This window comes from Paenibacillus sp. P13VS (assembly GCF_015143645.1).
In the GTDB taxonomy this organism is placed as follows: Bacteria; Bacillota; Bacilli; order Paenibacillales; family Paenibacillaceae; genus Paenibacillus; species Paenibacillus xylanilyticus_A.
Window position 1 is genome coordinate 115,344 of record NZ_WYEV01000008.1, and the last position, 57,671, is coordinate 173,014.

Annotated in this window: 47 protein-coding genes (2 of these 47 cut by a window edge); 38 read left to right on the forward strand and 9 right to left on the reverse strand. The window is 50.7% G+C overall.

Going from position 1 to position 57,671, the window contains the following annotated elements; genetic code table 11:
- Positions 1 to 1,871: the 3' portion of an excinuclease ABC subunit UvrC gene (gene uvrC / locus GUA98_RS20560; RefSeq protein WP_193724239.1), read on the forward strand. 217 nt of this gene lie to the left of the window's left edge; 1,871 of the gene's 2,088 nt are visible here — the last part of the coding sequence; its start codon lies off the left edge, out of view; its stop codon occupies positions 1,869 to 1,871.
- On the opposite strand, the gene GUA98_RS20565 is transcribed toward uvrC, so the two are convergent.
- Positions 1,840 to 3,537, reverse strand: coding sequence for a CPBP family intramembrane glutamic endopeptidase (locus tag GUA98_RS20565; protein ID WP_153979871.1), 1,698 nt, complete (start codon positions 3,535 to 3,537; stop codon positions 1,840 to 1,842). The two genes, uvrC and GUA98_RS20565, sit on opposite strands and share 32 nt — an antisense overlap.
- 438 nt (positions 3,538 to 3,975) lie before the next feature.
- Between GUA98_RS20565 and GUA98_RS20570 the strand changes: the two genes are divergently transcribed.
- Positions 3,976 to 5,340 carry a TrkH family potassium uptake protein gene (locus GUA98_RS20570; protein ID WP_227779887.1) on the forward strand — a complete coding sequence of 455 codons (1,365 nt, stop codon included), beginning with the start codon at positions 3,976 to 3,978 and terminating at the stop codon, positions 5,338 to 5,340.
- A 16-nt stretch (positions 5,341 to 5,356) separates the two neighbouring features.
- Positions 5,357 to 6,028 carry a potassium channel family protein gene (locus GUA98_RS20575; RefSeq protein WP_193724241.1) on the forward strand — a complete coding sequence of 224 codons (672 nt, stop codon included), beginning with the start codon at positions 5,357 to 5,359 and terminating at the stop codon, positions 6,026 to 6,028.
- Positions 6,029 to 6,101: 73 nt separating this feature from the next.
- Here GUA98_RS20575 and GUA98_RS20580 read toward each other — a convergent pair whose 3' ends face one another.
- A complete protein-coding gene (locus GUA98_RS20580) occupies positions 6,102 to 7,025 on the reverse strand; it encodes a LysR family transcriptional regulator (protein ID WP_153979869.1) in 924 nt (307 codons plus the stop codon).
- Positions 7,026 to 7,319: 294 nt separating this feature from the next.
- On the opposite strand from GUA98_RS20580, the gene GUA98_RS20585 reads away from it, so the two are divergent.
- The 6 genes from GUA98_RS20585 to GUA98_RS20610 all read left to right on the forward strand — a co-directional run bounded on the left by GUA98_RS20585 (position 7,320) and on the right by GUA98_RS20610 (position 13,460).
- The gene (locus tag GUA98_RS20585; protein WP_095292052.1) at positions 7,320 to 7,988 is read left to right on the forward strand and encodes a succinate dehydrogenase cytochrome b558 subunit; all 669 of its coding nucleotides are present in this window, start codon (positions 7,320 to 7,322) and stop codon (positions 7,986 to 7,988) included.
- Positions 7,989 to 8,029: 41 nt separating this feature from the next.
- Complete coding sequence (gene sdhA, locus GUA98_RS20590; protein WP_095292050.1) at positions 8,030 to 9,772, forward strand: succinate dehydrogenase flavoprotein subunit; 1,743 nt, start codon at positions 8,030 to 8,032, stop codon at positions 9,770 to 9,772.
- Between the two features lie 228 nt (positions 9,773 to 10,000).
- Positions 10,001 to 10,765 (forward strand): succinate dehydrogenase iron-sulfur subunit, encoded by a 765-nt coding sequence (gene sdhB, locus GUA98_RS20595; RefSeq protein WP_095292048.1) that lies wholly within the window; start codon positions 10,001 to 10,003, stop codon positions 10,763 to 10,765.
- Between the two features lie 177 nt (positions 10,766 to 10,942).
- Complete coding sequence (locus tag GUA98_RS20600; RefSeq protein WP_193724242.1) at positions 10,943 to 11,890, forward strand: metallophosphoesterase; 948 nt, start codon at positions 10,943 to 10,945, stop codon at positions 11,888 to 11,890.
- Between the two features lie 71 nt (positions 11,891 to 11,961).
- Positions 11,962 to 12,711: a metallophosphoesterase family protein gene (locus GUA98_RS20605; RefSeq protein ID WP_193724243.1), complete on the forward strand. Its 750-nt coding sequence runs from the start codon at positions 11,962 to 11,964 to the stop codon at positions 12,709 to 12,711.
- Positions 12,712 to 12,848: 137 nt separating this feature from the next.
- Positions 12,849 to 13,460: a GNAT family N-acetyltransferase gene (locus GUA98_RS20610; protein ID WP_153979866.1), complete on the forward strand. Its 612-nt coding sequence runs from the start codon at positions 12,849 to 12,851 to the stop codon at positions 13,458 to 13,460.
- A gap of 264 nt (positions 13,461 to 13,724) precedes the next feature.
- On the opposite strand, the gene GUA98_RS20615 is transcribed toward GUA98_RS20610, so the two are convergent.
- A complete protein-coding gene (locus tag GUA98_RS20615; protein WP_153979865.1) occupies positions 13,725 to 14,534 on the reverse strand; it encodes a histidinol-phosphatase in 810 nt (269 codons plus the stop codon).
- Positions 14,535 to 14,565: 31 nt separating this feature from the next.
- Positions 14,566 to 15,468 carry a LysR family transcriptional regulator gene (locus GUA98_RS20620; protein WP_127538953.1) on the reverse strand — a complete coding sequence of 301 codons (903 nt, stop codon included), beginning with the start codon at positions 15,466 to 15,468 and terminating at the stop codon, positions 14,566 to 14,568.
- Positions 15,469 to 15,927: 459 nt separating this feature from the next.
- Between GUA98_RS20620 and GUA98_RS20625 the strand changes: the two genes are divergently transcribed.
- The 5 genes from GUA98_RS20625 to GUA98_RS20645 all read left to right on the forward strand — a co-directional run bounded on the left by GUA98_RS20625 (position 15,928) and on the right by GUA98_RS20645 (position 20,800).
- Complete coding sequence (locus GUA98_RS20625; RefSeq protein WP_095292039.1) at positions 15,928 to 16,386, forward strand: chemotaxis protein CheX; 459 nt, start codon at positions 15,928 to 15,930, stop codon at positions 16,384 to 16,386.
- A 54-nt stretch (positions 16,387 to 16,440) separates the two neighbouring features.
- Entirely contained in the window at positions 16,441 to 17,214 is a 774-nt protein-coding gene (locus GUA98_RS20630) for an SDR family NAD(P)-dependent oxidoreductase (protein WP_193724244.1), read from the forward strand.
- A gap of 212 nt (positions 17,215 to 17,426) precedes the next feature.
- Entirely contained in the window at positions 17,427 to 18,800 is a 1,374-nt protein-coding gene (locus tag GUA98_RS20635; protein WP_193724245.1) for a DEAD/DEAH box helicase, read from the forward strand.
- A gap of 27 nt (positions 18,801 to 18,827) precedes the next feature.
- Entirely contained in the window at positions 18,828 to 19,580 is a 753-nt protein-coding gene (locus GUA98_RS20640; protein ID WP_095292035.1) for an ABC transporter ATP-binding protein, read from the forward strand.
- A gap of 2 nt (positions 19,581 to 19,582) precedes the next feature.
- A complete protein-coding gene (locus GUA98_RS20645) occupies positions 19,583 to 20,800 on the forward strand; it encodes an ABC transporter permease (protein WP_193724246.1) in 1,218 nt (405 codons plus the stop codon).
- A 170-nt stretch (positions 20,801 to 20,970) separates the two neighbouring features.
- Here GUA98_RS20645 and GUA98_RS29740 read toward each other — a convergent pair whose 3' ends face one another.
- The 3 genes from GUA98_RS29740 to GUA98_RS20655 form a co-directional block, all read right to left on the reverse strand.
- Positions 20,971 to 21,096 (reverse strand): YjcZ family sporulation protein, encoded by a 126-nt coding sequence (locus GUA98_RS29740; protein WP_227779889.1) that lies wholly within the window; start codon positions 21,094 to 21,096, stop codon positions 20,971 to 20,973.
- Positions 21,097 to 21,384: 288 nt separating this feature from the next.
- Entirely contained in the window at positions 21,385 to 22,683 is a 1,299-nt protein-coding gene (locus GUA98_RS20650; RefSeq protein ID WP_153979861.1) for an aminotransferase class I/II-fold pyridoxal phosphate-dependent enzyme, read from the reverse strand.
- A gap of 178 nt (positions 22,684 to 22,861) precedes the next feature.
- Entirely contained in the window at positions 22,862 to 23,479 is a 618-nt protein-coding gene (locus tag GUA98_RS20655) for a pyridoxamine 5'-phosphate oxidase family protein (protein ID WP_193724247.1), read from the reverse strand.
- A gap of 213 nt (positions 23,480 to 23,692) precedes the next feature.
- On the opposite strand from GUA98_RS20655, the gene GUA98_RS20660 reads away from it, so the two are divergent.
- Together GUA98_RS20660 and GUA98_RS20665 are read left to right on the forward strand one after the other, a co-directional pair.
- The gene (locus GUA98_RS20660; protein ID WP_193724248.1) at positions 23,693 to 25,144 is read left to right on the forward strand and encodes a PLP-dependent aminotransferase family protein; all 1,452 of its coding nucleotides are present in this window, start codon (positions 23,693 to 23,695) and stop codon (positions 25,142 to 25,144) included.
- A gap of 214 nt (positions 25,145 to 25,358) precedes the next feature.
- Complete coding sequence (locus tag GUA98_RS20665) at positions 25,359 to 26,144, forward strand: helix-turn-helix domain-containing protein (protein ID WP_095292024.1); 786 nt, start codon at positions 25,359 to 25,361, stop codon at positions 26,142 to 26,144.
- 372 nt (positions 26,145 to 26,516) lie between these two features.
- Here the strand turns inward: GUA98_RS20665 and asd are convergent, their stop codons facing one another.
- Both asd and GUA98_RS20675 read right to left on the reverse strand, forming a co-directional pair.
- Positions 26,517 to 27,308, reverse strand: a complete 792-nt coding sequence (asd, locus tag GUA98_RS20670; RefSeq protein ID WP_153979858.1) for an archaetidylserine decarboxylase — start codon at positions 27,306 to 27,308, stop codon at positions 26,517 to 26,519.
- Positions 27,309 to 27,393: 85 nt separating this feature from the next.
- Positions 27,394 to 28,524, reverse strand: coding sequence for a YheC/YheD family protein (locus tag GUA98_RS20675; protein WP_193724249.1), 1,131 nt, complete (start codon positions 28,522 to 28,524; stop codon positions 27,394 to 27,396).
- 443 nt (positions 28,525 to 28,967) lie between these two features.
- Here GUA98_RS20675 and GUA98_RS20680 point away from each other — a divergent pair, with 443 nt between their 5' ends.
- From GUA98_RS20680 to opp1B, 22 genes are all read left to right on the forward strand, one after another.
- Entirely contained in the window at positions 28,968 to 34,271 is a 5,304-nt protein-coding gene (locus GUA98_RS20680; protein WP_193724250.1) for a WIAG-tail domain, read from the forward strand.
- A gap of 286 nt (positions 34,272 to 34,557) precedes the next feature.
- On the forward strand, positions 34,558 to 35,445 hold the full coding sequence (locus tag GUA98_RS20685) for a glycosyltransferase family 2 protein (RefSeq protein ID WP_193724251.1): 888 nt from the start codon (positions 34,558 to 34,560) through the stop codon (positions 35,443 to 35,445).
- 4 nt (positions 35,446 to 35,449) lie between these two features.
- The gene (locus GUA98_RS20690) at positions 35,450 to 36,538 is read left to right on the forward strand and encodes a glycosyltransferase family A protein (protein ID WP_227779891.1); all 1,089 of its coding nucleotides are present in this window, start codon (positions 35,450 to 35,452) and stop codon (positions 36,536 to 36,538) included.
- A complete protein-coding gene (locus GUA98_RS20695; RefSeq protein ID WP_193724252.1) occupies positions 36,535 to 37,308 on the forward strand; it encodes a glycosyltransferase family 2 protein in 774 nt (257 codons plus the stop codon). Before GUA98_RS20690 ends, GUA98_RS20695 begins: the two co-directional genes overlap by 4 nt.
- Entirely contained in the window at positions 37,305 to 38,036 is a 732-nt protein-coding gene (locus tag GUA98_RS20700; protein WP_095292014.1) for a sugar phosphate nucleotidyltransferase, read from the forward strand. Before GUA98_RS20695 ends, GUA98_RS20700 begins: the two co-directional genes overlap by 4 nt.
- A 783-nt stretch (positions 38,037 to 38,819) precedes the next feature.
- A complete protein-coding gene (locus GUA98_RS20705; RefSeq protein ID WP_227779893.1) occupies positions 38,820 to 39,485 on the forward strand; it encodes a GT-D fold domain-containing glycosyltransferase in 666 nt (221 codons plus the stop codon).
- 64 nt (positions 39,486 to 39,549) lie between these two features.
- On the forward strand, positions 39,550 to 41,100 hold the full coding sequence (locus GUA98_RS20710; protein WP_193724253.1) for a glycosyltransferase family 2 protein: 1,551 nt from the start codon (positions 39,550 to 39,552) through the stop codon (positions 41,098 to 41,100).
- A 214-nt stretch (positions 41,101 to 41,314) separates the two neighbouring features.
- Entirely contained in the window at positions 41,315 to 42,268 is a 954-nt protein-coding gene (locus GUA98_RS20715; protein ID WP_193724331.1) for an aminoglycoside phosphotransferase family protein, read from the forward strand.
- 186 nt (positions 42,269 to 42,454) lie between these two features.
- Positions 42,455 to 42,733 carry a glutaredoxin family protein gene (locus tag GUA98_RS20720; protein WP_153979853.1) on the forward strand — a complete coding sequence of 93 codons (279 nt, stop codon included), beginning with the start codon at positions 42,455 to 42,457 and terminating at the stop codon, positions 42,731 to 42,733.
- Positions 42,734 to 43,033: 300 nt separating this feature from the next.
- Entirely contained in the window at positions 43,034 to 44,371 is a 1,338-nt protein-coding gene (locus GUA98_RS20725; protein WP_153979852.1) for an LLM class flavin-dependent oxidoreductase, read from the forward strand.
- A 137-nt stretch (positions 44,372 to 44,508) separates the two neighbouring features.
- Positions 44,509 to 46,149, forward strand: a complete 1,641-nt coding sequence (locus tag GUA98_RS20730) for an ABC transporter substrate-binding protein (protein WP_193724254.1) — start codon at positions 44,509 to 44,511, stop codon at positions 46,147 to 46,149.
- 41 nt (positions 46,150 to 46,190) lie between these two features.
- Positions 46,191 to 47,123 carry an ABC transporter permease gene (locus GUA98_RS20735; RefSeq protein ID WP_193724255.1) on the forward strand — a complete coding sequence of 311 codons (933 nt, stop codon included), beginning with the start codon at positions 46,191 to 46,193 and terminating at the stop codon, positions 47,121 to 47,123.
- Positions 47,124 to 47,169: 46 nt separating this feature from the next.
- Complete coding sequence (locus tag GUA98_RS20740; RefSeq protein WP_193724256.1) at positions 47,170 to 48,087, forward strand: ABC transporter permease; 918 nt, start codon at positions 47,170 to 47,172, stop codon at positions 48,085 to 48,087.
- A 26-nt stretch (positions 48,088 to 48,113) separates the two neighbouring features.
- The gene (gene ssuE, locus GUA98_RS20745; RefSeq protein ID WP_193724257.1) at positions 48,114 to 48,662 is read left to right on the forward strand and encodes an NADPH-dependent FMN reductase; all 549 of its coding nucleotides are present in this window, start codon (positions 48,114 to 48,116) and stop codon (positions 48,660 to 48,662) included.
- 69 nt (positions 48,663 to 48,731) lie between these two features.
- Complete coding sequence (locus tag GUA98_RS20750) at positions 48,732 to 49,604, forward strand: LysR family transcriptional regulator (protein WP_153979849.1); 873 nt, start codon at positions 48,732 to 48,734, stop codon at positions 49,602 to 49,604.
- Positions 49,605 to 49,661: 57 nt separating this feature from the next.
- Positions 49,662 to 50,723: an LLM class flavin-dependent oxidoreductase gene (locus GUA98_RS20755; protein WP_193724258.1), complete on the forward strand. Its 1,062-nt coding sequence runs from the start codon at positions 49,662 to 49,664 to the stop codon at positions 50,721 to 50,723.
- 60 nt (positions 50,724 to 50,783) lie between these two features.
- On the forward strand, positions 50,784 to 52,007 hold the full coding sequence (locus tag GUA98_RS20760) for an amidohydrolase (protein WP_193724259.1): 1,224 nt from the start codon (positions 50,784 to 50,786) through the stop codon (positions 52,005 to 52,007).
- Positions 52,008 to 52,286: 279 nt separating this feature from the next.
- Entirely contained in the window at positions 52,287 to 53,186 is a 900-nt protein-coding gene (locus GUA98_RS20765) for a diaminopimelate epimerase (protein ID WP_227779895.1), read from the forward strand.
- Positions 53,149 to 53,952: a class I SAM-dependent methyltransferase gene (locus GUA98_RS20770; RefSeq protein WP_193724260.1), complete on the forward strand. Its 804-nt coding sequence runs from the start codon at positions 53,149 to 53,151 to the stop codon at positions 53,950 to 53,952. The genes GUA98_RS20765 and GUA98_RS20770 overlap by 38 nt, the downstream gene beginning before the upstream one ends.
- A 19-nt stretch (positions 53,953 to 53,971) precedes the next feature.
- The gene (locus GUA98_RS20775; RefSeq protein ID WP_193724261.1) at positions 53,972 to 55,285 is read left to right on the forward strand and encodes an opine metallophore biosynthesis dehydrogenase; all 1,314 of its coding nucleotides are present in this window, start codon (positions 53,972 to 53,974) and stop codon (positions 55,283 to 55,285) included.
- 17 nt (positions 55,286 to 55,302) lie between these two features.
- Entirely contained in the window at positions 55,303 to 56,901 is a 1,599-nt protein-coding gene (gene cntA / locus GUA98_RS20780; protein ID WP_193724332.1) for a staphylopine-dependent metal ABC transporter substrate-binding lipoprotein, read from the forward strand.
- Between the two features lie 35 nt (positions 56,902 to 56,936).
- Positions 56,937 to 57,671, forward strand: partial view of a nickel/cobalt ABC transporter permease gene (opp1B, locus tag GUA98_RS20785; RefSeq protein WP_193724262.1) — the 5' portion only. 201 nt of this gene lie beyond the right edge of the window; only the first 735 of its 936 coding nucleotides appear in the window; its start codon is at positions 56,937 to 56,939; its stop codon lies off the right edge, out of view.

A 57,671-nucleotide genomic window follows, 5' to 3' on the forward strand; every position in this document is an offset into this window, starting at 1 on the left:
TCCGCGATTTCGAATACATTGTAACCGGCAGCAATATGGAAGCACTCATCCTGGAGTGTAACCTGATCAAAAAACACATGCCGCGTTATAACGTCTTGCTCAAGGATGACAAAACCTTTCCTTATCTTAAAATTACGAATGAAAAGCATCCCCGGCTCGAAGTGACCCGGCGTGTGCTGAAAGATAAAGCCAAGTACTTTGGACCCTATCCAAACTCGTACGCGGCACACCAAACGAAAAAGCTGCTCGACCGCATGTATCCGCTGCGGAAATGCGGCGTAATGCCGAAGGAAGTCTGCCTGTATTACCATATGGGACAATGTCTTGCTCCCTGTGTGAAGGAAGTAGGCAAGGAGCAATATGACCAGATTTCCCAAGAAATCGGATCATTCCTGAGCGGAGGTCACGAAGAAATCAAGAAGGATCTGCAGCGCAAAATGCAGGAAGCTGCAGAGGATCTGTATTTCGAACGTGCCAAGGAACTGCGGGACCAGGTCATAGCGATTGACGCCATGATGGAGAAACAGAAAATTACAATGGCGGACGCCAGAGACCGCGATGTGTTTGGGTTCGCCATTGATAAGGGCTGGATGTGCGTCCAGATTTTATATATGCGTCAGGGGAAAATGATCGAGCGCCATGTATCGACGTTTCCGTTTTATGGTGAAGCGTACAGTGACTTTATGTCCTACGTGACGCAGTATTATAGCGATAATCCGGCACTGCCGCAGGAGATCTTGCTGCCTGAAGTTCCGAAAGAACTGGTCACTGAAGACTCGGGGGATAACACAGAAGTTATGGCTGCGGATGTGCCGGCAGCTGTGGCATCGGAATCAGATCCATTGTCGCCAGCATTAGATGATGTGTCTGCTGAACCACAAGTTGCTGAATCCCGTACAGCTTATGGGGAAAACCATGCTTCGGACGAGGCTGAAGCAGAAACAGCAATGACTCAGGATCTGTCCGATCAACAGGAGGATGCGGCTGTGGATACGAACCGCCCTGGATTGGAAGACCCGTTCCAGGCTGCGGCGGCTCTGCAGGAGTGGCTGGAGATCAAGGTTCACATCCCGCAGCGCGGGTTGAAACGCCAAATGATCACCATGGCTGTGGATAACGCACGTGTGGCCTTGGAAGAGAAATTCCGTCTGATTGAGCGTAACGAGGAACGTACATCCAAAGCATCTGAGGGTCTTGGGCGCTGGATCGGTCTGGATCAACTGCGCCGAATTGAGGCGTTTGATAACTCCAACATTCAGGGAACCAACCCAGTTTCGGCGATGATTGTATTTACCGATGGCAAGCCGGACAAGAAAGAATACCGTAAATACAAGGTTCGTTCAGTAGAAGGACCCGATGATTACGAAACGATGCGTGAAGTCATCCGCAGACGCTATGAGCGGGTATTGAAGGAAAACCTGCCCCAGCCTGACCTGATCGTTGTGGATGGCGGAAAAGGGCAGATTTCGGCTGCTGTGGATATATTGGAGAATGAACTAGGTTTGTTTATTCCCGTGTGTGGTCTGGTGAAAGACGCCAAACACAAAACTTCTCAGCTCATGATTGGCAATCCGCCGGAAGTTATTTCACTGCCGCGGGACAGCCAGGAGTTTTATCTGCTTCAACGTATTCAGGAAGAGGTTCACCGCTTCGCCATCTCGTTCCACCGGGAGCAGCGCGGCAAGTCCATGGTCACTTCGCGTCTGGATTCCATTCCTGGCATCGGCGAGAAGCGTCGTAAGCTGCTGCTGAAGCATTTTGGTTCTTTACGCAAAATAAAAGAGGCCAGCGTCGAAGACTTCCGGCCTCTATCTATCGGTGATAAACTAGCTAAACAAATTATTGCAGCCCTTCGGGATGAGGAGTCGTAACATACGGCTTCTCTTTTTTTTGTGGATTCCATTTGTAAATCACATATCCAACGATGGCTGGAAGTACAATCCAGAAGATGCCTGCAGAGATATTTAGGGCGTCACCCATAAAGATCAGGCTGAGTCCCATCAGCAGGCTGTCGAAGATGACATGGCTGAATACAACGGCGATAAAGCCGTGACGCAGCATGACCAGACTGAACAGCAAACCGATGACCATGAGCTCTATTGGACGTGTAATGACCGGGTAGATTGGATAAAGTGTATGTCCAAGTGCCCAGATCAACGTTGGAATCAGACAGGCGATGAAGGTATTACGCACGATTTTTTGCATCATGCGAATGCCGAACAGCCGGTACACCGTTTCCTCTCCAATGCCGGCCATCCAGGCCATGATCGGAAAGATCCATGCGTAGGACATATTGTAAGTTGATTGGTCTGCCGAAGTGGTAGACCAGCTTCCTATGCTTCGTTCCAGAATGAAGAACAGGATGGATTGAACGCCAAGCAAAATGAACGCCCACAGATACCCTGTATACATGCTGTGAAGGACATATTTGCCGTATCCTGGCTCTTTTGCACGCGGCCAAGGATTCAGTCCGATTTTGCGCCACATGCCATCTCCTGCAACCAGGGAGAGGTAGATCGTGGCACTCATGACCAACGTGATTCCGGTCTGCATGAGCATCAGGAAGGCGAGCATGAAGCTGGACAGGCCTTGTGCCTGAAACAGTGGAATCATGTTTAGTGTACCAATAACAGATGCAGCGAAGTACACAAGGGACAGAATAATCCCGCGTTTAAATGATGTATGTGCCCGGGTGAGAATGCTGTAGATAATCGCCAGCACACCAAGCACGAAGGTCAGGAAAGCATAACCTCCATAAGTCATCCAGTTGGCCTGGCGAGTTTGATCTTTTACATAGTTGATATGCTCGTCTGGAACCGAGAAGACTGATTCGAAGGAGCGAACTGCTCCATTTTCAAAGGTAAAATTCAGTTCCAGCTTCGAATCACCGATCTGCTTATCCGCATCCGTATAGGTTAATCCACCTTCACCTTCGCGGGTATCCAGCTGAAGCTTGGGGGCGTCATAGCCGAATTCGGCAAGAATTCCGGATGCCAGCTGCTCCTTTTCGTCCAATGGGAGATTGCCCTCGGCGAGCTGAATCGTGGCATTGCGTTTGTTCTTGTCCTGCTCAGCCTCAGCGGAAGCATACAGGGAAGAAGGTACTTCTCGTTTGAAACCAACAACCTTGCCAGTTCTCATATGTACGTCCACATTTAAATAACCGCCGTTGTCCTCATCAGGCAAACGAACGCGAAACACATCGTAGGGGTAGGCTGCTTCCCATTTTTGATTATACGAATCAAGCTGTTTAGTTTTGGCCATATATCCATAGATATCGGAATGGGTCTGATAGGTGACCAGTGTCTTGCCGTTATCCGAAGGAAGGGTGTAATCGGCCATGGAGGCTGCGAATGATCGTGCGGATTGGGTTGCCTGTTCCTTGCTTATAAAAGATGTAGACGGAATATCCGTGGTTTGTGATGAAGTAGCAGGGAAGATCTGAAAGACAAAAAACAAAATCAGGCCAATCGCCGCCAGCAACCCTAAACGCTTGAAGTTAGCTTTGAGTACCAAAGGCTGCCCTAAGGGGTTCATGTAATGGTGTTCCTCCTTTATTAATTTGGATATTAAAGTAAAGATAGCACAGGCCGAACCCTGAATGCCAATGATGAAACGAAAAGACGTGCAAATCCCTGAAAATGAATGAAAATGATCGAATGAATCTGATCCGTTCATTGATATATCTGAGTTTTTCCCTTTTTGCCGGAATTCGATCCTATTTACACAAAAATCGTTTTGTCTGCAACAGCCGCAGCGCTTATAATTTTGAAACAAATGTGCAATATTTGCATGTCTTTAGCCTTGCAAGGGAACGAATAAGAGGATTCCAACCTTAATGCATATGTGGTGATGACTACAATCATACATGTTTATATGCTCCGATCGAAGCTTATCCAAGATTTCGTGTGTTGGCCCTGGTGCCAAGGATAAGTGATTCGGAGAAAGGCTCCACATTGTGGGGTCATTTTCTTTTTGGCAGAGGTGGATGATACACAAGTGAAACTGAATAATCAATGGGTGCGGCTATCGCCCCCACGTATTCTTGTCCTGGGATTTGCGGGAATTATCCTGCTCGGAACATTGCTGCTCATGCTTCCGGTTTCCAGCCGCAGCGGAGATAGTCTTCCCTTTATTGATGCATTATTCACAGCTACATCGGCGGTCTGTGTTACCGGGTTGGTTGTTGTGGACACGGGTACTCACTTTACTGTACTGGGTCAGGTGATACTTGCCGTTCTGATTCAAATCGGTGGTCTTGGCTTCATGACCATGTCCACACTTGTGGCCATTGCGTTCAAGCGGCGGATCTCCCTGCGGGAGCGATTGATTTTGCAGGAAGCGATGAACCAGAACACGATGGAAGGCATTGTGCGGCTTATCCGCAAGGTCGTGGCCTACTCGCTCATTTTGGAAGCCATTTGCGGCACGCTATTTGCTATCCGCTGGTCATTCGACATGCCTGTCGGACAAGCGATTTATTACGGATACTGGCATGCCATCTCGATGTTTAACAATGCAGGGTTTGATATGTTTGGCGACTTCCGCAGCTTGACCGGGTATGTCTATGATCCGCTTGTGAACTTTACAGCGATGTTCTTGATTGTGGCTGGGGGTATTGGCTTTGTTGTTTTATCCGATCTGGTGGATTATCGCAAAACGCGCAAACTTTCGCTGCATTCCAAGGTGGTGCTGTTAACTACAGGCTTGCTCATTGGATTCGGTGCACTGGTCATTTTTGTGTTTGAATACAGCAATCCACAGACATTGGGCAGCTTGAACTGGGGAGGCAAACTTCTCGGTTCGTTCTTTCAGTCGGTAACCCCGCGAACGGCAGGAGCTAATACCCTGGATATTGCCGGTCTCAGACAGGCAACGCAGTTTTTCATTATTATTTTAATGTTTATCGGGGCTTCTCCAGGTTCCACCGGAGGCGGGATCAAAACGACAACGTTTATGATCATGGTCGGAGCTGTCATCGCGATGATGCGCGGCAGAGAGGATATTGTCTTTTTCAGATATCGGCTGGAACAGGAACGCATTTTCAAGGCATTGACGGTTACGCTTCTTGCGCTGCTGCTCATCATTGCAGTGACCATGCTGCTCACCATGACGGAAGATAGCGGATTTCTCATGATTTTATTTGAAACGACATCAGCCTTTTCTACCGTCGGATTATCGATGGGGTTGACGCTGAAGCTGACCACATTCGGAAAGCTCATGATTTGTTTCATGATGTTCGCGGGCCGGCTTGGACCGATTACGCTGGCGTATGCACTTGGACAGAAAAAGGGTAAGGAACTGTATAAGTATCCTGAAGGAAAAATGATTATTGGATAGGGGTTCGTGAAGAACAATGAAAAGACAGCAGTTTGCGGTCATTGGGCTGGGGCGCTTCGGCTCGAGTCTGGCACAGGAATTAATGGAACTTGGCTACGAGGTGCTTGGCATCGATAAAAATGAAGAGGTCGTCGAAGACATGGGCGAACTGGTCACTCACGCGGTGGTGGCAGATGCTACGGATGAGGAAGTGCTGCGCTCACTGGGGATCCGTAATTTCGACTGCGGCATTGTGGCCATCGGTGACGATATTCAGACCAGCATTCTTACCGCCATCCTGTTGAAGGAACTGGGCGTGAAAACGGTCGTTGCCAAGGCAATATCCGTCTTGCACGGACGAGCTCTGGATAAGCTCGGCATTGATCGCGTCGTTTATCCGGAACGGGACATGGGCATTCGGGTTGCCCATCAGCTCGTCACCCCGAATCTGCTGGACTACATTGAACTTTCCAATGATTACAGCATTGTGGAAATGAAAGTGCCGGCATGTCTGCATAATACCACGCTATCCAGTCTGAACGCGCGCGTACGCTTCGGGTGCAGTATTGTGGCGCTGCAGAAGGAGACTGGGGTCATCATCGCTCCGACTGCCCTGGACTCGCTTCAGATGGGCGACATCATGGTCATTATCGGAATGAATGATGATATCGACCGGTTCGAACAAGAGGTAATCAGCCAGGAGGGCTAATCCGATTCCGCCGTTCAGGCAAAGGCCAGGGCAAGGGCAAGGGCAAAGCGAAGATGAAGCTCACATCGATTTATTAAGGCGTCGTAGTCCTCCTGGAGGGCAGCGGCGCCTTTGCTGTAAAGAGCGCTGCAGTTTCTTTGACCCACTGTCTGGACGTTTCGCTGAGATCTTCCTTTTCCCCGTAGATCATGCAGGTGGTCCGGCGAGTCTGCTGCAGCTGGGGCAGATACACGGAGACCAGGTCATTGTCTGCAAGCAGCTGGGGGCGGAGATAGGATTTGGGCAGCAGTGCAGCAGCCTTGCAGGTGGGCAGGAGGCGAACGATGGCTTCAAACGAATCAATCTCCATGCGAATATCCGGCATGACGGCGCAGCGCTGGAACAGATCGTCTGTCAGCTTGCGATACCAAGTTCCTTTGGAAAAGGTGATCATGGGCAAATCCTGCAAGTGCTCCATCCCTGCCTCTTTCCCGGACAAAGGATGCGTAAGCGGTACAACCAGCTCCAGGTGATCATCGAAGAGAGGTACGCAGTTCAGCCCGGCTTCATTAATGGAAGAGGCAACAATGCCAACGTCTGCTTTTTTGTCCCGGACAAAGGAAACAATCTCATGTGTTTTCCCCGTCACGAGCTTGATCTCGGCGTTGGGATGCTTCTCCATGAAAGCATTGACCAAAGGGGGGAGGGTGGTCTGAAGAGTAGTCAGGGACGCTCCAAGCGTAATGGTGCTTTGCTCCTCGTCCTTATACTGGGCAAGCATGGTCAGAAACTTCTGCTGCTGCTGCTTTTGTTCCACAGCGAAGGTGTAGGCAAGTTGGCCGACACTGGTCAATTCAAGGCGTTTGCCTCGGCGGTGAAAAAGCGACACCCCCAGTTCATCCTCCAGTTTCGCAATTTTGCGCGAAAGGGCAGGCTGAGACAGATTCAGCAATTTGGAGGCACGATTCAGACTTGATTGCTCCACGACTGCCGCAAATGCATTTAAATCCTCGAACATAAACACTAACCTCTTTTCCATGGGGTGTGATTGTTGTCCTTGTTAAATCGTTTTCAATGCGATATGCCTGCCTGTCCGATGTTTCAGCTCTTATACCTATAGGTTATAACATTTAATAATTATATTGCAATTCCATTATAAGAAAAAAAGGAGTAACATGAATCGTGACACAAGTTGTTCACACCTGATGAAAACGGAACAATTTGTCGAACCTTTCCATGGGAAAGGTTTGTGTCATGATAAGCGAAATATTTTATGAAAACGTTGTATTTAGCGAAAGGGGAACGACATTTTATGAAAGGGTTTTACTCCAGAAAGCTGCACTCCTTGCTTGGCGTCATCCCGCTCAGTTTGTTTTTTCTTGAGCACCTGGTGACGAACTTCTCGGCAGTTGAAGGCGGCAAAGAAGCTTTTGACGGTGCTGTTGCCTTCCTGAACAGTCTGCCTCTCGTTATTGTTTTGGAAACGGTTCTCATCTGGTTGCCGTTGTTCTATCACGGTGTATACGGTCTGTACATTGCTTACCAGGCCAAGCCTAATGTCGGACGTTACGGCAATGAACGCAACTGGCGCTACACATTGCAGCGGATCAGTGGTGTCATTACGTTTGTTTTCGTCATCTGGCACGTTTGGGAGACTCGCGTGCAGGTTGCACTGGGTAATGTAACGCACGAACAACTTGGCGGTGTCATTCATGACGTCGTGATGAACCCGGTAACGTTTATTTTATATCTGATCAGTGTGGTTGCAGCCTCCTACCACTTTGCTAACGGCTTATGGTCGTTCCTGGTTAGCTGGGGGATTACCGTTGGACCGCGTGCGCAGCGTGTATCTTCTTATGTGTGCATGAGTCTGTTCGGTATTGTGGCTATTATGTTTATCGCTTCGTTGTTTGCTTTCCGGAGCATTGATTTCCAGACGGCAACAACGATGCTTGATACGATTAAAACAGTTCTGATTTAAGCATTTGTGATAAATGCTGACTTATAAGGGAGTGAACAGCAATGGCATCATCTAATGTAATTATTGTGGGCGGAGGTCTCGCGGGGTTGATGGCGGCGATCAAATCGGCTGAGGCCGGAGTCCATGTTCATTTATTCTCATTGGTTCCCGTAAAAAGATCCCACTCCGTATGTGCCCAGGGTGGCATTAACGGAGCGGTAAACACCAAGGGTGAGGGCGACTCCCCATGGGTTCACTTTGACGATACCGTGTATGGCGGCGACTTTCTTGCGAACCAGCCACCAGTTAAAGCGATGTGTGAAGCAGCACCTGGTATCATCCACCTGATGGACCGGATGGGCGTTATGTTCAACCGGACGCCGGAAGGTTTGCTTGATTTCCGCCGTTTCGGGGGTACAAAGCATCACCGTACGGCATTTGCCGGAGCCACAACAGGACAACAATTGCTCTATGCATTGGATGAGCAGGTTCGTCGCTGGGAAGCAGCAGGTCTCGTTACCAAATATGAGAACTGGGAGTTCCTGCAGGCAGTTATTGATGACGAGGGGATCTGTCGCGGAATTGTGGCACAGGACCTGAAAACGATGAAGGTGCAGACGTTCCCTGCTGAAGCGGTTATTCTCGCAAGCGGCGGCCCTGGTATTATTTTCGGTAAAACAACGAACTCCGTTATCAATACAGGTACAGCAGCAAGTGCGGTGTACCAGCAGGGCGTGAACTATGCCAACGGGGAATTCATTCAGATTCACCCAACAGCCATTCCGGGAGATGACAAGCTTCGTCTGATGTCCGAATCGGCGCGTGGTGAAGGCGGCCGGATCTGGACGTACAAAGACGGTAAGCCATGGTACTTCCTTGAAGAGAAGTATCCATCCTACGGTAACCTCGTTCCTCGTGATATCGCAACGCGTGAAATCTTCAGCGTTTGTGTGGATATGGGACTTGGAGTTAACGGGGAGAACATGGTCTACCTTGACCTGTCTCACAAGGATCCGAAGGAGCTGGATGTTAAGCTCGGCGGTATCATTGAAATTTACGAAAAGTTCATGGGGGATGACCCACGTAAGATCCCGATGAAAATCTTCCCGGCTGTTCACTATTCCATGGGCGGCATGTGGGTGGACTACAATCAAATGACCAACATTCCAGGCCTGTTCGCAGCGGGTGAATGTGAATATCAATACCACGGTGCAAACCGTCTGGGTGCGAACTCACTGGTATCGGCCATTTATGGCGGTATGGTGGCTGGTCCGAAAGCGGTGGAATACATCAAGGGGCTCAAAAAATCGTCTGCTGATGTGAATTCTTCCGTATTCGATGGCTACACCAAACGCCAAAGCGATAAGTACGAAAGCATCATGAAAATGCAGGGCAGTGAAAATGCCTATGTCATTCATAAAGAGCTTGGCGAGTGGATGACAGCCAATATGACGGTTGTGCGCTATAACGATAAACTTGAAGCCACCATCGGCAAAATCAAGGAATTGAAAGAGCGTTACGGCAAAATCAACATGTACGATACATCCGGTTGGAATAACCCGGGTGCAGCCTTCACACGTCAGCTGTGGAACATGCTTGAACTTGCTGAAGCGATGACACTCGGCGCACTGCTGCGTAACGAAAGCCGCGGGGCACACTACAAACCGGAATTCACGGAGCGTAACGATGAGGAGTTCCTGAAAACGACCATCGCCAGCTGGTCGAAGGAAGGCCCGCAAATCTCGTACGAGCCTGTAGATGTATCCTTGATCCCACCACGGATCCGGGACTATTCGAAGGATTAAGTAAAGGGACACAGCAGCACGACGTAGCGGAGGAAGCGGAAATGTCTTGAAAAAGCGAAGCGTCCGCCTTTGATACTCCATTTTATCCGATAAATAATTCATTCAGTAAAATGGAGGAGCAACAGCGGTTGGAAGGACATTCCGCAGCCGAAGCGTCACCCGTGCTCCCAAAAGCTCACTTTGCGCATCAGCAATACAATCATCGTCACCAAAGGAGGGGACAACGATATGGCGGAACAAGCTACAGCGAACAAAACCGTCAAGTTTATCATCACCCGTCAGGACAGCCCGGAATCGTCTTCGTATACCGAAGAATTTGAACTTCCGTACCGTCCTGGCATGAACGTTATTAGTGCCCTGATGGAGATTCAGCGGAACCCGGTTAACAAAGACGGCAAGTCCATTGCCCCTGTCTGCTGGGAATCAAACTGTCTCGAAGAAGTCTGCGGAGCATGCTCCATGGTAATTAACGGTAAGCCACGTCAAGCGTGTGCTGCCCTGATCGATAAGCTGGAACAGCCGGTTCGAATTGAACCGATGAAAACATTCCCGGTTGTACGTGACCTGGTCATTGACCGCACCCGGATGTTTAATGCCCTGAAACGGGTCAAAGCCTGGATTCCGATTGACGGTACCTACGACCTCGGTCCGGGTCCACGGATGCCGGAGAAGAAGCGTCAATGGGCTTACGAGCTATCCAAGTGCATGACATGTGGTGTGTGTCTGGAAGCTTGTCCTAACGTGAATGAAAAAACAGACTTTATCGGCCCGGCAGCACTTTCCCAAGTCCGCCTGTTCAATGCTCATCCAACAGGAGAGATGAACGCCGAGGATCGTTTGGAAGCCCTGATGGAAGATGGAGGAATTGAGGGCTGTGGTAACTCGCAGAACTGTGTGCGCTCTTGTCCAAAAGGCATTCCGCTGACAACGTCCATTGCGGAAATGAACAAACAAACAACCAAGCATATGTTCAAACGCTGGTTGGGCGTATAGTATCGTGGATATCCCTTGCAGGTGTGGAATCTGCAACATTAGGAGAAGTCGTGGACTTCGGCAGCTTGCTGCTGAAGATCACGGCTTCTTTTTCTGCAAGTGCGAAGGAACCGGGCTCGTCATGCAGAATATGGTATACTGTAGAGATGCATGTAGAGCGGAGAAGGAGGGGAAGACATGGCAGAGACACCGCGTAAGGGCAGCTCATGGCCACCGCCCCGGCGCTCAGACGCTGGACCCGAGCAAGGGTCCATTTTTCCCGGTGAGGAGAAGGATCACGATCCCTCCCGGCGCAGTTTCCTGTTACGGATGATTGTGATGACGGCAGGTGCAGCCTTGTTCACAGGGGGATATGCCTGGCTCTGGGAGCCGCGCCGTCTGGAAGTGAAGCATGTCCCCTTGGAACTGCCCGGATTCCCGCAGGCATTCAATGGGCTGCGTGTTGTACAGTTTAGCGATGCGCATCTCGGCTTTCATACCGGTTTGAAGGAAATGGAGAAGCTGGCCGAGACCATACAGGAGCAAACGCCGGATCTGATCTGTTTTACCGGAGATATAGTGGAACGGGAAGCCGAACCGATGCGGGAGTGTATACCCGTGCTGGCATCCATGCAGGCCAAGTATGGCAAATTCGCCGTATTGGGGAATCATGATTACCGGGGCAGACAGCAGAAACAAGTGGAAGCCATGTTCAAGGAAGCCGGCTTTACGCTGCTTCGCAACAGTCATGCTGTCATTAAACAAGGCAACGAACAAATAGCGGTGACAGGTCTGGATGATGCTCTTACAAGCCAGCCGAATCCTTTGCAAGCAATCGAAGGTTTGGACCCCGATACGTGGAAACTATTGCTGATGCATGAGCCGGATTATGCCGATATGGCGGAGCCGTTCGGATTTGGACTACAGTTATCCGGTCATAGCCATGGCGGGCAGGTTCGTTTTCCGTGGATTGGAGCCGTTACCACGCCGCGAGGTTCACGCAAGTACATTCAGGGGTTATATTATGCAGGCAAGGCACGTATGCCTGTCTATGTGAACCGCGGTTTTGGCATGACCCAGCTGCCGATTCGTTTTTTGTGCAGACCGGAATTGACCGTTTTTGAATTAAGGGGAACACGAACATAGCGTGTATACAAAATGAAATAAATTTTTAAGTATCTAAGTCTTCAAAAGTATTAGAAGAGGAGGTTGGCCAGATGGAACGAATTGCGATTGTATCCGATATTCATGGCAACATGACAGCTTGGGAAGCTGTACTCAGTGATATCCGGAGTCGCGGGATGGAGCGTATCTTTTGTCTGGGCGACCTCGTGGGCAAAGGTCCGGATCCGGTGCAGGTGGTTGATTCGGTGAGAGAGACGTGCGAACACGTGATTCGGGGCAATTGGGATGAGCTGGTTGCGGTGAATCAGGATAATGAGAATTTTACTTGGCAGGCGGCACGATTGGGAGCAGAACGGCTTGCATACTTGAAGGGCCTTCCCTTCAGCCACCAATTTGAACTCAGTGGGCGCACCATTCGTTTGGTGCACGCCTCGCCGCAGAGTGTGTATCACCGGGTGCAGCCATGGGACGAGATGGAGAAAAGGATAGCCATGTTTGATGCTCCGGCAGATCATCCGGAGCTTGGTGAAGCAGATATCGTGGGCTACGGAGATGTGCATAACGCTTACTTGCAGCATTTTAATGGGAAAATGTTGTTTAATGCCGGAAGTGTAGGTAATCCTCTCGATATGACCCAAGCCTCTTACTGCATCCTTGAAGGAGAGAGTGGTCGTGATCGAAATAAGGCCTTCAACCTTCAATTTGTCAGGGTTCCCTATGATATTGAGCGTGAAGTGCTGGCTGCACAACAAGCCGATGTACCTTCATTGGACTTTTACATCCGGGAGATTCGTACGGGGATCTATCGCGGACTGCAGGAACAGAGCTCGGCAGAGGAATAAATAATGGCAGTGAATCGACATACTAATGTTTGAAAACCAAAACGGAGTGTTATCCATCATTTTTATATGAGCCGGATCATCCCAGAGCTTGCTTGTCTTACCGGACCAGAACCCGATAGACAAAAGGAGCGATTGCCATGCTGACCCGAAAAATGCTGGGCCAAGGACTTCCTGTGTTATGGACAGACCGACTGCTGCTTCGATCTTTGCGTCAGAGTGATTTCAGCACATTATCGGAACTGTTTTCCGATCCGCAAGTCATTCAATATGTGAATAGGGGAGGCCAACCAACGCCAATTCGTGCCCGGCGACTCCTGAATCAGATCCGGAGCAGCAGTTCGAAGCTGGATTCGCTGCATTACGGCATCTGCTGGAAAGGCAGGGAGCAGATCATCGGCATCACGTCTTTTCAGCACTGGAATGAGCATAGCGGCACTGCCCAGATTGGCTATATTCTGAACAGATCCTGCTGGGGCATGGGCGTTGCAACCGAAGCGGTACAGCGCCTGCTGAATTTTGGTTTTACGGAGCTGAACCTTCAAAAAGTGGAAGCGCGCTGCTACGAAGCCAATGTATCATCCGAACGGGTGCTTCGCAAAAGCGGGATGTCGTACGAACGCACTCTTCCTTCATTTGGATGGAGTCAAGAGGATGGTCAGACACAAGACACTCTGCTCGACGTCAAAGTCTATGCTTTATATCGGGAAGAGCATGTGCGATTACAAAAGGATAAAAGCCTGCAAACCTAGGTATCCAACAAACAAAAATAACATAGAATACATTAGTAAAATCAGTTGAATCGAACTTCAATCATTTGTTACACAAATGAAATATAGCTGCAATTGAACTCTAACAGACAGCGGGTAAACTTATCTCATGACCCCCTTTTTGATAAATAGATATGCTGTTGGGACCCGCCGCGAGCGGGTTCATTTTTTTTGACCAAAAGAAAAACCCTACGATAGGGATCATCCCGGTGACCGTAGGGTTTCAAGCTTGTTATCCGGTTTTCGTTACAAGGGAACAATCTGCATCTGTTTCTGTTTAAAATAAACCCATTCCGTAAAGCCGATCTCTTTCAGGCGAGTCTGAACGTCTTCCAAGTCGTCCGCTACGCGAGAAGGCTTGTGCGCATCGGATCCGAAGGTGACTTTTACGCCGTAATGATTCGCTCTCTCCAAAATGGCATCAGAGGGATACCATCCGCCGCTTAGCTTTGTTTTGCCGGAGGTGTTGATCTCAATAGCCACGCCCGCCTCCGCAATAACCTGCAGGGTTTCATCAATAGCATGATCAGCCACTATCTCGGAGAATGCAGGGTAATTGCCTTTCATGGCATCAATGTGTCCAAGAATCTGGAACATGCCACTCCGGGCAGACTGTGAAATCAATGAGTAGTAGCGTTCCTTCACTTCAATTTTCCGAGCCTCACTGAGTCCCTTCCACCGGGTTTTATTGAAAATGCTGACATCCTCCGTGTGATGGACCGAACCAATAATATAGTCAAAAGGATACTGTCCCAGCGTACTGCGATACAACTCGGCATGGAGAGGGAAATAATCGGATTCAATGCCAAGCAGCACATCAATTTTCCCAGCGTATTCCTCCTTCAGTGCAAGCACCTCTTCCACATAATGGCGCAATTCGGACTTGGCCATCGCAATGCGGGGGAATGCTTGCTCTTCTTTACTGGCAAAATAGGGCGTGTGATCGGAGATTCCAATGGCCTGAAGACCGGCCTGAATGCCAGCTTCGATGTATTCCCGAATGTTGCCATCCGCATGACCACAGCGGAAATGATGCGTATGAAGATCGAATTTCATGAATGATCCTTCCTTTCTCCTGCCTTGTTTGTCATTCTGAACTGATAAATTGAGTTTCCGGCATGCCTTTCAGGTCGCTCAGGAATTGATGCATGGCCGAATTCAGATAACGACTGGATTTGTAAATGACGCCTACAGGATGACTGACCTCAAGTTCACTTAGCGGAATCATCCGAAGTGTGCCCTGACGCAGCTCATGTGCGACGGATTGCTTGGATATCACGGCCGCTCCGAGGTTGATCTCGACCATCCGTTTGACTTCCTCACTGCTCGACAATTCCATCACAATATTGGGCTCAATGCCATGTTTTTTGAAAATGCCTTCCGTAAACCGTCTGCCGACCGTATCTGGCGACAGCATAATCAATGGGGTGCTGCGCAGCACGTCCACCGCGGCATGCTTCTGCTTCGCAAGGGGATGAGCAGGTGACACAACAAGTTCGAACGTGTCGTAATACAGAACAGAGGTGTTCAGATTGGGATTGCGCTCGGTGAGATACCCGATACCAACGTCAATCAATCCATTTTCGACCTGCGTGTAGATCTGTGAGGAAGGCAGGGACTGAATACTGGTTTTGATCAATGGGAACTGATCCTGGAAGTAGGATAGCACCCGGGGGAGAATCTGAATCGCAATGGAGGTTGTCGTGCCCAGTACGATATGGCCTTGAGGCGTTTCATCGAGATCGGACAGCTTCTGCTTCAGTTCGTCTACGATATCTAGCATGCGCTCGGCATGCTCCAAAAACACTTGTCCGCGATCGGTTAAAGTAACAGGTTGGTTGCGATCTACAAGAACGGTGTTGAATTCATCCTCCAGACTTTTAATCTGGGCCGAGACGGCAGGCTGGGTTAGGTTCAGAAGTTCTCCCGCTTTGCGGAAACTCATCGTTTTTGAGATCGTAATCAGCGTCTCCAGTTGGCTGATATTCATGTATGGCCTCCTTGCGGGTAAGATGTCGTGTCATGGAGTGTTCCTGTGAGGAATGGAATCCCGTAACTTTTTTTTGGTTTGTTATCTTAAATTATAGGTGATTCGAGACGGCAGGGCAATGAAGGAGACACGCGGAGTTTAAGAAGAATACATGAACGTCAATTAAACTTAATATCAAGATTTTTAATAAAATTACATTTGTTAAAACACAGTAAAAAAGTCCTAAATCTTAATGCGTCTCGAATTGAATCAAAAGTCTTCCTACAAAAGGGGTGCAGAGTTCTGTTATTTCGTCAAAAACAGCTATAAACTATTGCCCCGTGCATGACGATAAATTATAGTACACATGTCTTACCGAATTCATAGTGAATTCTTGTACGTGATAAAGTATAATAAAATTATTGAATATGGGACTTTTGGTATGTGACCAATAACCCAGTGTAAGGGGGACATTAGACAGTGAAAGCGGAAGTAATTAATCCTTTCCTGGAATCCGCACGCAACGTATTCGAACAACTCATCCAGGTTTCGCCTTCCACCGGGAGTCTTGGCGTGAAGAACGTAGAGTACATAGCAGACCATGTTTGGATCGTGATCGGAATGACCGGCCAGCTGAGCGGAAACATTGTTTTCGGAATTCAGGAACAAGTTGCACTGCGAATTGTCTCCGCCATGATGGGCGGTTTTGTAATTACCGAAATGGATGAAATGAGTAAAAGCGCCATCTCGGAACTGGGCAACATGATTAGCGGCAATGCGAGCACGATCCTGTCCAACCAGGGTGTCGTGGTGGACATCACGCCTCCGCAAGTGTTGAAGTCCGAACATTTAACTGAATTTAATGCAACAAAGGCATTGAGCATTCCACTGTTGATGGACGGAATTGGCGAGATGGATATTCAGGTCATGATCTCGTAGAATAGAACCATAGCCTGAACAGGCGATTGTGTTCATTACGGGAGGACTTCGGGTATGCTGAAAGATCAGGTTGTATTCATCACAGGTGCGTCGAGCGGAATTGGTGCGCTCTGTGCACAGATGCTGATTGAAGAAGGAGCTATTCCCATTCTTGCTGCCCGATCTCGGGACAAGCTTGAACAGATTGGTGCTTCATTAAAAGGGCCGCATGAGCTGCTTACGCTGGATGTAACCAATGATGAGCAGGTACAGACAGCGTTTAACATGATGCAGGAAAAGTATGGACGAATCGATATTTTGCTGAACAATGCAGGTTACGGAAAGTTTGCCGCAATGACGGAAATGACGGTGCAGGAATTCGAAGATATGATGGATGTCAATTACATGGGAATTGTTCGCTGTACGAAGGCAGTGCTGCCGCATATGCTGGAACGTGGAAAGGGACAGATCGTGAATGTGGCCTCCATGGCTGGCAAAATTGGGACTGCAAAATCGGCATCCTATACAGCAACCAAACATGCCGTACTTGGATTCAGCAATGCTTTGCGTCAGGAGCTGCGCAAGACCGGAGTGACGGTTACGACTATTAATCCGGGACCCATTGATACGCCGTTTTTTCATCGTGCAGATCCATCCGGTAATTACGTTAACAATGTGCGCTGGATGATGCTCAAACCGGAAGAGGTTGCAGGGCATATGATCCGGGCGATGAAGAAACGCAAGGAAGAAGTGAATCTGCCAAGACTCGCTTCGGCTGGCATATGGCTGTATCAGCTGTTTCCGCGACTCGCTGACCGGCTGTCGCATGGGGTCATGAACCAGAAGTAGAAATGCAGCAACCTGAGCATCATATAGGGAATATGAGAAAAGCTCCGCCGAGGGGCTTTTCTTTTTTTGCGCCAAGGCAGAGAGTTACCGAATAAGATTTGGTCCACAGCATTTTTTCGCATATAATGAAAGATAATGTGATGACAGGCTTATGCTCCAGAAGTACAAGCAGGAACTAGCATCGTAAGAATAAAATAAAAGGATGGACATACATGACGAATGAAACATTTGCTTCAATAGGCGTGGCACAGGATCTGGAGGCGATACTCGCTTCGCACGGGATTAACGAACCTTCTCCGGTACAGGCCCAGACCATACCCGTTATTTTGGAAGGCCGCGATGTGGTTGCGAAATCCCAGACGGGTACAGGCAAAACGCTTGCTTATCTTCTGCCACTGCTGCAATCCATCAAAAGTGATGTCAAAGGTACGCAAAAGCTGATTATCGCGCCTACCCAAGAACTGGCCATGCAGATCGTGCGTGAAGCACAGCGATATGGAGAGGGACGCAGCATCGGCGTACTTGGCCTCATTGGAGGCGCAGCTGTCAAACGCCAGATCGAGAAATTGCGTGAGCATCCTGAACTGGTTGTGGGCACGCCTGGACGACTGAAAGAACTGATTACGCTGAAAAAGCTGAAAATGCACAACGTCTCGACGATTGTCATTGATGAAGCTGACCAGGTATTCCAGCTGGGTGGCGTGAGTGATGTGGAGTTTGTGCTTCGCAGTGCACTGCGGGACCGTCAGCTGATTTTCCTGTCTGCGACTATTGATGAGCATACTGCTGGACTTGCCAAGCGTGAGATGAAGGAACCTGTTCAGATCGGAATTGAGCCAGACCGGGCAACAGCTGCGGGACTGGAGCATTATTATTTTGTGGAAGAAACCCGCAACAAAATCGATATGCTGCGTCGTCTGGTCAGACAGTATAACCCTGATCGTGCCATTGTGTTTGTGAACGCTACAGAAGACATCGGCGAGGTAGAGGCCAAAATGAACCATCTGGGCCTGTCTGCGGCTGCATTGTACGGTGATGCGGACAAGGTAACGCGGAGCAACGTACTTGCTGCGTTTCGCAATGGCAAAATCCAATTGCTGATTGCCAGCGAAGTTGCGGCAAGAGGCTTGGATATTGAAGGCTTGCCAATGGTTATCAACTATGACCCTGCTTTTGACTCGGAGCACTATGTTCACCGTGCGGGACGCACAGGACGCATGGGACGCAGCGGGATTGTGCTGTCCATCGTGGATGAAACGCAAATCTTCATCATGCGCAAATTCGCGCGTGAACTTGGCATTGAATTGCAGGAACGCGTGTTGTTCGGCGGCAAAGTACTTGAAGCCGATCCACGTCCGGACACCCGACCTGAAGGTCATTCTTTCTCGAGAAAACCGGGATCGTCCCGTGACCGCAAACCAGGCCAGGCAGGCCGTAACGGAGGAGCAAGAGCTGCTGTGTCGAATCAGCGTACAGCAGACAGCAAGCCTGCTCGCAATGGTGGAAGAACAGAGCGGGACCAGGATCGTAAAAAAAAGGGTGCACCCAAATGGAGCAAGGGAAACACACCGCGTTCCGAAGAATAAAACCTGACGAAAGAGGTGCAGGGATTGATGGATAACGGACAAACGCCCGTACTTAAAATCAGCGGGTTAAGCGGAGGATATAGTGCCAAACGGCCGGTTCTCCATGGTATCGATCTCGAAGTTGGACGCGGAGAGATGGTCGGACTGATCGGATTAAACGGTGCCGGAAAAAGTACGACAATGAAACATATTTTAGGCTTGATGACTCCCCAGCAGGGGGAGGTTCGGGTCATGGGCAAGAAGCGGGACGAGGACGCACAGATCTATCAATCGGCGATGGCATTTGTGCCGGAGTCACCCGAATTGTATGACGAGATGACCGTAATGGAGCATCTGGAGTTCACAGCCAGAGCATATGGCGTATCCGAAGCGGATTTCAAACACCGTACGGAGAAATTGCTGGACCTGTTCCGCATGAGGGAGAAAAGCACAAGCCTGTCGACCCATCTGTCCAAAGGGATGCGGCAGAAGGTGATGATCATGTGTGCTTTTGTTGCAGGGCCCCCGCTCTACATTATTGATGAACCGTTCCTGGGGCTCGACCCGCTCGGAATTCGTTCTTTGCTGGATTTCATGCTGGAAATGAAGGCATCCGGATCATCCATATTGTTGAGTTCGCACATTCTGTCCACGATTGAAAACTACTGCGATCGCTTTGTTGTATTGCATCGGGGTCAGGTTATCGCTCATGGCACATTGAATGAGCTGCGCACCCAGTTCGGAGATTCGGATGCGGCGCTGGAGCATATGTTCTATTCTCTTGTGCAGGGCAGGGATTAAGCATGGATCTCAAGCTGTTATGGAAGCAAAGACGCACGGGATTCTGGAACGGAATTCTTCCTTATCTGGGCTATGTCATACAGAGTGGCGTGGCCATGGTCTTTCTCTTTCTCGTCATTGCATTCTCGGCCTGGTACACCTCATTTGTACAAAACATTCCTGCAGGATTCCCGATTCGCTGGATTGCGTTGCTGCTGCTGGCACCGCTAGTCCTGTTTAGCAGTTATCGTACATATCTGCATCCTGCCGATATCGTATTTCTTAGACCCCAGGAGTACCGGATGCAGGAGTACCTGAAGAACAGTTTTGCCCGGGGAATCATCTACAAAAGTCTCGGCATGCTGCTCGTATTTGTTACACTGTGGCCTCTCTATGTTCGGGCAGATCAGGATGCACGGCCGTTTGGCTGGTTTATCGTGCTTTTGCTCCTCTGGAAAGGACTGGCGAGCTACGGTGCCTGGCAGGAGCTGCGAATGGTTCAGACCGGGGCAGCCAGAGGCTATCGTTTGCTGCGCTGGGCACTGTCTATACTGGCGATTGCCGCTTGGTTGTGGCAGCCTCCACTGCGAAGTGTCTGGTTCCTGTTGCTGCTGGCAGCCCTCTATGTGGTCGCACTGCGCATCCCGGTGAAGCACCGGGTAGCATGGGAACGTCTGATTCAGGTGGAGCAGGGCCAGGCCGGCCGGGTCATGCGGACACTGGGCTGGTTCGTGGATGTACCATCCTCCGGCCAGAAAGTAAGTGCTCGCCGCTGGCTCAGTAAATGGGGAAGCGGGCTACCCTGGAATGCAGGGAAAGCCTATCGCTATCTCATTACCAAAACATTCATTCGAACCGAAGTGTTCACCATTGTGCTGCGATTGATCGTACTGGGCATGCTGCTCAGCTGGTGGACAGCGGGAAGTTACTTTGGCGTAGGTGTATATCTGTTCTTCCTTCTGCTGGTTGGTGTTCAGCTTGGCGCATTACGCCGCAGTCATGGTGAATCCTTCTGGATCATGATCTATCCCATCTCTGCAGAGAGCCGCCGTTCCCAGGTGCTCGGCTTCATCTTCAATCTGCATGCTATTGCTGCTCTATTGATGTGGCTTCCGATGTGGGCTGCCGGAATAAGTGGGTTGAGTGTCACGGGAATAGCGCTGGTGCTCGGTGCGCTGGTGATCTACCTCATGAGGCGTTCACAGGGCAACAAATGGTTGAAGGAAGAAGAAGACGAGTGACTTGACCTTATTGCTGCAAACGTGGACTGGGGAAGATAACTCCAGCAGCAAAGAGTGTTACGATATCGTCAATCACAAAAAAGACGGTTATGTTGGGGCTGAGTCCCCAAATAACCGTCTTTTTTGCTGCGTTTAGCCTATTTGGCTCTCCCGCGTAGAGAAGGATGGAACTAACAGAGGAATGATTTAGTGATGATTACCAGCAGGATGAACAGAACAAGAATCGCACCTGTATTTGTAAATCCTCCGAAACCGCCGTATCCATAACCGCCTCTTGTTTCTTCAACTCCAGACATGGGTCATTCCCCTTTCGAGTGGTTTTTGGCACGCCCTTGCGTACACCGTATACTATGTGCCCTGGGTTTCTGCTGATTGGGCCACTGCCCGGAATCGTTTAGAAATAAATATATTTCAGGTGAAGCACAGCAGCTTCTGCCGCTGAAAAGAAAGCATGCCAAACAGCCCTCTATGGGACGATAGTGTACACGTCACCGGATAGAGGGCTGTTTATATTACAGGACTTGCCCAGAAGCCTGGGAATGTCCTGAGCTATTCATTTTTACAAGAGCGAAGCCTGATCGGAATCAGTCTTGCTTCAGATCGGTGATGCCACGGTAGATGGTATCAAACAGATCCTCCAGTCCAGACTCTTCAATACAGGAGAAGGCGATGCGCAGATCAGCTTCACCCAGTGCAATGGTACCTACACCGTACTTGTGCAGCAAGTGGGAACGAAGTGTTTCTGCATCAACGTCTTTTAGCTTCAGACACATGAAGTAACCGGAGTTGAATGGATAGTAATCCCAGACCTCGCCGTATTTGCCGCTATCGAGAATGGCTTTCACCTTGTTCGCACGGCCTTTCATGATCTCAAACTTCTCCTGTTTCTGTGCTTCAAACTCCGGTGCTTTCAGTGCATCCAGGACAAAGGTCTGTGATGGATGCGGACCACTGGAGATGGTTGCCCGGATAATGCCAAGTGTTTTTTGCTCCAGCGCATGCAGAACCGCAGCATTTTCATGTGCATAAGTGATGAAACCAACGCGGAAGCCCCATACGAACTCTTCCTTCGTTGCACCGTCCACTTTTACAGTGAGCACGCGTGGATGAATGTTAGCCAATTTGCCAAACAACGATTCGTGAATGGAATCCTCGAAGAACAGACCAAAGTAGGCATCGTCTGTCACGGCAATCACATCTACGCCTGCTTCCGCAGCCTGACGGATCGTGTCCACAATCGCATCGGCTTCTTGGCCGCCAGGTGTGTAGCCTGTTGGATTGTTCGGGAAGTTGAGCAGCACGATGGCTTTGCCTTTGCCCTTCTGTGCAAGCAGTGCTTCAAGCAGTCCCTGACTATTAAAGTTCAGTTGCTCATCGAACAGGGGATAATGAACCAGCTGGCCATGACGACGAATTCCGAAAGTCAGCTCGTAATTTTCCCAGTTTTTATCCGGATATATAACAGCGTCCCCTTCTTCAACGAAGAGATCGGCTACAATACTAAGTCCATGAGTCAATGCATTGGTAACAATAGGGTTGCCAAACGTTTTGCCTTCTAGTGAAGGGGTCTCCTTCAGCATCTTGTCTCTCCATACCGTCCGCAGTTCAGGCTTACCCGCAGGCGGAGCGTAAGGATAGAGGTCCTTCGGTTGGAATGCAGACAGCTTCTCCTGAATAACCGGAAGATGCATCGGCACACCGCCCTCCAGAGCAATACCAATCGTAGCATTATAGGTCTTGGCCAGGCTTGCTGCTTCAGCAGACTGACTCAGGATACCTTCTTTTGGGAAATAGATCTCTTTGCCGAGCTGCGACAGCATGGAGTAGACGTGACTGCTGCCTGCCTGAATACTTTCGTTCAACTGTTCAGCCAGTGGATTCATTCTTTTCATCCTTCCAAGTCTTTGGGATTCAACTGCCTAACATTATATCACCTTGACATCCCCCCGTCACGGAAATTACGCAATATGACAGTTATATCACTTCACCGCGTTGTTGCAGGAGGCCAAAAGGCGAAATTTAGGCACGTTGTTCCCTATGGTGAGGCAGGAAAATATCGGTTTATTGCTGATGAAAAGGACAATATTTCCGCATCATTTCGGCAGTTTCGGCATCTCTTCCTTCATTGCGCTGTTCCAGCTGCCCGCTAATATGCTCGAATCGCTCGGTGGAAAGATTCTGACCAAATTTGAATTTGGCACTGAGGTGATCCGGTACAATCCGAACGACAGCAACCGCTTTGAGATTACCCTTATACCGGGAATCGGCAGCATCAATGGGAACATATCCACCCTGCGGCTGAAGCTTCTCCATGAAGCGCTGCAGCACTTTGCCCTTGATGTCCAGATCCTGAACAGGCTCTGCCTGCCCGGATGCCATGACACTTTTGAAAAAGGAGGTTGCGGGACAAGCCAGTTCGGGATCACTGAAATAGGAGGGGATCAGGGAAAACTCTTCAGCCACCGTAAAGCTGACCGAGGAATCATGCTTGATCTGTTTCATTTTCTCTCCGGCAAGACTGCCATGGAAATAAAAGCATCCGTCCATATATACGAAATTGAGCGGTGTTACCCGTGGTTGTCCATCCGGACTGACGGTTCCCAGAAATCCGAAGGAGCACTGATCCAGAAATGCTGTAATTTCTTTCTCTTCATCCACTGTAAATTCCTTGCGTCTCATATGGTTTTCCCCCTTGGCTGTGATTCATCTGAACTTGAATGTTAATCGGAATGTTGCTCTAACGATAAAACATGCATTGACATAAAAATAGATCCAATTTACATTCATTTTTATAGGCCAATTATTGATTTGAAAGATGGAGAATACAATGAACTTGGAGTAAGAGGCACCGCCATATGGTGTGAAAATATGAAAGAGAGGGGAGGGAAAGTCATGGAACTGTGGCTGCCCTTGGATTCCTATGAACACCAGCATCGTTATAAATACACGGCACTATATCATGCCTTGCGCGATGCTATTCATGCGGGAACACTCGTGGAGGGGGCACGTCTTCCTTCCACGCGAGAACTCGCGAGCCAATATGACATGTCGCGCGGCTCTGTGGCACAGGTCTATGACATGCTGCTCGCGGATGGTTACGTAGAGGCACATCGGGGCAAAGGTACGTTCGTTAAAGGTACATATAGGACAGAGACACAGGGGGAACAGGAAGCCGTCATTCAGCTCTCTCCATGGGGAGAACGCGTGAGCAGACTGGATACCCAAAAAAGAACGGAATCTGTCTCTGTGCCAGATCGGCATATCATTGATTTTCATGTCCATCGCATGCCGGCAGGCCACTTCCCCACATCGGAATGGAAAAGCGCACTCGCCGCCGTACACCGAAGTGATTGGCGGGAGCAAAGCGGTGCAGCAGGAGACCCTGAACTGCGTGAGGCCATCGCTTCACATCTGAGATGGACACGGGGGATTCAGGCGGATGCATCCCAGATTGTACTGTTCAGTGGTTCGATGCAAGGCATTACATTGCTGGCACAGCTGCTGATCCCGGAAGGGGCGCAGGTCATATTGGAAAATCCGGGATACCAGGGAATCGCGCATGCGGTGAACGCCTGTGGGGGCAGAGCTGTCCCGGCAGCTGTAGATTCGCAGGGCATCATCCCTGAGGATTGGAACGCCCAGACGCTGTTCGTTACCCCAACCCGTCAGTTCCCGACTGGGGCGGTGTTAGGACTGGATAGACGCAAAACGCTGCTAGCCTGGGCCTCAAAGCGTAACGCCGTCATCATTGAAGATGACTACGACAGTGAATTTCGCTGGGGAGGCAGACCGATTGAACCGCTTAAAGTATTGGATCGCGAGCAGCGGGTGATCTATGTCGGATCATTCTCACAGACCATGATTGCTTCCTTCCGGCTGGGCTATGCGGTCCTGCCATCAAGCCTGGTGCAGCCACTCCTTGCAGCGAAAGCCCTGTATGAGCCGGTACCCCCTGCGTTATTGGAACAGCGAGCCTTGGCCAAATTCATGAGCAGAGGTGGATATCTGCGACATTTGAGACGGTTAACCCGGTTATATGGGGAACGGCATGCTTTTTTTGTCCAGGAGATGGTACATCAGTTACCAGAGGCTTTCACCATGCAGCCAGGAGATGCAGGACTTCACATCTACGCGACCTGGAATGGCAGTCCGGACAGCTTTCTGAAATTCAAAACGATAGCAAAGGAAGAAGGTGTGTTATTTCGGGATGCCGAGCGTTATCAACTGATCCCTGGTCCTCCTGCTGTTTGTTTTGGCTTTGCGCACCTGGAGAAAGAGGAGATCACGGAAGGCATCAGAAGACTGCGCCTGGCTTGGGAGAATAGTACATTTTCGTTTCGCTGAAATTCGCTGTATAATGGATGAAGACATTTCGCTCCGGAAGGAGCAGGAATCACATACAAGCACTTTGCATCAGATCCAAGGAGCGTACTGAGCTTAGGGACAGGCTGAACTGAAAGGATTGTGTTCTAATTCTATGGCCTGTTAACCGTAAGCGATTGGAATTCAATGATGATGCAACATGCGGAGAGATTAACTTTCAAGGGGGAGTGGCGACATGCTGCAGGCATCGCCGTCATCTTTTGTTATTTTGCCCGCCGTCGCCAAAATTGTCTGCGAACCGGGATGGAAGTGGCAGAAGCGGGAAAAACCGATGCAGAACTATGACTTATTTTATGTATGGAGTGGGGAAGGGACCGTTGTGCTGAATGACCGGTCGTATGAGGTCGGCAAGGGCAGCTGTTTCCTGTTTAGACCAGGTGATCATCCTACTGCGACACATAATAAGCAAAAACCGCTGGTACTTACGTATATTCATTTTGATGTAGATATACCTGTGAATGATGTGCCCCAGTCTTATCGTGAGGTACAGGAAACCGTGGAATTCGAGCATTTGCTGGCTCGGTATGTAAGACTGTTCCTATCCGATGTATATGGGCGGGACGAGGAGAGTCGGCTTATATTGAAACAGCTGATGATTCATTTGCTGCGTGCGGATACGGAATCACCTGTGGAGAAAAGGGTCAGCAACCAATTGTCTGATGTCATTCAGGAAGTGGCAAACTATGTACGCCAGCATCCGGGGATTACCCATCGGGTAGAGGATCTGGCTGCACGTGCGGGCTTGTCGCCCAGATACTTCTCCATCAAATTCAAGGAACTAATCGGCTCTTCTGTTCAGTCGTATATCATTCGCATGCGCATTGAGCGAGCAGAACATTTGCTGGTGCATACGGGCATGAATGTAACCGAGGTCGCGGATGCCCTCGGGTATCGGGATATCTTTTTCTTCAGTCGTCAGTTCAAGCAATACACCGGCAAAAGTCCTTCCGAGATTCGTTAGGTACGCGCCGGAGATCAGGGTAACGTTTCAAGTCTGGAGGCCAGGGGTAAGTAAGTAGCATTCCAGACGAAACGAAAGGGGGAACTTGTGATGAACGGAAAACGGCGGATCCGCAACCGGGGATGCTCTATGAAGGGATGCACTATTTTCCGGAACCGTCTGCGTCGCTTCAAACCGGCGGAGGAACTGCAAAACGTGTGGTTTTGAAGAAAAGTCAGAGGGCCTGTACATACGGAGCGATGTTTCGTATTGAATGTATATATGGAATCTCCAGTGACTAACGTAGAACAATCATATTTCAATCCTAAAGAGGATGGCGCAAGCACCTGCAATCAGGTCTTGCGCCATCCTCTTTATTTGGATCCGGAGTATTCAGCGATTTGGCTTGAGGCGGCCAAGCAGTGTACCCATTTTGACGGAATCACCCGGCTGGAGACGGGGATCAGGTTCAAATGTGCCGCTCTGCGTCAGCAGTACCACAGTGGAACCGAATTCAAAATAAGCCAGGTCATCCCCTTGTGCCCAAGTGCTTGCAGCCGTATCCGCGTACTGAATGCTGCTTACGTTCATGGCGCCGACTTTGACGACAGCGACTTCTCCATAAGCATGACCGATATACGTAATCAGACGTTCGTTTCGACTTAGCACCGACTTCATATGCGTCAGACCAAAATCATTTACCGGGTAAACCTTCCCCTTGATATGCTCACTTTCGATTCTGTGCCCGCTAACGGGAGCATGAATCCGGTGATAGTCACGAGGGCTGAGGTACAGGACGAATGCATAACCGTGCTTGTACTTCTCCAGATGTGGTGAGTGGTTTAATAATTCAGCAAGTGTATAATTTTGTCCCTTAACATTCAGGAGTGTGCCTGCAGATACGGGCCCTGCTGCCGTGATTTTGGCATCGACGGGGCTGATGAGTGCATGTTCCGAAAGATCCAGCGGGCGCATGCCCGGCTTTAATTTGCGGGTGAAGAAATCATTCAGTGAACGATATTCCTTCCAGTCTTTCTCGGCTTCCTGAACAGGGATGTTGTAGGTCCGGACAAAATAAGGGATAAATGCCTTGCTTCCCCTGCTCTTGGAGAAGGCTCCCACGGTCCGGGAGATCCACTTGCGAGAAGAAAGCTCGGTCATTAACCGCAACAGCGTTTTTGCCATGAATATCCCCCTTAGGGTTAGTGCGAACTTCAAGGCCGGCAGGACCGGCCGTTCTGCATAATATTGACACAGAATGCCAGCGAAATCAATACGGGTACTTACGGTAGGTTTGCGGTTGACGCGGAATCTGCGAATTTTGCTCCATCAGCAGACGTCCATATGCCATGGGCTCACGGTAACTGGCCTTCCAGTGTTCGGGCATTCCCGCCTTGCGAAAACCGTACCGCTGGTCCCGTCCATTACATTCAATGAAGTAAATCTGTCCGTTTCTGGCAATCCCCAGATCAAGGCCCAGGTCGGCCAGATGCGGCAGGCTGGAAGCCAGTGTGCGTGCAATTCGGAGCCCGACTGAACTGATCCGGGCTTCGAGCTCTGGAATGCTGATTCCCAGTTCTTCTTCATCCAATGCTTCTGCCAGGGTCATCACCTTGCCCCCTTGAGCAATATTGGTGACAAAGGTGTGGGTCGGTGCTGCCTTGGCGAACATGCCCGTGATGCCCCATAGACCGTCAATCCCCCGCTGTACAGATACACGCAGATCTACGGGTCTTCCTTCGTAACGAACCAGTGGAATCCGTTCTTCAATAAGATATGCATGGCGAAAAATGCGTCTTAAGGTGGCGGAGGGCAGTTGTCCCCTGCTGAGCCGGAAGGTCGCCCATCCTTTGCGGGAAGCCCTGGTTTGGCACGTCAATTTCCAGTCCCCGTCTCGTTTATACAAACGCATGATACCGTGACCGATACTGCCGCTGCACGGTTTGATGATCAGGTCATTATAATGTTCCATCATATAAGCCAGAGACTCCGGCGTAGCTTTGGCGGCATAAGGGAGATGTTTCTTCAGTGCAGGATCCTGGTGCAGCATGTCATGAATATGATCCTTGCGATACCGATTCCGAACGTTAAATACCTGTATGCCCTGCAGCAGCAGCTTGGTCACCTCATGCTGATCTGCCCGGCGAAGCTGGAGAGCCCGATTATGGATAACGGGAGGCAGAGGCATTTTTTGACGAACGTAAACGCCATCCTTTTTGACATATGCCAGACAGGTCTTCGTCTCCGAATCCACATCTTCAAGCCGCAAAAAGCAAGGCGTTAATCCATAACAGGCCGCTGCCTGCTCATAATTCGCGAGCGATTCCTGACCGGTCCTTCCGGCCGGTATCCCCCGGTACATGCGTGAATCGAACATGATGCCGATCGTTTCTGGGGGCATGACCGTTCCTCCTTCAATATTATCGCGAGATGGATCGTCCATATATGGGATGCCGGTCTGTCAACGCATGATGGACATCACAATCACGCAGACCGGAATAATGATGCACCTTCATGCACCGGCGTGTTATTCATAGCTCAACACATCCAATTGAACCCAGGTAAGGGGTGAAATGAATAAAGCGCATTGCATTGTAAGCCGTTTTACGGATGTATGCGGAAGGCTTATGAAGTATCGTATGACATTTTTCCAGCAGGGGCGTGGACAGCCGCCTTACATCCATAGCCCGGCACAGCCTATTTCACTATGGACAGGTATATCTTTTGCAGTTTGACCCGCTCATCCACCCAATCTTACCTTCAAAAGTCGTGATATGAAGTGGCAGATGCCCATATCAGAGCATATGATGCCGGAGATGAACGTTAGAGGAAGGAGCAAGCTGCATGAGTAAAAAAGGCAATAAGAAGGTTCCTACGCCGAAACTGCGGCATGTGAGCCCCAAATTCAAGGAACTGGAACTGACCGAACGCCGTGCAGGCACCATGAATTCAGGTCTAACCCAGAATAGGGAAGAGCGCTTGAATACCAATAAACCAGATTCTAGAGCGAATCAGGCACCCGGAGAAATCTTAGACGAATCAACGGAACTTCCTGCCTCTACGAACGAGCTGGAAGATCTGGTTATTGCAGCCGAAACGAATGATCCGGAACCGGCCGCATCGAATAGCGAGGATGTCCAGACGCAAGATAGCCCTGAAAAGCAGATTCAGGTAAGCAGTGTGGTTTCGCCTGCTCTGGAAGAGCAAAACATCATCCAGCAGGAGACCGCAGGTAGAGACCGGTTGGAGATTCTGAACCAGAACCAGATGCCGGGCCATACCGGACATTATATCTACACGGATGATTTGAGTGATTATGCGGTTACGGAGAGCAAGCTGGCTCCATTCTCTGTGGATGACTCCAAGCTGAAACCGGGTTCAGTCGGCAGTGAAGCATTGCAGGATTATGCGGTGACCAGCATTCACATTGCAGATGGGGCGATTGTCTCCGCCAAACTTGCTGAGGCTTCGGTATCCGAGGAACACCTGATTGATGGCTCGGTGTCCGGTCACAAAATACGCAATGCGTCGATTGCCGGCGAGAAAATCAAAGACGGCAGCATTACATCGCAGAAGCTCGGCAATCAGGTCATCGATTCAGCCAAAATTGCCGATGGTTCCATCGGCACAAGACATCTTAGCCGCATGCTGGTTACAGAAGATTTAATCAAGAATCACGCGGTAACTGGAGATAAGATCGCCATTAGCGGTGTGGATACCCGGCATCTCACGGGAGGTGCGGTGCATACATCCAAATTGGCTGACGATGCAGTGACCACTTCCAAAATTCGTGAAGGTGCTGTCACAGGCAGCAAGATCGAAGATAAATCCATCGAGTCTCACCATATCCAGGACGGAGCAGTGAAACAGTCCCACCTGGCGGAAGGAGCGGTCGGTCGTTCGCAATTATCGATTGGCAGCATTGGAAGTGATCAGATCGAGGATGGATCCATACAGACCAGACATTTGGCTGAGGGTTCACTCAGTGGAAAGCATTTGCTGGATGGTTCCATTGGTTCAAGCCAGATTCGTGCTCAGGCGGTAGGTAAGGAACAGCTGGGCAAAGGGGAAGTCGGAAGTGAACACCTGGCTGAGGGAGCCGTAACCAGCAGCAAACTGGCTGACCAATCGGTTGGAACGGCAAAATTGTTGGAGCAATCCATTACGGCTTCCAAGATCTCGGACCAAAGTGTCATTGCTTCCAAAATTGCTGATGAAGCGATACAAGGCAAACATCTTGCCAAAGGCTCCATTCGAGCGGAACATATCGTCAATCGGGGAATTACACCGGTACATGTAGATAATGCTGCGATTCACTCGATCCACATTGCAACTGGAAGCATTGAGGCACCTCACCTGTCTGCCGGAAGTGTGTCAGGAGAAGCGCTTGCAGATGGGGTGGTATCCGAGCGGCATCTGGCTGAGGCTGCGGTGGGTACGTATGAATTACAGGATGCTGCAGTGACAGACACGAAGCTTGCGGATGGAAGTGTGACATCCGAAAAACTGGGAACCGGATCGGTTAGCAGCAGGGCGCTCGCTCCGGGAAGTGTCGCATCCTCACATCTTGCAAGCGGTGGTGTTACGGGTACACATCTGGCTCCAGGAAGCGTGGGATCCGAGGCCCTGAGACCCTATGCCGTGAAATCGGAGCATCTGACGGAACACGCCGTAGGTGTCCCTCACCTTCAGCCGGGTAGTGTTGAAACGGAGGCCATTGCACGTGCGGCAGTTACAACAGACAAATTGGCTCCTGGCAGCATAACTTCGGCTCAGCTGGCTGGAGGGTCCATTTTTCCGCCGCATCTGACAGATCATTCGGTCACCTCCCCCAAGCTCTCACCAGAGAGTGTTGCTACGGATAAACTGGCGGATTTTGCTGTCACATCAGCCAAACTGGCAGACGGCAGCGTGACTTCTTCCAAGATCATGGCAGAAAGCATTAATGCCAAGCATATCCCTGCCGGAACCATACGTGGTTATCATTTGAAGCAGCATGCTGTATCACTGGAACATTTATCGGAGGAAATACGTTCACCGGAGCTATTCGCCGATGGCAGTATCACAGGCAACAAACTGCGCCATGGGTCCGTAACTGCAGACCACTTAACAGCAAACTCGGTATCGGGGACAGAATTACAAGAGGGTGCCGTAAGCAGTAAGCATCTGCAGGCTTCCGTTGTGCAAACGGAACATCTGGCAGACGGCAGTGTGAAGTCGGACCATCTGGATCATCATGTCGTAAACTCACAGCATCTGAAGCCGGACATTATTCATGCCGAGCATATCGCTGAACATGTCATCACCTCCCATCACCTGGCTCCGGGGTCTGTTGAAACAGATCATTTGGCACCTTTATCCATTACAGCGGCTCACCTGCAGCCCGGTTTGATCAGTGGGCTGCACCTTCAGGCAGAGTCGACAAGTGCGGTTCACCTGCAGCAGGGCGCAGTACATTCCCGCCATATTCAAGATGGTGAAATACTTCCGCATCACATCCATGAACGCAGCATCGGCACGGTTCACCTGGAGGAAGAAGCAGTAAGTACAATTATACTGCAGGATGGAGCAGTAACAGGCTCCAAGCTGGCAAGCGGCAGTGTGGATGGCAGCAAATTGGCCGCAGGAACGATTGAGGCTGCCCACATTGGAGACGAAAGTGTGCAGTCCCGTCATATCCAGGAGGGGGCCATTCTCGCACATCATATTCAAGAGGGCAGTATTGGCGAAGTTCATCTGGAAGAGGAGTCGGTAAGTGCGGTTCACTTGCAAGATGGGTCGGTAACGAGTGCGAAGCTGGCGGAAGGCAGCATCAGCGGCAGCAAATTGCTCGCAGGAACGATAACCGCAGCTCATATCGCAACGGAAAGTGTGCAATCAGAGCACATACAGGCAGATGCCATCCATGCCGATCATATTCAGGAGCGGAGCATTGGTACAGTTCATCTGGAAGAAGATGCCGTAAGTGCAATTCACCTGCAAAATGGATCTGTCACGAGTACCAAACTGGCCGACGACAGTGTGAGTGGAAGTAAGCTGCTCGAAGGTGCGGTATCCGGTATTCATATCGCCTCCGAAAGCGTGCAATCCCGTCATATCCAGGAAGGAGCCATCCTTGCTGACCATATCCAGGAGCGCAGCATTGGCACACCTCATCTGGAAGAGGAAGCGGTAAGTGCGATTCATTTGCAAAATGGATCTGTAATCAGCGCCAAACTGGCAGACGGCAGTGTAAACGGAAGCAAGCTGCTTGAGGGAGCCGTATCCGATATTCACATTGCAGATGATAGTGTGCAATCCCGGCATATCCAAGAAGGGGCAATCCATGCTGGCCATATTCAAGAGTGCAGCATCGGTACAACTCATCTGGAAGAGGAGTCGGTGAGTGCAATTCATTTGCAGAATGGATCTGTAACCAGTGCCAAACTGGCCGATGGCAGCGTGAGCGGCAGCAAGCTGCTGGATGGAACAATATCCGGAATTCACATTGCAGATGATAGTGTGCAATCCGGGCATATTGAGGCAGGTGCCATCCATGCAGATCACATCCAGGAGCGCAGCATCGGCACAAACCATCTGGAAGAGGAAGCGGTAAGTGCGGTTCACCTGCAAAATGGGTCCGTCACGAGTGCCAAACTGGCCGACGGCAGTGTGAGCAGCAGCAAAATACTTGAAGATACGGTAACGGGAGTTCATCTTGCATCGGATAGCGTACAATCCCGCCACATTCAGGAAGGGGCCATCCTGGCTTACCATATCCAGGAGAACAGCATCGGTACGATTCACTTGGAAGAGGAAGCGGTAAGTGCGGACCATCTGCAAGGTGGGTCGGTCACGAGTGCCAAACTGGCTGATGGCAGCGTAAGCAGCAGCAAATTGCTTGAAGATGCCGTATCCGATGTCCATATTGCGAATGGAAGTGTGCAATCCCGGCACATTCAGGAGAAAGCCATTCATGCCGACCATATTCAGGAACGCAGCATTGGAATCTCGCATCTGAAGGCGGAATCGGTGAGTGCGATTCATCTGCATAATGGTTCCATCACAAGTGCGAAACTTGCCGATGGCAGTGTAAATAGCAATAAATTGCTTGAAGGTGCAGTATCCGCTATCCACCTGACAGACAAAAGTGTGCAAACCCGGCATATTCAGGATGGAGCCATCCTGGGTGACCACATTCAAGAACGCAGTATCCGCACAGCTCACTTGGAAGAAGAGTTGGTCAGTGGAATTCACCTGCAAAATGGATCCGTCACGAGTGCCAAATTGGCTGACGGCAGCGTAAACGCCAGCAAACTGGCTGAACAAAGTATCACTTCCAGTCACTTGAACGCGGGCATTGTAGGCCCGGCGCACTTGAGTGAAGAGATCTGGAATGCGATTCGACAGTTCAGTGGAGAAACGCTGGAGAAGCTGGCAGCGATCAAACGTCAGGAAGCGCTGCTTCAGGAAGAAGAGGAGGCTGTACAGCCATCACAGTCTGCCATCCTAACTGAACAGCCGAGTGCTGATCTGGGGGAAACTCCAGCGTTCCACACTCCGGGTCAGGAGCTGGGCCAACAAGTAACAGACCAACAAGTAACAGACCAACAAGTACAGTCCCAACAAGTACTGGACTCACAAGTACAGGAACAGCCATCACTAACCAATAATGTAGGAGAAACATTGGCGGAGGGTTCCTTGACGACAGTGGATGCAGTTCAGCCAGAGGTACTGCAGCCAGAACCTGAACTTCCGCAGGAGATCGATAAAATTACGGAGTTTGAGCTGAGTGAGCAGGCGGTTAAACAGGAGCATCTGAGTGAAGGTGCTGTTGGAAGCAGCCAGCTGCAGCATGGGGCAGTTGGGCCTGAACACCTGTCATTCCAGCCGGTTCGCAGTGTCAGTCGTCAGCCGGTCGTTCAGCAGTTCGGCATGGAAGCTTTTATCCTGCCTGAAGATGAAGAATGTGTTGAGGTAACGGTAGCATTCGAGCAATCATTCGCATCAGAACATTATGTAATTGTAGGAATGAGTAATGATCGCGGATTCCAAGTATCATTGCTGTCCCAGAGTGAGGATGAAGCGGTATTGGAAGTGTTCCGTACACCTGGATGCAAGCACACCTATGGTTTGTTGTCCTGGATTGCAGCGGGTCCTGCAAATTAAAAAGATACGTCAAGTCATGAAGTTCATGCACAAAAGCGGTTCCTGGAATTGTACGGGACACCGCTTTTGTTCCTATATTAGAAGGTCCTCTCTAAAAAGAGAAGGAGGAGGTGTGCGATGTTTATTTTGACGAATAGGCACTAAAGGGTGAGGCTGAATAACTCTTTTCCTGCCAGAAGCTTATGGAAATCAAGGACAAACGCCGTTTCCACTATTCCCTAATTACATAGAATAACGTGTACTCCCTTGGCATGTTGAGTATTTTTGAGGGTGGGAGGTGACAGTATTGCAGCAGCGTCGTCGTACTGTTCATTCAGCCGCCAAAGTGGTGAGCCGAAAGAGGAAGCCGTTGCACAAAAGACGTGTAAAACCCAAGCGCAAGAAGGGTGCGGGAACCCCCAGATACGTCATCTCCCCAATACGGGAGGAAATCCATCCAAACAACCCCATGCTTTCGGTGATCATACCGGCAATGAATGAAGAAAAGACGATTGGCAGAGTTGTTAGGCAGGCGCTTCGCATCTGCAAGGATTCCGAAGTGATTGCCGTTGTCAACGGCTCAACGGACGGCACGGCAGCAGCGGCACAGGCAGCAGGTGCAAGAGTGCTTTTGTATACGGAAGCTCTGGGTCACGATGCAGGAAGACGTATGGGGGCAGCGGCTGCCAGAGGAGGAATTATCCTTTTTACCGATGCAGATATCCCCATACCTGCAGAGCAGCTCGCTCCCTATGTGCAGGCCATATTGGATGGGACAGATGTAGCGCTTAACGATTATGACGGACCGGTTAAACGAAATCCTGTACATCCCGTGGTGGAGGCCAAGCATGTCCTGAACAGCATCCTGGCCAGGCCGGACCTGCAGGGAGCTTCAATGACAGCCATTCCGCATGCGTTAAGCCGCAGGGCACTTGATGTTATAGGCATTCCTTCGCTGGATGTTCCTCCGCTTGCATTAGCCAAAGCCGTGTCGAGTGGGTTAGAGGTACGCGCCGTTCATCATGTACCTGTAGGTAAAATGAATGCGGTACGGGTGAAACGGCGAAGCGGGCCAGATCCGCTGAGCCAAGTGGTGCTGAATGATCATCTGACAGCGATCAGGTGGATCACCGACGAACGCGGTCCACGCGGAGGGTATTCCGACCTGCAGCGTGTTCGCTGTCTGACGAGGTGAGAAGATGAAAGAACGTTCGAGAGTTGTCCGCCATCGTCAGACGATGAAAAGACAACTGGCGTCCAGACGTAACATTCCCGGGAGAAGGCGGCCGAAGGGACCAGCAGCCAGAGCTCCAGAACCCAGTTTGAATGCAGTATGGAAGTCGGGTCATCAGGCAGGACGCAGTGCACCTGAAGATAGGGCGCTGGCTGCCCAACATGCACGTCTTGCCTGGCGTGAGCACTGGCAGTCCATCTCGGGAAATTTCGGAAGCTATGAAGCTGCCATGCAGGCAGGGAAAGCATATATGCAAGGATACGAGAAGAGTGCAGGATATCCAGTGGATATCGTTCCGCTCCCCCTCCATCATTCTGCTGCCGCTGTTGTCTGTGCGTGCAATGAAGAACGGACACTCGGTAAAGTAATGGCACAGTTAAAGCGGCTGCCGCTGAAGGACATCATTGTTGTGTTGAATGGAACAACGGACGACAGTTTGAATCTGGTGCTGGCCGAGTCCGATATAACCCTTGTGTATGAACCAGATCGGGCAGGACATGATGTAGGCCGTGCACTTGGAGCGAAAATGACCGAAGCGGAAGCGATTCTTTTTGTGGATGGGGACATGGTGCTTCCGGCCGAACAGCTGGCCCCATTTCTATATGCAGTGGACCGGGGAAGCGATGTGGCCTTGAATGATCTCAATTCGTTACTGCCGCCTTTTGCCCGGCAGGATGATGTGAGCCGGATCAAGGCGTATCTCAACCGTACTCTCGGAAGACCTGATCTGGGATCCAATTCCCTGACTGCCGTCCCACATGCCCTTTCCCGCAAAATGGTTCTGACCGTGAAGCCTGAATCTCTGGCTGTTCCACCGAAGGCGCAAGCCATGGCGATCCGGCATGGTCTAAGTGTCACGGCCCCTTGCCAGGTGGACGTGATTCGTTCCAATCGTCTGCGTACCACGAATACAGGCAGTGGTAACGAAGTCGCGGGATTGATCATTGGGGACCACCTGGAGGCGATTGCAGCCTGGATGGCTTCAGCAGAGCATGGGCCGGCTTCACGGATGTTATCCCGAGCCGAAGTGGCTTACAGGAGGAACGCCCGATGACACTGACGAGCATCGTGATTCCAACGTATAACGGACTGGACCTGCTGAAGCCGTGTATTGATGCCATTCGGGAGTATACCGGAGCAGGCACACCCTACGAGATTGTGGTAGTGGATAACGGTTCCGTCGATGGTACGGCAGCTTATTGTGCCCGTGAACGAGTCCGATTTGTTCGATTACCGGAGAACCGGGGGTTCCCAGCAGCCTGTAATGCCGGGCTGCGTGCGGCCTGCGGTGATGAGCTGCTGCTGCTCAACAACGATGTCACGGTGACGCCGCGGTGGCTCGAAAATCTTCGGCTCGGACTCTACAGTGAAGCAAACATCGGAATCACCGGACCGGTAACCAATTATGCAAGCGGGATTCAGCAGGTTGACCTGGACTTTGGGAGCATGGAACAGTTCCAGCAATTGGCGGCAGCCAACAATGTCTCCGACCCAACCAGGTGGAAGGAAGTCAGCCGCATCGTAGGACTGTGCATGTTGTTTCGGCGAGAGGTCATGACGTCCATTGGTTTGCTTGACGAAGCCTATTCGCCAGGACATTATGAGGACGATGATTATTGCTACCGGGCTCGCATGCAAGGGTATCGACTGCTTGTATGCAGAGATGTACTTGTGCATCATCGCGGCAGTGCGAGTTTTCAGAAGACAGACCCGGCTGCATGGAAGCAATTGCTTGAACGGAATCGCTCGATATTTATCCATAAATGGCATGTCGATCCACTTGAATATATTGAGACATCCGATGAGGGAGGGAATGTGGAATGAAAGGTGTAATTCTTGCTGGAGGAACGGGAACACGGCTGTATCCTCTGACGCGGCTGATTAACAAACATCTGCTTCCGGTCGGTAAACATCCGATGATTGTGTATGGCATCGACAGACTCCGTCAGGCGGGCATTGAGGATATTTTGATTGTAATGGGCAAACATTCGGCGGGACTGTATACGGAGTATCTGGGCGGCGGAGCCGAGCTTGGGGTCCGGTTGACCTACCGGATTCAGGAGCAGGCGGGAGGCATTGCTGAAGCACTTGACCTGGCAAAGTCCTTTATTCTTCCTGGTGAAAAGTTTGTTGTACTGCTGGGTGACAATCTGTTCAGTGATGATCTGAAACCTTATGTTGATCGTTACGTGCAGCAGCCAGCGGGAACAGCACGTGTGCTGCTGAAAGAGGTGGATGATGCCAGACGTTACGGTGTACCTGTCTTTGACGCGAACCATCCGGAGCGCATATCGTACATTGAGGAAAAACCTAGCCAGCCGAAAACCTCGTACTGTGTAACGGGGATTTACATGTACGATGATCATGTATTCCATCTGATCGATGGCATTACGCCTTCGGCACGCGGGGAGCTTGAAATTACGGATGTTAATAACCACTATGCCTCTGCTGGCGGCCTGGAGTATGACATCTTGCAAAAATACTGGAGCGATGCAGGTACCTTCGAATCGCTGCAGGAAGCTGCAGTCCGCATGAAGGGACAACTGCCATAACATCATGCGCCTGATGCTGCCGCTGTGCGGTGCCCCATGGGACCCGAGTAACCTGCGCCGGAGCTGGAAGGAGGCTCCGGCGCTTTGTGCAGCGGCGCTCCCGTGCATGTCAAGGGAGGGAATGCCATGAGAGTAGCGAAACGGACCGGGCACACGGAAGCCAGGGCGACAGGTAAGCCGCGAGGTACTCGCCCGGCAGCATTTCAAGGGCAAGGCGTTCTGATGGTGACGGGAACCCCAGAGGCCGGAATCCGGCGGGCTGCCGTCAAGCCCGGGCATCGCACTGCGCGGGCCCCGGTAGGCGCGCGTACTGCTGTGCCGCGTAAGCCTGCCGGCAGGAAGGCCGCTGCACGCCGCCGCTCCGCTGGCAGGCGCGGGCATACCGCGGCTCACGGCCGCCGCCGCGCAGCACCCCGGCGGGCGCCGCGCCCGGCTGCGCGCCGTGCGCCTGTGCCCGCACCGCAAGCCAGCACGCCGAAGGCGGTGCCTGCCCGCGGTGCGGGCACGGCCCCGCTCCGGGCGACACACCACCCGCACGGTGGTGTCGCCCCTGCGGGGCAAGCTGGCGCTGCTGCCGGCTCTGCGGGCAGCGCCAAGGCCCTGCCGCCTGCAGAGCCGGCAGGTGCACCCGGCGGCTACGCCGAGGGCTACCGCGACGGCGTATTCGCGGGCGGAGAGGCGCTTGTGGCGCAGCATATCCCGCCGGACCATATTCTGCCTGCCGTTGCGGCGGCAGATCTGATCGCGGCGGGTTTCCGCCAATATGCGCCCAGCCTCACCCGTTTGGCCAGCCCCCACGAGGTGGCTGACCAGATCCGGGGGGCGCTGGATGCACAGCGCCCCCTGTCGGTCGTTCGCCTCGGAGATGGCGAACTGCTCACGCTGGCAGCCGATACAGTGCTGCCCGGCGAGCAGGTGCAGGAGCTGGCACCGTTCCTGCCTTACGCAGGGGTGCCGCGCTCCGTTCCCGAGATTCGGGCTGCGCTGGCTGAAGCAATACAGGGGGCGGATTGGGTAGGCGTTCCGATCTCGCGGGCGCCCACGTTTCAAGGCTTGTTATTCCCGGTGATGCGCCACTTCGGGATTGACTGGTCCCGGTTGAAGCTGACCAGTTCCACAATCAACTATAGCCTGCATCAGACGGGGCTGCTGCTGCCTATCCTGCAAGGCCGCCGCGTGCTGGTGATCGGCAGTCAGGCAAGCGGGCTCGGTGCACTGCTTCTCAGTCACGGAATCCATGTGACAGGCATCATTGGTTCGGTTGCGGGGGTTATGGATGTGCCCAGGGTGGTGCAGGAAACCGCAGCGCATTCCTTCGATATTGCTCTGGTTGCTGCAGGAGTTCCGGCCGTAATCCTGTGTCGGCGCATTGCCGGCGAACTCGGCAGGGTTGCTCTGGATTTTGGGCATTTGGCTGATAAATTGGTTACAGGAGAGCTTCATCTCTAATGGAGTCTGGCGGATGGCTGACGCGACGCGATGCATCCGGACGAGGGGAAATGGGGGAAGCAGCATGAGCAAACCAGGTATCATATCTAAGCATCGGGGCTCCGGACCCACCAAAGTTGTTCTGCATTCCGCTGGAAAGAGCACGGTTCGGAAGTCGGGATACAGAGGGAAAGGCAAACGGGGGGCTCGAGCTGTCAAACTGTACAAACAAGGGTACAGTAGGGGATACGATGAAGGGGTAAGACAGGGTCAGAGTTCTTTTGGATTGTTATTTGAAGGGGTCAGCATCATTATTCCGACCTATAACCAGCGGGAGTATGCCCTTAAATGTGTATCCAGTATCGAGAAACATACGCCTGCTCCCTACGAAATCATTGTAGTGGATAATGGTTCGAAGGACGGGACGGCAGAAGCGATGCTGCGTAAAGGCGGCATGGTGAGAGTGGCTGCACTGGAGGTTAACCGGGGATTTGCCGGAGGTGTCAATCAGGGACTAATGATGGCGAGAGGCCGTCATATCGTGGTGCTGAATAACGATACGCTGGTCACGCCAGGCTGGCTTGATAACATGATGGCCTGCCTGGACAGTGATCCGGAGATTGGCCTGGTCGGCCCAGTCACCAACTATATAGGAGGCGATCAGCAGATCGATGTTCCGTATTCCGAGGTGCAGGATATGTGGTCCTTTGCCGCCAGACACAACCGGCCTGACCCTGGTAAACACCGGGTAACCGAACGGCTTGTCGGCTTTTGCTGGCTGTTCTCACGAGACCTGCTGGAGCGGGTGGGATATCTGGACGAAGGATATGCGGTAGGCAACTTCGAAGATGATGACTGGATGATTCGGGTGAAGCTGGCAGGATATAAGCTTGCGGTCGCAGGAGATGCCTTCATTCATCACTTTGGCAGCGTCAGCATGAAGGCGCTGGGGGAACCGGATTTTGCGGCTGTGAACAAGGGGAACGAACAATTTCATTCCAGGAAGTGGGGAGATCCTCACGCTCTGGTCGCGAAGACATTGCAGCTTGCACAACATATGGCACAGGAGAATTCATCGGCAGCACCGGATTCCGCCCATTTGGGCAAAGCCAACCCGCGTCAGCAATTGTCCACGAAGGGCAGTCAGGACGAGGTACCGAAGACAAGACGCAGCAGCGACTTTTATCCGGAGGGCTGCTTCGTGTCCGATGCAAAAGGCGATGTATACCGTCTGGCGGGAGGACTGCGCCGCAAGCTGAATATTCCCGTGCCGCGAGGCATATCCCCTGTTCAGGTAGCCAAACCGGATCTGCTGGGGATCCCTGCCGGAGAAGCTGTAGTGTCATCAAGTGAAATTCGGGGCTGGCCGCTTGAAGTGAGGCATGTGCATGTTTCATCGATTCATGACTCGGACACGGGTTGGACGGAAGGCTGTATCCTTGCGGCAGCTGATGCGCCGGAGGTTCGGTATCAGATCAGCGAGGGCAGACGAAGAAAATTCGCAACGGTATATGCAGCAGAACGATGGGGCGTACATTCCGGTCATGTATTGAGCGTGTCTCCGGAACAGCTGCATGCAATTCCGGAAGGCTTGCCCATCATTGCACCGCCGCAGCTTTTAAACGAAGATCTGTAAAGATGAGGCTCGCTGTGAACCGGTTCGGCATGATGCGAGATGTAATGTGCAGCGTACGGCTCCATTTCATTTCGCATCCAGGCTTTCCATGCGTTACATACAAGGCAATCTTTGTGTTTATGGATGATTGTAAAGTAAGCGATTTCATTTTACACTATGACCAATTGAATCATCGCAGAGCTAACTTAAGCATGCGATATGGGGATGGTGCATGATGAAGAATGAAAGCATCGTACTGGCTGAACGAATAGCCAGTCATTTTTTGCAGGAAAAAGTTAAGGCAGCACATCAGATTGTTGGGAAGGGTTTCGTCAATCAGGTTTGTGTGGTCGAGACGGAGCAGCATAATGTTATTGTGCGTATGAACGATAAAGACCAATATCCGATTTTTATGAAGGAACGATGGTGCTTAGAGCAAGCAGCAGCCGTTGGGGTTCCAGGACCTGAGACGTTATCGGTTGGTATTTTGGATGAAACAGCTTATATGATACAAACGGTTGTCCAAGGAGATAATGGACTGGATGCAAAGACAGACACGGTTGAAATCTGGAGAAAGCTCGGCGAGTACGCCAAACGGATTCATTCCATTCCAGCGGCAGGTTTCGGCGAACGGATGGACCCGGTCTCGGGTACATTTTATTCCCCGCCGCATGCGGGATCAGATGGCAGCTGGGAGGGATACGTCCAGTACAATATCAATAGCTTGACGGAGCATGATCCCTTAATTGAGCTGGGCGTACTAACTCAAGCAGAATCGAAAAAGGTAAGACAGCGGTTCGAGCGTTTGAAAATGGAAACGTTCCGTTTTGGCCTGTGTCATGGTGATCTCTCGTTGAAGAACACGATGGTTGATTTGGCAGGTCAAATTACACTATTGGATTGGGGAAATGCAGAAGTCACTGTGGTACCGTATGGCGATATCATACATATGATACGATGCCAGATCCATGGAGAAGGACCCAATAGGGTAGAATTAGAAGCCTTTATGGAGAGCTACGGACTGAATGAATATGAGCTGGAACAGATGAGACTTGTCATGGTCTTGAAGACCTTTGATACGCTTAGATGGGCTATCGATCAAAGTCCAGGTGAGGTTGATTTTTACGCCGGGATGGCCCGGAAAGTCCTTACTCTGGTCAAGGAAGCATGCAGAGATGGATGGATGTAATCGCTTTTTCAAAAAAATTAAATTTAATCTTTCTATGCTGCTATAGGTTTATTCTATTAGGAGCTCCATTGACGCTTGAGGGTACGAAGAGTACATTTATAGCCATAATTCTTATTTAACAGGTAGGAATTAAAGGTCTGAGGCATGCCTCGATCTTATCCTTGAATACAATCAGGAGGGTTATCGATGTCTACATCACCCAAAAAAGTAGTGCTATGGAGCAAAACAGGCTGTCATTTCTGTGGAGAGGTCAAAGCGTTTTTGACGTCCCGGAATCAGCCTTTCGAGAACATTGAAGTGGAAGGCCATGATGTGCTGAGGGATGTGCTTGAAGCGAAATACGGCATTCGGCATGTTCCTGTGATTGAAGTTGGAGGAGAAGGCAAGTTTGAGGCTTTGCTGGAACCGGATCTGGAGAAGCTTGCCGCGCTTTTGGCCCATCCGGATGAGGCAGCAGCGGTCTGATCGTCCTTTGCACTATCGGATTAAATTCGTCGTTTCCCGGCTATAGAAAGCTGCTGGGACAGTGGAACGTAGCCGGGAGCGTACGAATGAACCTGTCTTATACAGATCTCTGATTTATATATAGAAAAGTTCTATTAGTCACCCCGTTGACCCTTTCACAGGGCAGTGATAAGATTTGTGAAATTATAAAACTGACCAAACTCATAGGAATAGTTACTTTTGAGTTTCGAAAATGTAAATGTCGTGTCCTGGATCCTGTTGCATCAACCTAAATCCAATATGAGGGAAGGCGGAATGTATATGACGGCAAAACGCAGTTTGAAATTTGGAGCCATTGTTCACGGTGTCGGAGGCAGCATGACCACATGGAGACACCCGGAGGTTCAACCGGATGCGAGTGTGAATTTTGAGTTCTATAAGCGCCAGACGCTGAAAGCGGAAGAAGGTAAGTTTGATCTCGTTTTTATTGCCGATGGTCTGTACATCACCGAAAAATCCATTCCCCACTTCCTGAATCGGTTTGAACCGATCAGCCTGTTGTCCGCCTTGGCAGCCGTCACTTCGCGGATTGGTCTGGTGGGAACGCTCTCCACGTCCTACAGCGATCCGTTTACGGTTGCCAGACAGTTTGGTTCGCTTGATCTGATCAGCGACGGCCGCGCAGGCTGGAACGTGGTTACCTCCCCGCTTGAAGGATCAGCCAAAAACTATAGTAAAAGCAATCACCCAACCCATCCAGAGCGATACCGAATTGCAACCGAATATTTGCAGGTAACCAAAGGCCTGTGGGATTCATGGGAAGATGATGCGTTTGTTCGAGACAAGGAGAGCGGTGTTTTCTTCGATCCATCCAAACTGCATACACTCAATCACGAAGGGGAGTTCTTCTCTGTACAGGGACCACTGAACATTGCCCGTTCACGCCAAGGTCAGCCGGTGATCTTCCAGGCAGGCTCCTCCGATGATGGCAAGACCCTTGCAGCGAAAGAAGCGGATGCGGTGTTTACCGGACATGATACGATCGAGGATGCACAGGCCTTTTACAAGGATGTCAAAACGCGTGCCGCTTCCTATGGACGTTCCTCTCAGGATATCGTCATTCTGCCAGGCATCAGCCCAATTGTAGGACGGACGGAAGAAGAAGCCGAACGTAAATACGAGGAGATTGCCAGCCTCGTTACGATCGACAAAGCGCTGGATTATCTGGGACGATTCTTCGAGCACCATGACTTCTCCCAATATCCGCTGGATGAACCTTTCCCTGAACTGAACGGCATTGGCAGCAACAGCTTCCGCAGCGGCACGGATAAAATCAAGAAGGATGCCAAAGAACAGGGATTGACCCTGCGTGAAGTGGCATTGCGTGCGGCTACGCCGAAGAGCAAATTCCTGGGTACACCGGAACAGGTAGCTGACAAAATACAGGAGTGGTTCGAAGCAGAGGCTGCTGACGGGTTCATTATCCATTCGGAATTGCCAAGTGGTCTGTCTGATTTTGTGGAACTGGTCGTTCCGATTCTGCAGGAGCGCGGCATTTATCGTACGGAGTACGAGCACGATACACTCCGTGGCAATCTCGGTGTGCAGATTCCGGTGAATCGTTATACGGCTGCCCGGGAGCAAGTGCAGCAGGCATAAGATGAACTGCACGTGAGATGGGCGCTAGAGCGATATGAATTCTTAATTGCAATACTTCCGTGTTTTAAAACCGACTTATCTCATAGGTTATATATAAAATAAAAAATGACACCTGTATACACAGAGGGGGAAACGATATGAACAGGTCTATCGCATGGATGAAATTTATGGCACTGGCAGCAGTATTGGTAATGGTATTGTCCGGTTGCGGAGCTGGCAGCAGCTCCAGCGGTGAGGCTCAGGCATCGGGTGGTGAACAGGCGAGTAAAGCGGAGGGCGGGAATCTGACTTTCGCACTCGCAACTTCACCGGATACGCTGGATCCTCACCGGAGCGGGCTTGCCGTTACGGTACGTGCCATCCGGACCATTTACGACAATCTGGTGGTGCAGCTGCCTGATGGTTCCATCAAACCATGGCTCGCCACGGAATGGAGTGTATCTGAGGATGGCAAGAGTTACACGTTCAAGCTGCGTGAAGACGTGAAGTTCCACGATGGCACGCCGTTTAACGCAGAAGCCGTGAAGTACAACCTGGATCGTGTCATCGATCCTGCTACCAAAGCTGCCAATTCCCTTGCGCTGATCAGACCCTATCAATCTTCCGAGGTCATTGATGAATACACCATCAAGGTGAATCTGGAAACACCTTCACAGGCCTTCCTGGGCAACTTAAGCCAGGCTCTGCTGGGTATCGTGTCCCCTACAGCTGCCAAGAAATATGGCGATCAACTGGGCAAAAACCCGGTGGGCACCGGGCCGTATACCTTCGTGAAATGGGATGAAAATGCCGATATCGTCGTTGCCAAAAACAAGGATTACAACTGGGGCCCAGAGACGGTTGAAAACAAAGCTGCACCTCATCTGGATACGATCACGTTCAAAATTGTACCAGAGGAAGCGACACGGATCGGAAGCGTACAGAGCGGTCAGGTTCTCGCTGCAGAGACCGTTCCACCGCAAAATGTTGCGGCTCTGAAGAATGATCCGAACCAGCAATTGCTGCAGGCCAATACGGTGGGACTGCCGTATACTCTCTTCTTCAATCTGCGCAAAGCCCCTTGGGATGATGTGAAGGTCAGACAGGCGGTACAATCCGCCGTAGATGTGGAATCCATCGTCAAAACGTTGTATCTGGGCAACTATGAACGAGCATGGTCTGCATTGTCTCCTGGCATTTTGGGTTATGATGCCTCGCTGGAAGGAAGCATCAATCCGGACATCAACAAAGCCAATCAGCTGCTGGATGAGCAGGGCTGGGTGAAGGGTGCGGATGGCATACGTGAAAAGGATGGTCAGAAACTGACGCTGCGTTATGTGGATGGTTCCCCAAACCGGGAGAAGCGCAATGATATCGCCGCCATCATTCAGCAGCAGCTGAAACAGGTTGGCATCGCCGTTGAAGTTGAAATTACAAAAGACATTGCCACGGTCATTTATCAGAACTGGGACTATGATCTGTATGGCAACAGCCAGGTCAATTCCGATCCGAATGCCCTATACGCCTTCTATCATACAAGCGCAGAAGGGGAGCGTCCTACGTTGTCCGGGTTGTCTGATCCGAAGATCGACGAGCTGCTGGAACAGGGAGCGGTGGAAACGGATCCCGAAAAACGTGTGAAGATCTATAACGAGATTCAGCAATTTCTGATTGATCAGGCTGTCATTCTACCGATCTATGTATTCCCTTATACGGTTGCAGCATCCAAATCCGTTCAGGGAGTCAAGTTTGATTCGCTTGGGTACCCATTGTTCAACGATGTGCGAATTCAGCCCTAACATGACAGCCCATCACGCATTCAGGAAGGAGACGACCCGGTATGGTTCAAACGATACTGACTCGGCTTGCAACATCACTATTTGTAATATTCGGAGCTTCGGTGCTGGTGTACTGCATCATGTATCTTCTGCCGGGTGATCCGGTCCTGCTCATGCTGGACCCATCCTCGGCTACACCGGAGATGATCGAGAATTTGCGGGCGCAGCTTGGTCTGGATCAGCCGTTTTACATTCAATTTGCGAACTATTTCGGCGACATGCTGCGAGGCGATTTTGGCAAGTCCATGATGAACTCGGATCCAGTGCTTCCCAAAATTCTGGAGCATTTCCCGGCCACCCTGGCACTGACGGCACTGAGTTCCATCATTGCCATTACAATCGGCATCACGCTTGGCGTGCTGTCTGCCATCCACCGTAATGGCGCGATTGATTTTATTGCCCGTCTTGTTGGACTGTTTGGTATCTCCATGCCAACGTTCTGGACCGGCATTCTGTTGATCCTGCTGTTCTCGGTTCAGCTCGGCTGGTTCCCGGCCATGGGTTCGGAGGGCTTTGCCTCATTGGTTCTTCCAGCAGCCACACTGGGTCTGGTTGGTGCAGGTTTCATCGTGCGGATGGTACGTAACAGTATGCTTGAAATTATTAATGAACCGTTTATCGTCGCCTTGCGGGCCAAAGGACTTACGGAGCGAACCATCATGTACGTTCATGCACTGCGCAATGCACTGATTCCCGCCGTAACGGTCATTGGCATGTTGATTGGGGATCTGCTCGCGGGAACCGTCGTGGTCGAAACGGTATTCTCCAGACAGGGAATCGGACGAATTATTGCCGATGCCTTGATGGCGAAAGACCTGCCTGTTGTACAGGGCGTTGTCTTTTTTACGGCAATCATCTACGTGGTGCTGAATCTGCTGGTGGATATCTCGTATGCGTACATCGATCCAAGGGTCAGACGTGCAGTACGTACTTGATTGCGAGGACCATCTGTACTTTGAGGGATGAGGAAGGAGGACTCTTATGAGCATGAAACCATTGGTGGGTGACAAAAAGGCATGGACCGGCAGCAAAGGGCGTGTACGCCTATGGAATCGCCGTTTGGGGCGTTACCGCTTCTCGTTTGCGGTTTCCCGGTTATTCTTTTATGCAGCGCTGCTGGTCGTGTTATTCACCGTTACCTGTGCCATTGTTCCGGGCTGGATTGCTCCTTATGATCCAACTCAGATGATGACGGATGCGATCCTGCAGGCACCTTCTGCTGCGCATTGGTTTGGAACGGATTATTTCGGAAGGGATATCTTCAGCGTCGTCGTGCACGGCAGCAGGGATTCACTGCTAATCGGATTCGCTTCGGTGCTTGTCGGTGGCCTGGTGGGAAGTGCTCTGGGGATTATCTCCGGGTACGTTGGTGGAATGGTAGATACGGCGATTATGCGTACTGTCGATATTCTGATGGCTGTCCCGGGAGTACTGCTGGCCTTGTCCGTAGCTGCGGCACTGGGTCCTGGACTGCTGAACATTGCACTGGCCGTTGCGGTAGCCTCCATTCCGGGATATGCACGGGTCATGCGCGGACAGGTGATGTCTGTCAAAAGCCTGCCGTTTATCACAGCGACACGATCGCTTGGCGGTTCGAACGGACGTATTTTCTGGCGGCATGTCCTGCCGCATTCCCTGTCTCCTCTGCTTGTGATGGCAACATTGGGAGTGGGTACTTCCATCCTGACGGGTTCCGGTCTCAGTTTTCTTGGACTTGGGGTGTTGAAGGAAATTCCGGATTGGGGAGCACTGCTCTCGCAGGGACGCGGTTACCTGACCGTAGCCTGGTGGATCTGTACTTTCCCTGGACTCGCCATTACCATGTTTGTACTTGCAGTGAATCTGATTGGAGACGATATCCGTGACCGGCTGGATCCAAGAGTAAAAGGAGCGGCTTGACCGCTATTCCAAGGAGGAGATTAATCATGTCTCATGTCGTTATTATTGCCGGAGCACCTTCCAAACGTTCACGTTTGACCGGCCTAACCGAGTATAGCAGCAATAAATTAACCGAAGCAGGCATTACTGTTGAGGTAATACATGTAGCCGATCTGCCAGCTGAAGATCTTGTGCAGGCCCGGTTCGACAGTTCGCATGTGAGAGACGCGCTTGCCGTGGTTGAAGCAGCAGACGCGGTCATTTTGGCTACGCCTGTGTATAAAGCATCCTACTCCGGTGTACTGAAGCTGTTCCTGGATCTGATTCCACAGGAAGGGCTGCGCGGTAAAGTGTCACTTCCGCTTGTTATTGGCGGCTCCATTGCGCATCTGCTGGCTATCGATTATGCATTGAAGCCTGTACTTGCCGCACTTGGGGGAAGACATATTTTGGGTGGGGTTTACGCGGTTGATCAAGGCGTAGAGCGTCTGGATGACGGAAAATATGCGCTTTCGGCTGACATTACAACCCGATTAGACCGTTCGCTGGATGAATTGATATTGACACTGGAAAAGGATGGTATTACGATTACTTAAAACCAAGTAAATTGATTGGTTAAATTGATATAAGGTCAAACGTCTGTGGACCTGGATGCGGAGGCGCTTATGAATATTGAGAACATTGAAGCATTTGTATATATCAATCATTACGGAAGCTTCAATAAGGCTGCCGAAGTACTCTTTTTGTCCCAACCATCTGTAACGGCTCGTATTCAATCCCTGGAACGTGAGCTTGGCTGTAAGCTGTTTGATCGGCTTGGCAAACAGATCGTGCTCACGGATGAGGGGAGAAAATTCCTACCTTACGCGCAGCAGGTGCTGCAGGTTATCCAAAAGGGCAGGCAGAAGATTCAGCAGCGCCGGACGACACCAGACGCGCTTCGTCTCGGCAGTACCGTATCGGTATCCAACTATGTCATTCCGGACTTCCTCCCCAAAATCAAGGAAGCCTATCCTGAGGTCAACATCAAGCTCACAACGGCTACAACCGATCAATTGGTCGCGAAGCTGCTAAATCAGGAGATTGATCTGGCATTTGTACGCAAGGTTATGCACCCGGCCATACGTACCATTGCTTTTTATGAGGACCCGATCCAGCTGTATGTTTACAAGGGACACCCATTTATAGAACGCGGACACGTCAGCATGGAGGCGATTCGCAATGAGCGGCTGGTTTTCTTCGAATGCGGTTCCCTGGACTGGCTGCGTATTCACCGTGCGTTCGACTCCCTGGACCATCCGCCGGATATTACATATCATGTGGACCATTCGGAAACGGCGAAGAAACTGGTTCTTCAGGGAGCGGGTATTGCCTTCCTGCCGGGACTGACGGTGCAGAAGGAAGTGCAGGACCAGGAGCTGTTTCCCATTCAGGTTCATGAAGTGGCTGGTGTATCGCTGCAGATTAGTGTCGTGACGTTAAAAGAAGAACATTCACCGTTTGCAGAGCCCTTTGGGGAGCTGCTGCGGCAGTTATAGAAGCAAGAACGGGCTTGGCAGCCGAATACGGCAGCTTAATTGGAGGAGGAGAAACGTATGGGGATTCGTCTTGGCATATTGGATCAGACCCCAATCTATGAAGGGGAGACACCGGTGGATGCATTCCGGCATACCATTGAGCTGGTGCAGCGAGCAGAGCAGCTTGGATTTCACCGATTCTGGGTATCGGAGCATCACGATTCAGGACATGTGGCAGGTTCTTCACCAGAGGTGCTGATTTCGCATTTGCTGGCACATACAGAGCGAATTCGTTTGGGTTCCGGTGGGGTGATGCTCCAGCATTACAGTCCTTACAAGGTTGCCGAGAATTTTAATGTGCTCGCAGCGCTTGGACCGGGAAGGATCGATCTGGGCATAGGACGTGCGCCAGGAGGACTGCCCCGTTCTACGCAGGCTCTGCAGCAGGGCATTCAGGAGGCAGCGTCACTGAAGGAGAAAATACGTCAAGTGAAGCAGTATATTCATAATGAACCGCATGCAGATGAAGCCCATCCACTTGCCGGTTTAAGTGCTGCACCTGTGTCCGAAATACCTGCCGAGCTGTATGTGCTTGGAGCAAGTGTCGATAGCGCTGGCATGGCGGCGGAACTAGGACTCCCTTATGTGTTCTCCCTGTTTATCAATAGCAACATTGAAGTGGCACAAGAAGCCCTTCGGGTATACCGCGAGCAATTCAACCGTTCAGAAGGCCGGGAGCCTTACGCCGTTCTTGCGATCTCTTTAATTGTGGCAGAGAGTAAGGAAGAGGCTGAAGAGCTGGCAAGTGAGCATATGCTGGTCAAGATCCACCTGGAGAATGGCAAAGTACTGACGGTTGGTTCAGTGGAGCAGGCAGAAGAATTCGGACGGCAATCAAATGAGAAATATCGAATTGAGGTTCTGGAGCCGAGTGTAACCCGTGGAACGAAGGAAACCGTAGGTCAGGCTCTGCAAAAGTTTCAGGATGAGTTTGCCGTGGATGAGTTGATTGTCACAACAGCCACACGTGATTTCGCGAAACGCATTCGCTCTTTTGAATTGCTGCGCGAGGCATTGGATGAGCAGGGACTGGGTGAATTCTGGAGTGAATCCGAACCTGCGCAAGCGGCTATTGGTTAGATCGGAATTCAGAAACTGCTTTTTTTGCAGCACATAGATGACGATAAAGGAGGCAGCGTTATGAAGAGTGAGCTGGAACAGCCCAAGCAGCAGACAGGGCAAGAAGAAAGAGGCACGCAGCGCATCCCTGCTGAAACCGATGAAGCATTTGCGGAGCGGTTAATCGCGATTCGGCGGCATCTGCATCGCTATCCGGAATTGTCGGGCGAGGAAAAGGAAACGACGGCCGCCATCCGCGGCTGGCTGGAGGAGGAAGGGGTACGTATCGCAGATGAATATTCACTGCGTACGGGTCTTGTCGCCGAAATTGGTCAAGGAGACGGCCCTGTCGTTGCCCTTAGAGCAGATATAGATGCTCTGCCGATTCAGGAAGAGACGAAGCTTGAATTTGCTTCCCAGGCTGCAGGCAAGATGCATGCTTGCGGGCATGATGCACATACGGCCATATTGGTTGGTGCAGCACGTTTGCTGAAACAGCGGGAGTCCGGACTGCCGGGCAAAGTGAGGCTGCTGTTCCAGCCTTCGGAGGAAAAAGCAACGGGCGCACGGCAGGTTATTCAGAGCGGAGCGCTGTCTGACGTCCGTGCCGTGTTTGGTCTGCATAACAAACCGGATCTTCAGGTTGGCACCGTCGGTATCCGTGAAGGAGCACTTCTGGCAGCGGCGGATGGTTTTGTGGTAAACGTCGAAGGGGTGGGCACACATGCTGCGGTACCCGAAGCGGGAATCGATCCGATTGTTGTTGCCTCGCATATTGTAACGGCTTTGCAGGCAATTGTTAGCCGCAATGTGGGTGCACAGGAGAGTGCCGTGATTAGCGTAACCAAGATTCACAGCGGTACAGCCTGGAATGTCATTCCGGATCAGGCCATTTTGGATGGCACGGTGCGTACCTTCGACGAGAAAGTCCGTGCACGTATTCGTGAACGATTCAACCAGGTCGTGTCTGGTGTGGCGGCTGCATACGGTACACGGGCGACGGTTCGCTGGATTCAGGGACCGCCTGCGGTGGTTAACGATGCTTCGCTGGCTTCCGCGGCGGAACAGGTGGCTGCTGAAGTGGGATTGAACAGTGTTAGACCGCTGCCCTCTCCGGCAGGTGAAGATTTCTCCTTTTATCAGAAGCAGGTTCCAGGCCTGTTCCTTTTCCTCGGTACATCCGGACCACATGAGTGGCATCATCCTGCATTTGATCTGGATGAACGGGCGCTGCCGCTGGGAGCGCATCTGCTCGCTGCTTTGGCAGAGCAAGCGCTCCAAAACCTGCAGCTGCAGGGTGAGTGATGCGATAAACGCAAGTACCAAACAGTGTGCTTTGAAAGGACGGTTACCCTCATGGGGTGACCGTTTTTTTTGTCTGGCAGGCAGAAAAATGAGTGCACAACAAAGAGATGGATTCAAATCAAAGAAGCTTCTTGAAATGGAAAAATATTGTTGACGGTCTCAATTTTGTATGCTATATTTTCCTCGATTATTAATCGTAATAATTACTATTAATGCAGTGAGGTAGCGCACAGGTGAAACTCATCCGAATCTGAATGAACAGGAATAGAGGTAGCTGGGATGAAACAGGAGATCGAATTTATCAAGTTTAATCCAACACAGAACATGACGGTTTTGGTGAAAACAAGTCATCCAGCAGAGGAGTACCAACATATCGCTTCAAGCATCATGTCCTACGATCATGTCTATGCGGAGCAGGTCGGATTTATTGTGCCATCCCTTCAGCGCGGAGCTGCAGCACGGTTGCAGATGGCCGGAGGAGAGTTTTGTGGTAATGCCTGTATGGCTCTGGCAGCCTACCTTGCATCTGAACAGGAGCTGGATTCTCGAGATTATACTGAATTGCTGCTTGAGGTCTCGGGGACAGAGCAGTTGATCACCTGCCAAGTGAGGAAACAGCTGAATGAATACTTTTGTCAGGTGAACATGCCGATTCCCAGACAGATTGAACGGCAGACCATAACGTACGAAGGATTCGATCAGGATATGATTATTGTCCGGTACGAGGAATTCATTCATATCGTGGTGGAGGTGGATGGGTTCGATGATGGGATCCGAACAAGAGCACAAAACCTCGCGCGTCTGCTTGGACTAACCCTGGGAGACAAACTGATTGGCATTTTGTTGTTCAATCCACGTTCCGAAGAGTTGGCTCCACTGATTTATGTTCCCGGACTGGATAGCCTGATATGGGAGAGAGGATGCGGTTCAGGTACAGCTTCGCTTGGCGCTTACCTTGCATGGAAGACAGGAAGAGAGATTACCGCCCGAATTAAACAGCCGGGAGGTTCGATTAACGTCGTGGCCCGGTTTGCTGAACATGGGCTGGGCAGCATTCACATTGAGGGTTCTGTCGGCATTGTGGCACAGGGGACAGCTTTTATTGATGTACAACAGATGGACATGAATAAGGGGGAAACACATGAATACGGTCGTGGATTTTACCAGACAGTTGAATGATTTTCTGAATACCTTTGAACAACTTGCCCGGAAATACGATCATTCCATTCAATATGCGGAACAGATGGAGCTGGCCATCAATGCCTATTCCCAGTGGATCACCGATAAGCGCCATGAGTCGTTCTGGGCAGAGCAGGAGCATGAGGGGGGCACCGGGTTCACACAGCTTGTACTGGATTTAAGGCAACAATCCTCCCGCTGCGTAGCGATCATGGAGAAATATCGGGCATTGAAGCTGCAGCACGGAGAAGTGGAGATTGCGGATTATTTCAAAAATATTGAGGAGTGCATTGAGAAGGAATTCGGCAGTTTCCATGTAACTTCAGACTCCAAGGTACTTCTGATCGGATCGGGAGCATTTCCAATGACTCCCCTGCTTATCGCCAGAAGAACGGGGGCACAGGTGGTAGGCATTGATATTGATGAAGAGGCGATCGGCTTAGGCCGGACGGTTGTGAATACATTGGGGGCTGGTCTCCGCATCCATTTGCAGAAGGCATTTGTTCAGGAGCTCGATTTTACGAAAGAAGCCACGCATATCATTTTCAGTTCCACAGTCGCCATCAAGTATGACATTCTGGATCAGCTTCATTCGCTCACCAATGAACACGTTGTTGTTGCGATGCGATATGGCAATGGATTGAAGTCCTTGTTCAATTACCCTCAGCAGGAGACGGACCCGCTGAAATGGCGATTGGTTGATAACATCTTGCGTCCACACGATGTGTTTGACATTGCACTGTATCAGAAATCTTCGCATGTCTGATAAGGAGAAGGAGGCACATATGAGTGGTTTTGAACGAGTCTTAATCATGGGAACCGGACCTGCATCTGTTCAACTAGCTGTATTATTCAAGAAACAACGAGGATCCACCATTGGTGTGGCCGGAAGGGAATCGATTAGATCCAATGAATTCTTCGGCGCATTGGACCGTCATGATCAGCACATTTGCGTAAGCGTTCAGAATGAGAAGCATCGGAGCCTGGCAGGCGAGTGTAGAGTGGATCGGATTTTTACCGGGTACAGCCGGATTGAAGGCAGCTGGGATACGCTAATTCTTGCTGTCACGACAGATGCTTATGTTCAGATATTAAGTCAGGTGGATCCGGACGTTCTGAAGCAGGTCCAGTGCATCGTGCTGGTATCTCCCACATTTGGATCGAACCGCCTGGTTCATCAGTATGTAAGTGAGTTAGGGTACACGCCGGAAGTGATCAGTTTCTCCACCTATTGCGGGGATACGCGATGGACAGATGGACAGCCTTCCAATCATGTCGTGACAACCGGAGTGAAGAATAAACTGTATATCGGCTCCACTCGAACCCCTTCAGAAGCAGTGAACGAATTATGCAAAATGGTTGATCAGCTCGGAGTGGTGATGGAAGTGATGGCCTCCCCGTTTGAGGCGGAGACACGAAACATCTCGCTGTATGTGCATCCGGCGTTATTCATGAATGAATTTTCTTTAAACGCAATCTTTGGAAACGCTGACGTCCAGACGTATGTCTACAAGCTCTACCCGGAAGGGCCTATCAACCAACATCTCATTCGGGATATGCTCGCAGGATGGAAAGAAATCATGAGGATTACAGACCGGCTGCACATAAGGCCCCTCAACCTGCTTCAATTCATGACGGACGATAACTATCCGGTTCATTTACAGAGTTTATCGCGTTCTGATATCGAAGAATTTGTCGATTTGCAGGACATACATCAGGAGTATTTGCTGTACATACGGTATACCTCGTTACTGATTGACCCTTTCTCGCAGCCAGACGAACAAGGGAAATATTTTGACTTTTCGGCTGTGCCATTCCGGAAGATGTTCATCAATCACGAAGGACAGCTTGAGATCCCAAGGATGCCCCAGGAAGATTATTACCGGATCAAAATCATTCAGGGCATTGCAAGGCATCTCCGGGTGGACTGCCCCACCATAGACAAATTCATCGCAACCTATGAGAACAAACTGGTGCAAGTAGCACAGGAACAGAGAGAATTGCCGTTATCCAGCACATTTCAGATCCGGACGTTTGCTGATGATCTGAACATGATCTGTGAAGGACTTGAAATTGATCATCAGGAGGAAACATTGTGAAAAAGGGAAGATCCAGTATGGGCTTAAGTATTATATTTGCGCTGATGTTGGTCGTATTGGCCGGCTGCGGCGAGAAGGGAACTGCACAGACGGGGGCAGCCGAGGGAGAGAAGAAGACGGATCTGATCTATGCTTCCGCCAAGGATATTAATGATATGAATCCCCATTTGTATACAGGCTCCATGCCTGCTCAAGGTATGGTGTATGAGTCATTGGTCGAGAACACGGCAGATGGCATTCAGCCCTTGCTTGCGGAATCATGGGATATTTCCGAGGACGGAAAGGTCTATACCTTTCATTTGCGAAAAGACGTAAAGTTCCAGGACGGAGAACCGTTCAACGCCGAGGCGGTCAAAGCTAACTTTGATGCGGTCCAGGCTAATAGTGAGAAACATGCGTGGATTAAGCTGTCCACCAAAATTGTGAGTACCAATGTCATTGATGAACACACCGTTGAATTGGTGCTGTCCAGTACCTATTATCCGACATTGGTGGAATTGTCCATGACCCGGCCCTATGTGTTCATTTCCCCCAAAGACATGATCCATGGCGGGACCAAGGATGGTGTGAATGGCTACCATGGAACAGGGCCGTACATGCTTACGGAGCATAAGGTAGACGAGAATGCAACGTTTGAGGCGAACGAAAGTTATTGGGGAGGCAAACCCGAAATTCAAAAAATCGTAGCCAAAGTTCTCCCGGCAGGAGAGACAACGTTTCTGGCCCTGCAAAAAGGTGAAATTGACTTCGTGTTCACCGATGACCGGGGTGCCGACAGTATTGATGTTCATGCGATGAATCAACTGGCTGAATCAGGGGAGTATCAGGTGATACGAAGTGAACCGATGAACACGAGTATCATTGCGGTCAACAGCAGCAAAAGGAATAATCCGGTCAGTGAAACAGCCGTGCGAGAAGCCATCTGGCATGCCATAGATCGGGATACCATCAGCAACGACATTTTTGAGGGAACACAAACACCTGCCCAGACTCTATTCTCTTCCAATGTGAATTACGCCGACGTGGAATTGAAGACACGACCTTATGATGTAAGTACAGCAGAGAAGCTGCTGGACGAAGCGGGCTGGACTATAGGCAGTGGTGCTGCTGTACGAACCAAAGAAGGGCAAGAGTTGAAGATGGATTTGTATTATGACAGCAATTCCTCTACGCAGAAAACGCAGGCTGAATATATTCAAAATGAATTGAAAAATATCGGTATCCAGCTATCGATTATCGGCGAAGAATCCTCATCCATCGCTAACCGAAGATCTACGGGCGAGTATGATCTGCTGTTCAATCAAACGTGGGGACTGGCTTATGATCCTCAGAGCACCATTTCTGCCTTTGCCTCCAGCTCAGCCTATCTGCATACAACAAGCGGGATGGCTGGTGCCCAGGAAATGTACGCCAAGATTGAAGACGTGATGGTGTTCACCGATGAGAGTGCAAGGAAAGCACTGTATGCTGACATCATGAGCATGGTTCACGAGGAAGCGGTGTTTATCCCTCTTACGAACGGAAGCATGACGATTGTGGCACCCAAAAATCTGGATGGTATTGCATTTAAGCAGACTCAATTTGAGCTGCCATTTGAGCGCATGAAATTTCATTAGGGTCCATTGGATTTTATCTGAAAAAGGAGATGGATATGGGGAGTTTTATCGTCAAACGGATTCTGCTCGCAATACCCCTGCTGCTGATTATTTCGTTTCTAACCTTTGTGCTGATCAATCTGTCCCCGCTGGATCCTGCCGTTGTTGTACTGCAGGCACAGGAAGTACCGCAGATTACGGATGAGTTGATTGCCCAAACCAAGGCAGAGCTCGGCATGGATCGACCGTTTATGATTCAATACGGAAACTGGCTGCTGGCCTGTCTTCAGCTGGACTTTGGCGAGTCCTATGTGACCGGAAATTCCGTCTGGTCCATGATTGGCCCGGCATTTGTGAACACGCTCAAATTAACGCTGATTTCATCTGTCTTCATTATCCTTTTCTCAATCCTGTTAGGTGTAATCTGTGCGATGAGGGAAGGGAAAATCATGGATAAGTCCGTACGTGGCTTCTCCTTCCTGCTCACGGCGATACCTTCCTACTGGCTTGCAGCGATGCTGATCTGGTACTTCTCCGTCAAGCTTGATCTGCTGCCCACCAGCGGAATGGATTCGGCGCAGAGCTATATTCTTCCGGTCATCGTCATTACGGTAAGTTATGTAGGGATCTACTTCAGGAGCGTTAGAAGCTCCATGCTTAACAATTTAAATGAAGACTATGTTCTATACGCCCGAGCCAGCGGAATCCCCGAGAGAAAGGTAACAATGCATATCTTGCGGAATTCGCTGCAGGTGTCCGTTTCCATCTTTTGTATGGCTATTCCCATTGTA

Bases quoted from the DNA above. Each gene is read 5' to 3' on its own strand.
- GUA98_RS20585 (WP_095292052.1), top strand. From the start codon at position 7,320: ATGAAAGGGTTTTACTCCAGAAAGCTGCACTCCTTGCTTGGCGTCATC.
- GUA98_RS20680 (WP_193724250.1), top strand. From the start codon at position 28,968: ATGAGTAAAAAAGGCAATAAGAAGGTTCCTACGCCGAAACTGCGGCAT.
- GUA98_RS20660 (WP_193724248.1), top strand. From the start codon at position 23,693: ATGGAACTGTGGCTGCCCTTGGATTCCTATGAACACCAGCATCGTTAT.
- GUA98_RS20630 (WP_193724244.1), top strand. From the start codon at position 16,441: ATGCTGAAAGATCAGGTTGTATTCATCACAGGTGCGTCGAGCGGAATT.
- GUA98_RS29740 (WP_227779889.1), bottom strand. From the start codon at position 21,096: ATGTCTGGAGTTGAAGAAACAAGAGGCGGTTATGGATACGGCGGTTTC.
- GUA98_RS20580 (WP_153979869.1), bottom strand. From the start codon at position 7,025: ATGTTCGAGGATTTAAATGCATTTGCGGCAGTCGTGGAGCAATCAAGT.
- GUA98_RS20770 (WP_193724260.1), top strand. From the start codon at position 53,149: ATGAATACGGTCGTGGATTTTACCAGACAGTTGAATGATTTTCTGAAT.
- GUA98_RS20645 (WP_193724246.1), top strand. From the start codon at position 19,583: ATGGATCTCAAGCTGTTATGGAAGCAAAGACGCACGGGATTCTGGAAC.
- GUA98_RS20715 (WP_193724331.1), top strand. From the start codon at position 41,315: ATGAAGAATGAAAGCATCGTACTGGCTGAACGAATAGCCAGTCATTTT.
- cntA (WP_193724332.1), top strand. From the start codon at position 55,303: ATGGGCTTAAGTATTATATTTGCGCTGATGTTGGTCGTATTGGCCGGC.
- sdhB (WP_095292048.1), top strand. From the start codon at position 10,001: ATGGCGGAACAAGCTACAGCGAACAAAACCGTCAAGTTTATCATCACC.
- GUA98_RS20755 (WP_193724258.1), top strand. From the start codon at position 49,662: ATGGGGATTCGTCTTGGCATATTGGATCAGACCCCAATCTATGAAGGG.
- GUA98_RS20605 (WP_193724243.1), top strand. From the start codon at position 11,962: ATGGAACGAATTGCGATTGTATCCGATATTCATGGCAACATGACAGCT.
- GUA98_RS20735 (WP_193724255.1), top strand. From the start codon at position 46,191: ATGGTTCAAACGATACTGACTCGGCTTGCAACATCACTATTTGTAATA.
- GUA98_RS20730 (WP_193724254.1), top strand. From the start codon at position 44,509: ATGAACAGGTCTATCGCATGGATGAAATTTATGGCACTGGCAGCAGTA.
- GUA98_RS20600 (WP_193724242.1), top strand. From the start codon at position 10,943: ATGGCAGAGACACCGCGTAAGGGCAGCTCATGGCCACCGCCCCGGCGC.
- GUA98_RS20655 (WP_193724247.1), bottom strand. From the start codon at position 23,479: ATGAGACGCAAGGAATTTACAGTGGATGAAGAGAAAGAAATTACAGCA.
- ssuE (WP_193724257.1), top strand. From the start codon at position 48,114: ATGTCTCATGTCGTTATTATTGCCGGAGCACCTTCCAAACGTTCACGT.
- GUA98_RS20750 (WP_153979849.1), top strand. From the start codon at position 48,732: ATGAATATTGAGAACATTGAAGCATTTGTATATATCAATCATTACGGA.
- GUA98_RS20720 (WP_153979853.1), top strand. From the start codon at position 42,455: ATGTCTACATCACCCAAAAAAGTAGTGCTATGGAGCAAAACAGGCTGT.
- GUA98_RS20760 (WP_193724259.1), top strand. From the start codon at position 50,784: ATGAAGAGTGAGCTGGAACAGCCCAAGCAGCAGACAGGGCAAGAAGAA.
- GUA98_RS20665 (WP_095292024.1), top strand. From the start codon at position 25,359: ATGCTGCAGGCATCGCCGTCATCTTTTGTTATTTTGCCCGCCGTCGCC.
- GUA98_RS20710 (WP_193724253.1), top strand. From the start codon at position 39,550: ATGAGCAAACCAGGTATCATATCTAAGCATCGGGGCTCCGGACCCACC.
- GUA98_RS20725 (WP_153979852.1), top strand. From the start codon at position 43,034: ATGACGGCAAAACGCAGTTTGAAATTTGGAGCCATTGTTCACGGTGTC.
- GUA98_RS20650 (WP_153979861.1), bottom strand. From the start codon at position 22,683: ATGAATCCACTGGCTGAACAGTTGAACGAAAGTATTCAGGCAGGCAGC.
- GUA98_RS20765 (WP_227779895.1), top strand. From the start codon at position 52,287: ATGAAACAGGAGATCGAATTTATCAAGTTTAATCCAACACAGAACATG.
- GUA98_RS20620 (WP_127538953.1), bottom strand. From the start codon at position 15,468: ATGAATATCAGCCAACTGGAGACGCTGATTACGATCTCAAAAACGATG.
- GUA98_RS20700 (WP_095292014.1), top strand. From the start codon at position 37,305: ATGAAAGGTGTAATTCTTGCTGGAGGAACGGGAACACGGCTGTATCCT.
- sdhA (WP_095292050.1), top strand. From the start codon at position 8,030: ATGGCATCATCTAATGTAATTATTGTGGGCGGAGGTCTCGCGGGGTTG.
- GUA98_RS20615 (WP_153979865.1), bottom strand. From the start codon at position 14,534: ATGAAATTCGATCTTCATACGCATCATTTCCGCTGTGGTCATGCGGAT.
- GUA98_RS20610 (WP_153979866.1), top strand. From the start codon at position 12,849: ATGCTGACCCGAAAAATGCTGGGCCAAGGACTTCCTGTGTTATGGACA.
- GUA98_RS20565 (WP_153979871.1), bottom strand. From the start codon at position 3,537: ATGAACCCCTTAGGGCAGCCTTTGGTACTCAAAGCTAACTTCAAGCGT.
- GUA98_RS20775 (WP_193724261.1), top strand. From the start codon at position 53,972: ATGAGTGGTTTTGAACGAGTCTTAATCATGGGAACCGGACCTGCATCT.
- GUA98_RS20575 (WP_193724241.1), top strand. From the start codon at position 5,357: ATGAAAAGACAGCAGTTTGCGGTCATTGGGCTGGGGCGCTTCGGCTCG.
- GUA98_RS20635 (WP_193724245.1), top strand. From the start codon at position 17,427: ATGACGAATGAAACATTTGCTTCAATAGGCGTGGCACAGGATCTGGAG.
- GUA98_RS20640 (WP_095292035.1), top strand. From the start codon at position 18,828: ATGGATAACGGACAAACGCCCGTACTTAAAATCAGCGGGTTAAGCGGA.
- GUA98_RS20690 (WP_227779891.1), top strand. From the start codon at position 35,450: ATGAAAGAACGTTCGAGAGTTGTCCGCCATCGTCAGACGATGAAAAGA.
- GUA98_RS20675 (WP_193724249.1), bottom strand. From the start codon at position 28,524: ATGCCCCCAGAAACGATCGGCATCATGTTCGATTCACGCATGTACCGG.
- GUA98_RS20740 (WP_193724256.1), top strand. From the start codon at position 47,170: ATGAGCATGAAACCATTGGTGGGTGACAAAAAGGCATGGACCGGCAGC.
- GUA98_RS20695 (WP_193724252.1), top strand. From the start codon at position 36,535: ATGACACTGACGAGCATCGTGATTCCAACGTATAACGGACTGGACCTG.
- asd (WP_153979858.1), bottom strand. From the start codon at position 27,308: ATGGCAAAAACGCTGTTGCGGTTAATGACCGAGCTTTCTTCTCGCAAG.